This is a genomic window from Variovorax robiniae (assembly GCF_037889955.1).
Classification (GTDB): Bacteria; Pseudomonadota; Gammaproteobacteria; order Burkholderiales; family Burkholderiaceae_C; genus Variovorax; species Variovorax robiniae.
Map to the genome: position 1 here is coordinate 286,655 of NZ_JBBKZS010000001.1, position 56,473 is coordinate 343,127.

Annotated in this window: 53 protein-coding genes (1 of these 53 only partly in view); 35 read left to right on the forward strand and 18 right to left on the reverse strand. The window is 66.3% G+C overall.

Annotation, left to right across the window (positions count from 1 at the left end; genetic code table 11):
• The 3 genes from WKW79_RS01190 to WKW79_RS01200 form a co-directional block, all read left to right on the forward strand.
• Positions 1-156, forward strand: partial view of a PqiC family protein gene (locus tag WKW79_RS01190; RefSeq protein WP_340333269.1) — the end only. Its footprint begins 462 nt before the window's first position; 156 of the gene's 618 nt are visible here — the last part of the coding sequence; its start codon lies off the left edge, out of view; it ends in the stop codon at positions 154-156.
• A gap of 35 nt (positions 157-191) precedes the next feature.
• Positions 192-1,664 (forward strand): MFS transporter, encoded by a 1,473-nt coding sequence (locus WKW79_RS01195; RefSeq protein ID WP_340333270.1) that lies wholly within the window; start codon positions 192-194, stop codon positions 1,662-1,664.
• A gap of 164 nt (positions 1,665-1,828) precedes the next feature.
• Entirely contained in the window at positions 1,829-2,062 is a 234-nt protein-coding gene (locus WKW79_RS01200) for a hypothetical protein (protein ID WP_213955792.1), read from the forward strand.
• A 257-nt stretch (positions 2,063-2,319) separates the two neighbouring features.
• Here WKW79_RS01200 and WKW79_RS01205 read toward each other — a convergent pair whose 3' ends face one another.
• From WKW79_RS01205 to WKW79_RS01220, 4 genes are all read right to left on the reverse strand, one after another.
• Positions 2,320-3,579, reverse strand: a complete 1,260-nt coding sequence (locus WKW79_RS01205) for a glutamate carboxypeptidase (RefSeq protein WP_340333271.1) — start codon at positions 3,577-3,579, stop codon at positions 2,320-2,322.
• Between the two features lie 165 nt (positions 3,580-3,744).
• Positions 3,745-4,374 (reverse strand): hypothetical protein, encoded by a 630-nt coding sequence (locus WKW79_RS01210; protein ID WP_340333272.1) that lies wholly within the window; start codon positions 4,372-4,374, stop codon positions 3,745-3,747.
• Between the two features lie 52 nt (positions 4,375-4,426).
• Positions 4,427-5,164 (reverse strand): sulfite exporter TauE/SafE family protein, encoded by a 738-nt coding sequence (locus WKW79_RS01215; RefSeq protein WP_340333827.1) that lies wholly within the window; start codon positions 5,162-5,164, stop codon positions 4,427-4,429.
• 73 nt (positions 5,165-5,237) lie between these two features.
• Positions 5,238-6,806, reverse strand: coding sequence for a phospholipase D family protein (locus WKW79_RS01220; protein ID WP_340333273.1), 1,569 nt, complete (start codon positions 6,804-6,806; stop codon positions 5,238-5,240).
• A gap of 142 nt (positions 6,807-6,948) precedes the next feature.
• Here WKW79_RS01220 and WKW79_RS01225 point away from each other — a divergent pair, with 142 nt between their 5' ends.
• The 10 genes from WKW79_RS01225 (at position 6,949) to WKW79_RS01270 (ending at position 16,471) form a co-directional block, all read left to right on the forward strand.
• A complete protein-coding gene (locus WKW79_RS01225; RefSeq protein ID WP_340333274.1) occupies positions 6,949-8,577 on the forward strand; it encodes an FAD-dependent oxidoreductase in 1,629 nt (542 codons plus the stop codon).
• Positions 8,552-8,758, forward strand: a complete 207-nt coding sequence (locus WKW79_RS01230) for a DUF2783 domain-containing protein (protein ID WP_340333275.1) — start codon at positions 8,552-8,554, stop codon at positions 8,756-8,758. Before WKW79_RS01225 ends, WKW79_RS01230 begins: the two co-directional genes overlap by 26 nt.
• 300 nt (positions 8,759-9,058) lie before the next feature.
• Positions 9,059-10,090, forward strand: coding sequence for an ABC transporter substrate-binding protein (locus tag WKW79_RS01235; RefSeq protein WP_340333276.1), 1,032 nt, complete (start codon positions 9,059-9,061; stop codon positions 10,088-10,090).
• Positions 10,091-10,092: 2 nt separating this feature from the next.
• On the forward strand, positions 10,093-10,875 hold the full coding sequence (locus tag WKW79_RS01240) for an ABC transporter ATP-binding protein (RefSeq protein ID WP_340333277.1): 783 nt from the start codon (positions 10,093-10,095) through the stop codon (positions 10,873-10,875).
• Positions 10,876-10,885: 10 nt separating this feature from the next.
• Positions 10,886-11,737 carry an ABC transporter permease gene (locus WKW79_RS01245; RefSeq protein WP_340333278.1) on the forward strand — a complete coding sequence of 284 codons (852 nt, stop codon included), beginning with the start codon at positions 10,886-10,888 and terminating at the stop codon, positions 11,735-11,737.
• Positions 11,738-11,806: 69 nt separating this feature from the next.
• A complete protein-coding gene (locus tag WKW79_RS01250) occupies positions 11,807-13,186 on the forward strand; it encodes an FAD-dependent oxidoreductase (RefSeq protein WP_340333279.1) in 1,380 nt (459 codons plus the stop codon).
• Positions 13,183-14,346 carry a CaiB/BaiF CoA transferase family protein gene (locus WKW79_RS01255; RefSeq protein ID WP_340333280.1) on the forward strand — a complete coding sequence of 388 codons (1,164 nt, stop codon included), beginning with the start codon at positions 13,183-13,185 and terminating at the stop codon, positions 14,344-14,346. The genes WKW79_RS01250 and WKW79_RS01255 overlap by 4 nt, the downstream gene beginning before the upstream one ends.
• Positions 14,343-15,161, forward strand: a complete 819-nt coding sequence (locus WKW79_RS01260) for an enoyl-CoA hydratase-related protein (protein WP_340333281.1) — start codon at positions 14,343-14,345, stop codon at positions 15,159-15,161. The genes WKW79_RS01255 and WKW79_RS01260 overlap by 4 nt, the downstream gene beginning before the upstream one ends.
• 32 nt (positions 15,162-15,193) lie before the next feature.
• Entirely contained in the window at positions 15,194-15,529 is a 336-nt protein-coding gene (locus tag WKW79_RS01265) for a 4Fe-4S dicluster domain-containing protein (RefSeq protein WP_340333282.1), read from the forward strand.
• Positions 15,530-15,556: 27 nt separating this feature from the next.
• On the forward strand, positions 15,557-16,471 hold the full coding sequence (locus tag WKW79_RS01270) for a LysR family transcriptional regulator (protein ID WP_340333283.1): 915 nt from the start codon (positions 15,557-15,559) through the stop codon (positions 16,469-16,471).
• A 3-nt stretch (positions 16,472-16,474) separates the two neighbouring features.
• Here the strand turns inward: WKW79_RS01270 and WKW79_RS01275 are convergent, their stop codons facing one another.
• The 4 genes from WKW79_RS01275 to WKW79_RS01290 form a co-directional block, all read right to left on the reverse strand.
• Entirely contained in the window at positions 16,475-16,933 is a 459-nt protein-coding gene (locus WKW79_RS01275; protein WP_340333284.1) for a DUF4440 domain-containing protein, read from the reverse strand.
• 100 nt (positions 16,934-17,033) lie between these two features.
• Entirely contained in the window at positions 17,034-18,332 is a 1,299-nt protein-coding gene (locus WKW79_RS01280) for an MATE family efflux transporter (RefSeq protein ID WP_340333828.1), read from the reverse strand.
• Positions 18,333-18,535: 203 nt separating this feature from the next.
• Entirely contained in the window at positions 18,536-19,093 is a 558-nt protein-coding gene (locus WKW79_RS01285) for a DUF2239 family protein (protein ID WP_340333285.1), read from the reverse strand.
• A 154-nt stretch (positions 19,094-19,247) separates the two neighbouring features.
• Positions 19,248-19,763, reverse strand: coding sequence for a hypothetical protein (locus tag WKW79_RS01290; protein WP_340333286.1), 516 nt, complete (start codon positions 19,761-19,763; stop codon positions 19,248-19,250).
• Between the two features lie 122 nt (positions 19,764-19,885).
• Here WKW79_RS01290 and WKW79_RS01295 point away from each other — a divergent pair, with 122 nt between their 5' ends.
• Together WKW79_RS01295 and WKW79_RS01300 are read left to right on the forward strand one after the other, a co-directional pair.
• The gene (locus tag WKW79_RS01295; RefSeq protein ID WP_340333287.1) at positions 19,886-22,246 is read left to right on the forward strand and encodes a Tex family protein; all 2,361 of its coding nucleotides are present in this window, start codon (positions 19,886-19,888) and stop codon (positions 22,244-22,246) included.
• A gap of 88 nt (positions 22,247-22,334) precedes the next feature.
• The gene (locus tag WKW79_RS01300) at positions 22,335-23,405 is read left to right on the forward strand and encodes a phospholipase (RefSeq protein WP_340333288.1); all 1,071 of its coding nucleotides are present in this window, start codon (positions 22,335-22,337) and stop codon (positions 23,403-23,405) included.
• A 28-nt stretch (positions 23,406-23,433) separates the two neighbouring features.
• On the opposite strand, the gene WKW79_RS01305 is transcribed toward WKW79_RS01300, so the two are convergent.
• Entirely contained in the window at positions 23,434-24,726 is a 1,293-nt protein-coding gene (locus WKW79_RS01305; RefSeq protein ID WP_340333829.1) for an MFS transporter, read from the reverse strand.
• 198 nt (positions 24,727-24,924) lie between these two features.
• On the opposite strand from WKW79_RS01305, the gene cyoA reads away from it, so the two are divergent.
• The 7 genes from cyoA to WKW79_RS01340 all read left to right on the forward strand — a co-directional run bounded on the left by cyoA (position 24,925) and on the right by WKW79_RS01340 (position 31,667).
• Positions 24,925-25,980 carry a ubiquinol oxidase subunit II gene (gene cyoA / locus WKW79_RS01310; protein ID WP_340333289.1) on the forward strand — a complete coding sequence of 352 codons (1,056 nt, stop codon included), beginning with the start codon at positions 24,925-24,927 and terminating at the stop codon, positions 25,978-25,980.
• 19 nt (positions 25,981-25,999) lie between these two features.
• Positions 26,000-27,991, forward strand: a complete 1,992-nt coding sequence (cyoB, locus tag WKW79_RS01315) for a cytochrome o ubiquinol oxidase subunit I (RefSeq protein ID WP_340333290.1) — start codon at positions 26,000-26,002, stop codon at positions 27,989-27,991.
• Between the two features lie 19 nt (positions 27,992-28,010).
• Positions 28,011-28,625: a cytochrome o ubiquinol oxidase subunit III gene (gene cyoC / locus WKW79_RS01320; protein WP_340333830.1), complete on the forward strand. Its 615-nt coding sequence runs from the start codon at positions 28,011-28,013 to the stop codon at positions 28,623-28,625.
• A gap of 61 nt (positions 28,626-28,686) precedes the next feature.
• Entirely contained in the window at positions 28,687-29,082 is a 396-nt protein-coding gene (cyoD, locus tag WKW79_RS01325) for a cytochrome o ubiquinol oxidase subunit IV (protein WP_340333291.1), read from the forward strand.
• Positions 29,079-29,816 (forward strand): SURF1 family protein, encoded by a 738-nt coding sequence (locus WKW79_RS01330; RefSeq protein ID WP_340333292.1) that lies wholly within the window; start codon positions 29,079-29,081, stop codon positions 29,814-29,816. Before cyoD ends, WKW79_RS01330 begins: the two co-directional genes overlap by 4 nt.
• A gap of 4 nt (positions 29,817-29,820) precedes the next feature.
• A complete protein-coding gene (locus WKW79_RS01335) occupies positions 29,821-31,131 on the forward strand; it encodes an ATP-binding protein (protein ID WP_340333293.1) in 1,311 nt (436 codons plus the stop codon).
• On the forward strand, positions 31,128-31,667 hold the full coding sequence (locus WKW79_RS01340; RefSeq protein WP_340333294.1) for a response regulator transcription factor: 540 nt from the start codon (positions 31,128-31,130) through the stop codon (positions 31,665-31,667). The genes WKW79_RS01335 and WKW79_RS01340 overlap by 4 nt, the downstream gene beginning before the upstream one ends.
• On the opposite strand, the gene WKW79_RS01345 is transcribed toward WKW79_RS01340, so the two are convergent.
• From WKW79_RS01345 to WKW79_RS01360, 4 genes are read right to left on the reverse strand one after another with little or no spacing between them, the layout of a single operon-like run.
• Positions 31,660-32,115 (reverse strand): nitrile hydratase accessory protein, encoded by a 456-nt coding sequence (locus WKW79_RS01345; protein ID WP_422823781.1) that lies wholly within the window; start codon positions 32,113-32,115, stop codon positions 31,660-31,662. The genes WKW79_RS01340 and WKW79_RS01345 overlap by 8 nt on opposite strands.
• Positions 32,112-32,777, reverse strand: a complete 666-nt coding sequence (gene nthB / locus WKW79_RS01350) for a nitrile hydratase subunit beta (RefSeq protein WP_340333295.1) — start codon at positions 32,775-32,777, stop codon at positions 32,112-32,114. The genes WKW79_RS01345 and nthB overlap by 4 nt, the downstream gene beginning before the upstream one ends.
• Positions 32,774-33,412, reverse strand: a complete 639-nt coding sequence (gene nthA / locus WKW79_RS01355; RefSeq protein WP_340333296.1) for a nitrile hydratase subunit alpha — start codon at positions 33,410-33,412, stop codon at positions 32,774-32,776. The genes nthB and nthA overlap by 4 nt, the downstream gene beginning before the upstream one ends.
• 12 nt (positions 33,413-33,424) lie before the next feature.
• Positions 33,425-34,561, reverse strand: coding sequence for an iron-containing alcohol dehydrogenase (locus tag WKW79_RS01360; RefSeq protein WP_340333297.1), 1,137 nt, complete (start codon positions 34,559-34,561; stop codon positions 33,425-33,427).
• A 75-nt stretch (positions 34,562-34,636) separates the two neighbouring features.
• Here WKW79_RS01360 and WKW79_RS01365 point away from each other — a divergent pair, with 75 nt between their 5' ends.
• Both WKW79_RS01365 and WKW79_RS01370 read left to right on the forward strand, forming a co-directional pair.
• A complete protein-coding gene (locus tag WKW79_RS01365; RefSeq protein WP_422823782.1) occupies positions 34,637-35,521 on the forward strand; it encodes a 2-keto-4-pentenoate hydratase in 885 nt (294 codons plus the stop codon).
• The gene (locus WKW79_RS01370) at positions 35,521-36,468 is read left to right on the forward strand and encodes an alpha/beta hydrolase (protein WP_340333299.1); all 948 of its coding nucleotides are present in this window, start codon (positions 35,521-35,523) and stop codon (positions 36,466-36,468) included. The genes WKW79_RS01365 and WKW79_RS01370 overlap by 1 nt, the downstream gene beginning before the upstream one ends.
• On the opposite strand, the gene WKW79_RS01375 is transcribed toward WKW79_RS01370, so the two are convergent.
• On the reverse strand, positions 36,386-37,399 hold the full coding sequence (locus WKW79_RS01375; protein WP_340333300.1) for a LysR substrate-binding domain-containing protein: 1,014 nt from the start codon (positions 37,397-37,399) through the stop codon (positions 36,386-36,388). The genes WKW79_RS01370 and WKW79_RS01375 overlap by 83 nt on opposite strands.
• Before the next feature lie 108 nt (positions 37,400-37,507).
• On the opposite strand from WKW79_RS01375, the gene WKW79_RS01380 reads away from it, so the two are divergent.
• The 9 genes from WKW79_RS01380 to WKW79_RS01420 all read left to right on the forward strand — a co-directional run bounded on the left by WKW79_RS01380 (position 37,508) and on the right by WKW79_RS01420 (position 47,498).
• Positions 37,508-38,491, forward strand: coding sequence for a Bug family tripartite tricarboxylate transporter substrate binding protein (locus WKW79_RS01380; RefSeq protein WP_340333301.1), 984 nt, complete (start codon positions 37,508-37,510; stop codon positions 38,489-38,491).
• 10 nt (positions 38,492-38,501) lie between these two features.
• A complete protein-coding gene (locus WKW79_RS01385) occupies positions 38,502-39,479 on the forward strand; it encodes a hydroxyacid dehydrogenase (RefSeq protein ID WP_340333302.1) in 978 nt (325 codons plus the stop codon).
• 41 nt (positions 39,480-39,520) lie between these two features.
• Entirely contained in the window at positions 39,521-40,702 is a 1,182-nt protein-coding gene (locus WKW79_RS01390) for a sialidase family protein (protein WP_340333303.1), read from the forward strand.
• Between the two features lie 40 nt (positions 40,703-40,742).
• Entirely contained in the window at positions 40,743-41,705 is a 963-nt protein-coding gene (locus tag WKW79_RS01395) for a Bug family tripartite tricarboxylate transporter substrate binding protein (RefSeq protein ID WP_340333832.1), read from the forward strand.
• Positions 41,695-42,393 (forward strand): SDR family NAD(P)-dependent oxidoreductase, encoded by a 699-nt coding sequence (locus tag WKW79_RS01400; RefSeq protein WP_340333304.1) that lies wholly within the window; start codon positions 41,695-41,697, stop codon positions 42,391-42,393. The genes WKW79_RS01395 and WKW79_RS01400 overlap by 11 nt, the downstream gene beginning before the upstream one ends.
• 81 nt (positions 42,394-42,474) lie before the next feature.
• The gene (locus WKW79_RS01405; RefSeq protein WP_340333305.1) at positions 42,475-44,028 is read left to right on the forward strand and encodes a UxaA family hydrolase; all 1,554 of its coding nucleotides are present in this window, start codon (positions 42,475-42,477) and stop codon (positions 44,026-44,028) included.
• 80 nt (positions 44,029-44,108) lie between these two features.
• Entirely contained in the window at positions 44,109-45,578 is a 1,470-nt protein-coding gene (locus tag WKW79_RS01410) for an NAD-dependent succinate-semialdehyde dehydrogenase (RefSeq protein ID WP_340333306.1), read from the forward strand.
• 16 nt (positions 45,579-45,594) lie between these two features.
• Positions 45,595-46,395 carry a 4-hydroxy-2-oxoheptanedioate aldolase gene (gene hpaI / locus WKW79_RS01415; protein WP_340333307.1) on the forward strand — a complete coding sequence of 267 codons (801 nt, stop codon included), beginning with the start codon at positions 45,595-45,597 and terminating at the stop codon, positions 46,393-46,395.
• Between the two features lie 26 nt (positions 46,396-46,421).
• Complete coding sequence (locus WKW79_RS01420; protein WP_340333308.1) at positions 46,422-47,498, forward strand: tartrate dehydrogenase; 1,077 nt, start codon at positions 46,422-46,424, stop codon at positions 47,496-47,498.
• A 42-nt stretch (positions 47,499-47,540) separates the two neighbouring features.
• Here the strand turns inward: WKW79_RS01420 and WKW79_RS01425 are convergent, their stop codons facing one another.
• The 3 genes from WKW79_RS01425 to WKW79_RS01435 are packed head-to-tail and all read right to left on the reverse strand — an operon-like array spanning position 47,541 to position 53,819.
• On the reverse strand, positions 47,541-48,992 hold the full coding sequence (locus WKW79_RS01425) for an efflux transporter outer membrane subunit (protein ID WP_340333309.1): 1,452 nt from the start codon (positions 48,990-48,992) through the stop codon (positions 47,541-47,543).
• On the reverse strand, positions 48,979-52,155 hold the full coding sequence (locus WKW79_RS01430; protein ID WP_340333310.1) for an efflux RND transporter permease subunit: 3,177 nt from the start codon (positions 52,153-52,155) through the stop codon (positions 48,979-48,981). Before WKW79_RS01430 ends, WKW79_RS01425 begins: the two co-directional genes overlap by 14 nt.
• Positions 52,152-53,819 (reverse strand): efflux RND transporter periplasmic adaptor subunit, encoded by a 1,668-nt coding sequence (locus tag WKW79_RS01435; RefSeq protein WP_340333311.1) that lies wholly within the window; start codon positions 53,817-53,819, stop codon positions 52,152-52,154. Before WKW79_RS01435 ends, WKW79_RS01430 begins: the two co-directional genes overlap by 4 nt.
• Positions 53,820-54,012: 193 nt before the next feature.
• Between WKW79_RS01435 and WKW79_RS01440 the strand changes: the two genes are divergently transcribed.
• On the forward strand, positions 54,013-54,273 hold the full coding sequence (locus WKW79_RS01440) for a hypothetical protein (RefSeq protein WP_340333312.1): 261 nt from the start codon (positions 54,013-54,015) through the stop codon (positions 54,271-54,273).
• On the opposite strand, the gene WKW79_RS01445 is transcribed toward WKW79_RS01440, so the two are convergent.
• Positions 54,270-55,397: an SMP-30/gluconolactonase/LRE family protein gene (locus WKW79_RS01445; protein ID WP_340333313.1), complete on the reverse strand. Its 1,128-nt coding sequence runs from the start codon at positions 55,395-55,397 to the stop codon at positions 54,270-54,272. The genes WKW79_RS01440 and WKW79_RS01445 overlap by 4 nt on opposite strands.
• Positions 55,398-55,493: 96 nt before the next feature.
• Here WKW79_RS01445 and WKW79_RS01450 point away from each other — a divergent pair, with 96 nt between their 5' ends.
• Positions 55,494-56,354, forward strand: coding sequence for a YbgC/FadM family acyl-CoA thioesterase (locus WKW79_RS01450; protein ID WP_340333314.1), 861 nt, complete (start codon positions 55,494-55,496; stop codon positions 56,352-56,354).
• Positions 56,355-56,473 lie beyond the last annotated feature (119 nt).

A 56,473-nucleotide genomic window follows, 5' to 3' on the forward strand; every position in this document is an offset into this window, starting at 1 on the left:
CTGGTCTGCCAGACCGAACTGCGCGAGCCGGCCAGCGGCCCGGGCATCCAGGCAGTGGCGCAGAGCGCGCAACGGCTCACCGCCAACGCGTCTGCCGCCATCGCGCGTGGCGTGGCGGCGTTGCAATCGAATCCGGACGCGGTGTGTCCGGTTTGAGATACGCCTTGCGGCAGCGCTGGCGGTAGTCAGCCATGACCGGATTCGGCAAGGCGCCTTGCGATGACTCGCTGATCCGGGCCGCGCCACCTGCCGTTCCTTGCCCGGAAAGCGCCCGGAAATGGGTGCTGGTGGCGGCGATCATCGGTTCCAGCATGGCCTTCGTCGATGGCACCGTGGTCAACGTTGCGTTGCCTGCCATCCAGCGCGACCTCCGGGCCACGCCGTTCCAAGTGCAGTGGGTGGTCGAGGCCTATGCGCTGTTCCTGGCCGCGCTGCTGCTGGTCGGCGGCGCGCTGGGCGACCGCTTCGGGCGCCGCCGCATGTTTGCCTGTGGCGTCGCGGTGTTTGCCGCCGCATCTGCGACTTGTGCGCTGGGCACCGAAGTGCAGCACCTGATCGCCGCCCGGGCGGTGCAGGGTATCGGGGCCGCTTTGCTGGTACCGGGCAGCCTGGCCCTGATCAGCGCGGCCTTTCCCGAGAAGGAGCGTGGCAAGGCGATCGGCACCTGGTCGGGTTTCAGCGGCATCACGGCCGCCATCGGGCCGGTGCTGGGCGGCTGGCTGGTGGACAACTATTCCTGGGTCTGGGCCTTTCTCATCAACCTGCCGATGGCCGCGCTGGTGCTCCTGCTGGTGTGGTGGCAGGTGCCGGAAAGCCACGGGCCCGACACCACGAGCCCTGTCGATTGGCCCGGTGGCGTGCTGGCGACCGTGGCACTGGGCGGCATCGTCTACGCCTTCATCGAGGCGCCGACGCAAGGGTGGGGCGCTGCGCCGGTGTGCGTCGCGCTGGTGCTGGGAATTGGGGCAGGCGTGGCTTTCGTGAAGGTGGAGCAGCGGAGTGCCGCGCCGATGCTTCCCTTGGGGCTCTTTCGCATCGCCAATTTCAGCGCGGCCAACCTGCTGACGCTGTTTCTCTATGCCGCGCTGGGCGGCGGTCTTTATTTCATGCCGCTCAACCTGATCCAGGTCCAGGGCTATTCGGCCACGGTGGCGGGCGCGGCGCTGCTGCCGTTCATCCTGCTGATGTTCCTGCTGTCAGGCTGGGCCGGGCAACTGGTCGACCGTTTCGGGCCGCGCATGCCGCTGGTCATCGGGCCGGCCATCGCGGCATGCGGGTTCGGCTTGCTGGCGGCGCTGCCGGGCGTGGGGTCGAGCTACTGGGCGGCTTTTCTGCCCGGCGTGCTGGTGCTGGGTTTCGGGATGACGGTGACGGTGGCGCCGCTCACGACCACGGTCATGAACTCGGTCGGCGCGGAACTCGCCGGCACGGCTTCGGGCGTGAACAACGCCGTGTCCCGGACGGCTGCGGTGCTGGCGATCGCGGTGTTCGGCGTGGTCATGGCGCTGGCCTCCGGCGCCCACCCGGCGGATGGTTCGATGGCATTCAAGACGGGCTTTGCGGCCGGTTTTCGCTGGATCATGGGCATCGGTGCGGCCCTGGCGCTGCTCAGCGCATTCAGCGCCTGGCGCTGGATTCGTCCGCCCGAGGCGACCGGAAAATAGACGGCAAAGACCTTGTAGTCTCTCGGCAACGGCCCGGCCCTCCGGTCGGAAATTCGCGGGAAGGGTATCATCGGGGGTTCCCTGGTTGGGGCTCCCGCACTTGAAAACACCCCAATCCACGCCCTCGCGCCCTGACGCCTCCCCCTGAACCCTGGAAACCATAGATGGCAAAAGCTGACAGCAAAACAGCCGTGATCGAAGGCGGACTCCGCTACAAATCCAAGCCCTCGGGCTCGCCTTATGCCGAAGTGTCGTCGTTTGGCGGCAGCACGATGTCCTGCTACATGTGCGGCAAGCACCGCGCCCGCGCCTCGCTGCAGATGAAGCGGCTGCTCGGCAAGTCCCAAGCTGTTTGCGCGCCTTCCTGCAAGGCCCTCGACGAAGCCATCAAAGGCTGAGAAGGAGCGAATCTTTCTACTGCGGACGCCGATCTTGGGCCTGCGCTCCTCGCCGTACTGGAGTACGGCTGCGGTGCTCAACCCAACCTCGGCGCCCTCGCTACGAAATCTTCGCACCTTCTCCCGCGTTTCTCTTTGATCCGTTGAAAAGCCGCTTTCGGGCGGCTTTTTGCATTGGCGGGTCCGTTCGTTGATGCGTGGCCGCTCGGTGACGACCCGGCCTCCGCGCGCCTGCGGCGGCGCGCTCGGCTGCGGGACTACTTCGCCAATTCCTGCAGCATCCGAGTGGCCAGGTAGATGCGCGGGACGATCGAATCGACTTCGATGTATTCGTCGCGTGCGTGGTATCCGAAGCCCGCAAGGCCGAAGCTCTCTACTACCGCGGGCTTGCCTGAACGACCAGCGAAGCCTGCGTCGGTGGCGCCGCCGGTCATGGGTGCGAGCGCGAGTTCGCGGTCGAGTTCCTTGTAGATCTCCTGCCCCTTCTTCGCCATCGCCAGGCCCTTGTCGCCGGCCAGGAAGGCGGGGCGATTGGTCTCGATCTTCACGGTGGTCTCGGTGTCGGGGATCAGCTTGCCGCTGGCGATCTTGGCCTGGACGGCCGCGTCGAGTTTCTTCTCGGCACCGGGTTGCGTGATGCGGATGTCGCCGATCGCCTGGGCCTTCTCGGTGATCTGGTTGCTCGGGCCGGTGGCCTTGGCCACGGTCCAGTTGAGCGTCACGCCGGGAATGTCCTTGGCCAGGTCCTTGGTCTGCAGCAACTGGTAAGAAAGTTCGTACAGCGCGTTGCGTCCGAGCTCGGGCGCGGCACCGGCGTGTGCGGCCCGGCCCTTCACATCCATCGTGGCCGACGCGGTGCCGGCAGCGCCCAGCAGCAGCGCCTCGCCCTTGGCCACGGACTTGGCGGCGGTGGGCTCGAAGGACATCACGTAGTCCTGCTGTTCGCCCGTGGTGGCGATGAGTTCGCCCGATGCGCGCGAGCCGACTTCCTCGTCGGTGTTGAAGAGCACGGTGAGCGTGTCGAAGTCCTTCCAGCCCGCGTCCACGAGAATCTTCAAGGACGCCAGGATGACGGCGATGCCGCCCTTGTCGTCGGCGATGCCAGGGCCGTAGATGCGGTTGCCGTCGACCCTGTAGCCCTGGGTCTGCAGGATGCCGGCCGGGTACACCGTGTCCATGTGGGCCTGCAGCATGATCTTGCGCTTGCCGGTGCCCTTCATCGTGCCGAGGACGATCTCGGCCGGCGTGCCGATCGTGGTCTTGATGCGCTCCGTTTTGAAGCCCATCGCCTTGAGGCGGCCGTCGGTGATGTCGGCCATCTTCAGCAGGCCTTCGGCGTTGAGGCTGCCAGATTCGACGAGCACCATTTCCTTGAGGTTCTCGATGAGGGCGGGCTGCGCCTTCTCTGCGGCGGCGAGCAGCTTGGCGTCGGGTGCGGCTTGCGCGGCGGTGGTGCCAAGGGCCAACGTGCAGGCGAGGGCGATGGAAGAGACGGGGGCGGGGATTCGGAAGGTCATGCTGGCGGAGTACGGTTGAAAGGGTCTCGCGAGCTTAGCCGTCCGCCGCCGCACAGTCGGGCAATTCGGTGACAGCATGCGTCCTGCTGCGTTCGCTCCTGGCCCCGGGCTTGATCACTCCTGGCGTGCCCTCTCGTTGTCTCGCCGTGAGCTTGACATGCATGTTCACGCGGCCGGGCCGCAAAGCTTCGCCAGCTTCCTCTTTGCGCTTTGAATCAGGCCGGCCGGCTCGGCGGGCAACTTTGCCTTGGTCGCTCCAATCGTGATGATCTCGTGCGCCGAAGGCGCCGAAAGCTTCGCCGCGAGTGAGTCTTGCGGCTTCAAGTTCTTGAACCTGGCGTCCGACATGACGTGCACCTGCAGATGCCGGCCAAGGGTCTTCGAAAGCTTCTCGCAAGCGATCGTCATCGCTGTCTTGTCGGGCACCAGTTCGCCATGCACGATCAACAACTCGACGTTGGCGTCCTCGTCCTCTCCCAGCACGAAAGCGCGCAGGACCGACTCCTTGAACCTGGAGCGCAGCATGGCCCGAATGGGTTCTGCAGCGGCGAACGACTTCAGCGCGATGCTGCGCAACTCGTCGTGGAACACAAACGAACGATCGACCTCGACGGTCTCGGGCAAGCCCGACTTCGGCCTGTTCGTCCTCAGGATGCCACTCTTGACCAGGTGCTCCAGGGTACGCGATACGTCCGCTGTGTCGAGGCTGGAGCGCTGGGCAAGCTCGCTCGTCGAGAACGGCTGTCCGGGTGCCGAGTAGAGGACCCTCAAGAGCTTTTGCACCTCGGGCGCCAAAAGAAAATCTGCTGCACTCATTCTTGCGTGGCTGGTGACACCTGTGGAGTTTCTAGACCGGCTTGAGGAACAGCCCGATGGTGAGCGCGACGCCGATGCAAACGACAGCAACGCGCAGCGCCTTCTCGTTGACGCGATGAAGCGCCCAGGCGCCCAGCAAGCCGCCGATGATGGCGCCCGCACCCAAGGCGAAGGCTTGCGGCCAGCGGACCTCCGGCGACGTAACGAACAGCAGGACCGCCGAGGCATTCATCACGCCCGCCAACACATTCTTGGTGGCCGCCGCAGCGCGTGTCTGCAGTCCCGCCATCGTGAGCGCCGCCATCATCAGGAAGCCGATACCGCCGCCGAAGTAGCCCCCATAGATCGCGATCAGGAATTGCAGCACGCCAGCGGCGCCGGGCCCGATGTGCGCGCCGTCTTCCACCGGCTTGCGCAGAAAGCTGCCCCACGCGAAAACGATCGTGGCGAACAGCACCAACCATGGCACCAGGCGCGCAAAGATGCTGGACGGCGTGTTGAGCAACAGCAGGCCACCCACGGCGCCGCCCGCAACGCTGATGATGAACAGCGCCTTGAACGAAAGCTTTCCCGCCCCCGATACCAGGCGCCGTCCGGAAAACCCTGATGTCACCTGCCCCGGAAATAGTGCAACGGTGGAGGTGATGTTGGCGGCGAGCGGTGACATGCCCGAGAGGATGAGGGCGGGCAAGGTGATGAACGAACCGCCGCCTGCGAGCGCGTTCTGGAGGCCTGCCCAAAGTCCGGCGATCAGGAGAAGAGCAAACATCATGAGGATTGCAGTGTCGCTCAAACATCCGCGTTTGGACTCCAGGCTCCGCCGTTGTCCTGCCGATGGAAAGCTACAACAGGCTCTCGCTGACAAACGGGAACAGCAGCAGCAACTGCAGTCGCGTGCCCCAGTCCACGCCAGGCTCGCTGTCGTAGACCCTTTCGACGCCGTTCACCACGCCGATCCACTGCACCCGGTCGCCCGGTTGCTTCAACCGCAGCCGGTAGCTGCCCGTGTCGCGCACACGGTCCGCGAGGGTGAGGACCTGTTCGGCGAGTTCTGGCGAATGGACCAGCATGCCCAGCTCGGTGTTGATGCGCGAGGAGCGCAGGTCCAGGTTCATCGAGCCGACGAAGGTCGTCTCCCGGTCGAACACGATCAGCTTGGAATGCGAGCGGCCGATGCTGGCATGCAATGCCGCGCTGATGAGCGAGTCGTTCTTGAGCTGGCTGGAGTCGACCTCGAACAGGTCGACGCCCATCTTCAGCATGTCGACGCGGTAGCGCGCATAGGCGGCGCTGGTGAAGGGCTCGTCGTTGGAGGCCATCGAGTTGGTCATGACCTCGACGCGCACCTCGTGCTGCAGCGCTTCGCGCATCCCGTCCATGCCGAGCTTGCCGGGAATGAAGTAGGGCGAGCCCAGCACCACCTCGGCCTTGGCTTCGCTGAGGGTCCGGAGGACGCGGGACATGACCGTGGTGACGTCGTCGCCGCGGGCCGCGCGCCCGCTGACCTTTTCGGGGTCGTCGGCGAAAGCGTCGATGCGTCCGTAGAGCAGCTTGAGCGGTGGCCGCTCCAGGTCGGCGCCGAGCGGGTGGTAGCCGACCAGATCTTGCGCGTCGGGTGGCGGACTCGGGAACGCGGAGGCGGCGTCCGCCGTCAGTCGCTCGAAGTCGTCCCGCAGGGCCTGCGGGTCCTTGCGCCGCGGCTCCACGGAATGCAGCGGGAAGACGCGCGGGCTGTTCCAGTAGCTGTCGAAGATGGTGGCCAGGCGGGGCACGGCGTCGCCGGCGACCAGCAGGTCGAAATCGACGAAGTTGCCGCCCTTGCTGTTGAAGAAGTATTCGTCCGCGATGTTGCGCCCGCCCGCGATGGCAAAGGCGCCGTCGGCGATCAGCAGCTTGTTGTGCATGCGGTGGTTGAGGCGCGAGAAATCGCCAGCCGCCAGGATCCAGCGCGTCAATTGCCAGGGCCGCCCCGTCGGGAACGGATTGAACAGGCGCACCTCCACGTTCGGGTAGGCGGACAAGGCGGCCAGCAGGTGGTCGGTGTTGTCGGTGTAGAGATCGTCCACCAGCAGGCGCACCCGCACGCCGCGCAAGGCCGCATCGCGCACGGCCCGCACCAGCGCATGGCCGCTGAGGTCGTTCTGCAGCAGGTAGTACTGGATGTCGAGGCTGGTCCGCGCCTTGCGCACCAAAGCGAGGCGCGCGTCCATCGACCAGGCGCTCAGCGGCAGGGGCCTGAAGCCGGAGCCCTTGCCCGCGGGCACGCTTTGCGCCGCGATGCGGCCGAGGGTGTCCTGGCTGCTGGCCGGAATGGCGAGCACCGGCGTGCGGTCGACCACCGGCGGCAAGGAGGCACAACCCTGCAGCAAGGCCAGCAGGCCTGCCATTGCCGCGAGGAGGAGGGGCTTCATCGTCATTGGCGGAAATTGTTTCAGGTTTCCGAGGCTTCGGGCCGGCCGCCATCGATGCGGGATCGGAAGAGGGATGCCGCCGGAGGAAAGTCCTCGTTTGCATGGACAGACAAGGCCGTGCCGGCTCCATAGAGTGCCGCTGATGTACCAGTTGCCGCGCTACCCCTTCCGCCGTCCCGCAGAACTCGATGGCGCACCGTCGCCTCGACGTCCGGTCGTGGTGGTGGGCGGTGGGCTGACCGGGCTCACGCTGGCACTCGACCTGGTGCGGCGTGGCGTCCCGGTGGTGCTGCTGGACGACGACGACACCGTCGGCGTGCGCGGCCTGGCTTCGCGCGGCATCGTCTGGGCGCAACGCACGTTGGACATCTTCGAGCGCCTGGGTGTCGCGCCGCGCATCGTGGCCAAGGGCGTGCGCTGGAACGTGGGGCGCGTGCTGTGCGCGGACAAGCCGGTCACCTCCTTCACGCTGCAGGACCAGCCCGACCTGCGCCACAACGGGTTCGCCAACCTGCAGCAGTACTACGTCGAGCAATACCTCGTCCAAGCCCTGCAAGCCGAGTCGCTGGCCGACCTGCGCTGGCGCAATGAAGTCGTCGGCCTGCAAGTCCATGACACGCATGCCGAGTTGCAGGTGCGTACACCCGAGGGCGACTATGCGCTGCAAGCCGACTGGGTCATCGCGTGCGACGGCGGCGCCAGTCCATGCCGCAAGCTGCTTGGCCTGGCGCCCAAGGTGTACGACCGCACCGAGGACCACTGGATCATCATCGACGTGACGCTGCTGGGCGACTGCACCTGGCCCGAGGAGCGCTGGACCTGGCTCGATGCCAGCGCCAACAACGGCCGCGCCGTGTGGCGCCACAAGATGGCCGACGACACCTGGCGCCTCGACTTCCAGCTCACCGAAGGCGAGGACCCGCACGACGCCGCCACGCCCGCGGCGATGCGCCGAAGGGTGCGCGCACTGGTTGGCGACGAGATCGCCTTCGAGGTCGCATGGTCGGGGGCGTGGGCCTATCGGCACGAATGCCTCGAATCGATGCGCCACGGCCGCGTACTGTTCGCGGGCGACGCGGCGCATCTGGTCGCGCCCTTTGGCGCGCGTGGCGGCAATGGCGGCGTGCAGGATGCGGACAACCTTGGCTGGAAGCTGGCGATGGTGGTGGGGCAGGGCGTGGCCGCCGGCCTGCTCGACAGCTATTCGCAGGAGCGGCGCGCGGCGGCCCTGGAAAACATCCGGCAGGCGCGGCGGTCGTCGCGCTTCGTCTATCCGCGCGGACTCGAATCGATGCAGCTCTGGCGCGACGCGATCATGGCCCTGGCGCCGTCGCTGCCCTGGGCGGCACGCTTGATCAACACGGGGAGGCTGTCGGCGCCTGCGGTGTATGGGCGCGATTCGCCGCTGGTCCAGGACGAAGGCGGTGCTGCCTTGCCCGATGTGGTGCTGCACCAGAATGGCGCCAGCCTGCATCGCTTGCTGGGTCCGTGGTTCACGTTGCTCTGCTTTTCGGACAGCGCGATCTCTTGCGTTCATCCGATGGTCCATGTGGCCGCAGTGGGCCCGCATTGCGACGACGCCGGACGCGCCGCGCTGCAACGCCAGCTTGGCGTGTCGGCCGCCAGCGGCCAGGCATGGCTGATCCGGCCTGACCAGCACATCGCGACACGCCGCGCGCACGATGCGGCCTTCGATCTCGCCCAGGCACTTGCACCCTGTATGCCCTCCAGCACGGAACCCTCCCATGCCCAGCACCCAGCAACAGCTTGACGACCTGCTCGAATCGCTGATCGCGCTCACGCACGGCATGCCCGCGGAGCAGCAGGCCGCGGTGCTTGCACGCCTCGTCCTGGCGCTGGCTTCGAAGCTGGACGACACGTCCGTCGTCGAAGCGGCCATCGCGCAGGTCGCGCAACTGTCTGGCCAGCCGCTGGATCGCAGCTTGCCTTGAGCGCGCGACGGGTGTCGGCGCCCTAGGCGTTTACCCGCAAAGGCATGCGTTCAGCCGCTTTTTGGACGGTACCGTGCATATGACTTTTTTCACACGGCTTTCCAAGTGACAGCCTGCCGATTTGGCCGTCCGTCAGGCCTCAAGGCGATCCAATTTTTAGATCGCCCGTTGCGAAAAACGGTGCTTGGCAGCACCGCCACCACGTTCTTACATTCGCCTCACTGGTGCTCGAAGCCCCCGGCCAACGAGACACCGCAGTTGCCGCATTCACCCGCAAGCACTCATCGAAAGGTTCCCGCCATGGCCCACGTTTGCGACCTCCGTCGCCGCAGTCTCCTCAAGAGCTCCCTCGTTGCCGGAGGCCTGTCGGCCGGCGGTTTCCTGTCGATCGATGCCTTCGCGCAGGGCAAGGCGAAGATCAACATGCAGCTCGGCTGGATTCCCAGTGTGAACCAGGTCGGGGAGGTGGTCGCCAAGCGCCTGGGCTTCTACGAGCAGGAAGGCATCGACTTCGCCATCCAGCCCGGCGGCCCGAACATCGACGGCGTGGCCATCGTGGCCTCCGGCCGCTACGAGGTGGGGCAGGTATCGTCCAGCCCGTCCGTGATGCTGGCCGTGTCGCAGGGCCTGCCGATCAAGTGCTTCGCCGTCGGTGCCCAGAAGCACCCCTTCACCTTCTTCTCCCTGGCCAAGAACCCGGTGAAGAAGCCGCAGGACCTGGTCGGCAAGAAGGTCGGCATTCCGTCCACCGCGGCCATCCTGCTGCGCGCCCTGCTGGCCAAGAACAAGATCGCCGAGAAGGACGTGACCGTGGTCACCGTCGGCTCCGACATGGCGCCGCTGCTGACGGGCCAGGTCGATGTCGTTACCGGCTGGCTCACCAGCACCACCGCGTTGAAGGCGCTCGGCCCCGGCCGTGTCGACCTGACCCTGTGGGATGCCGGCGTGCAGCTCTATGCGCTGCCGTACTACGCGACCCACGCGACGCTTGAAAAGCAATCCAAGGTCGTCGAAGCCTTCCTGCGCGCCACCTCGCGCGGCTGGAACCATGTCAAGGCCAACCGCGACGAAGCCGCCGACTTGCTCATCAAGGAATATCCGAACCTCAAGCGCGAGGACGAGCGCGTCGCCATCGACGTGATGCTCGAGTACGCGCTGGGCGGCATGGCGCAGACCCAGGGCTGGGGCACGATGGACCCGGCCGTCTGGCAATCGCAGATCACGACGTATTCGGAGCTCGGCCAGTTCACCGCGAAGACGCCGAAGCTGGAAGAAGTGATCTCGCTGGATGCGCTGAAGGCAACCGCCGCTGCGCGGACGAAGGTGGCCTGAGCATGAGCGCAGTCATGAACGCCGCACCGGCGATCAGCTGCCGTGACATCGGCATGCGCTTCTTCACCGAGCGCCGCGATGTCACCGCCATCAAGAGCCTCGACCTCGACGTGGCGCAGGGCGAGTTCCTGACGCTGCTCGGGCCCTCGGGCTGCGGCAAGTCCACCTTCCTGCGCGTCGTCGCCGACCTGCTGGAACCGAGCCGCGGCAAGATCGAGGTGCTCTCGGGCACGCCGCAAGCCGCACGCGAAAAGCGCGACATCGGCTTCGTGTTCCAGGATGCCGCCTTGCTGCCCTGGCGCACTGCCTTGCAGAACGTCGAGCTGCCGCTGCAAGTGGGCAAGGGCGCCAGCCGCAAGGGCCGCCGTTCACCGCAGGAACTGCTTGAGCTGGTCGGCCTCAAGGACCGCGCCAATGCCTGGCCGCATGAGATGTCCGGTGGCCAGCGCCAACGCGTCTCCATCGCCCGCGCGCTGGCCAGCGACCCGAAGATCCTGCTGATGGACGAGCCCTTCGGCGCCCTCGACGAGATCACGCGCGACCGGCTCAACGAGGAAATCCGCAAGGTCTGGAAAGAGACCGGCGTGACCATCCTCTTCGTGACGCACAGCATCCACGAGGCCGCCTTCCTCGGCCAGCGCGTGCTGATGCTGGCCGCCAACCCGGGCCGTGTGCGCGAGATCGTGCCGGTCAACCTGCCCGAAGACCGCACGCTCGACATCCGCGAGACGCCGGAATTCGTGCAACTCACGGGGCACCTGCGCCGCGTGCTGGAAACCTGCTGAGGCCGCCACCATGACAACCAGTTCCCTCGATACGCCGGTGGCCGTGCTGAACCAGACGCCCGTCGACGCCGAATACATGAAGTGGGCCGCGGCCCGCCGCCGCCGCATGTGGCGCCGCCGCATCCTGCCTGCCCTCGGCATCGGTGGCCTGCTCGCCTTGTGGTGGGCGGTGATCGCGATCTTCGACGTCAAGCCCTTCATCGCGCCATCGCCCTGGGCGGTGGTCGAGACGCTCTACGCCAAGCGCGCGGTGCTGCTCGACAACCTGATCCCCACGGCGCTCGAAGCGGCCGGCGGCTTCCTGCTGGGCAACCTGGCAGCGATCACCATCGCGACGATCTTCGTGCACAACAAGACGCTGCAGGACATCTTCTTCCCCGTCGTGCTGATGTTCAACGCGATCCCGCTCGTGGCCAAGGCCCCGGTGCTGGTGCTGATCATGGGCAACGGCATGGAGCCGAAGATCACGATTGCCGCGCTGGTGTGCTTCTTCCCGACGCTGGTGAACATGGTGCGCGGGCTGGAATCGGTCAACCCGCAGGCGATGGAGTTGATGCGCGTGCTGTCGGCCAGCAAGACGGAGATCTTCTTCCGCCTGCGCTTGCTGAATGCGCTGCCGTACCTGTTCTCGGCGCTGCGCATCGCGGCCTCGATGTGCGTGATCGGCGCGGTGGTCGGTGAATGGGTGGGTGCCACGGTCGGCATCGGCGCCATGATCCTGCAGGCCACCTTCAACTTCGATTCGCCGCTGCTCTATGCCGCGATCGTGATGAGTGCGACCTTGTCAGGACTGTTCTTCCTTCTCGTCACCGTGGCCGAGCGACTGATCATCCGCTGGCATCCCGAAGACGCATCGCACTGAACGTGCACAACAGGGCGGCAGCTCAACCAACACGCGCCGCCCACCTCGACATATCAACTGGAGATTCCTATGAGCCGTATTGGTGACTGGATGCAAGAGCCTGCGCACGACATTCGTGTGGCAGCCGAATCGGACGTGGTCGTTGTCGGCGGTGGCCCCGCTGGCCAGGCCGCGGCACTGGCCGCAGCACGCAATGGCGCGAGCGTCACGCTGCTGGAACGCTACAACCACCTGGGTGGCCTCGCATCGGGCGGCATGGTGCTGGTGCTCGACGACATGTGGGACAACCACCAGCAGGAGATCTCGGTGCGCGGCATCTGCATGGAGATGATCGACCGCATGGCCGCCCGCGGCCTGGCCGAATACCCCAAGCAGCACGAGTGGGGCTCGCTGCCCGAATCCGTGCGCCGCTGGAAGCGCTGGGGCACCTTCGACTTCCACAGCAAGGAGAAGCCGCATCCCATCTGCTTCGCTGCCGCCTTCGACCCGGATGCGTTCAAGCGCGCTTCGCTGGAGATGGTCAACCAGGCCGGCATCAACCTGCGCCTGCATTCCTGGTTCTCGCGCACGCTGGTGGAAGACGGCAAGGTCAAGGGCGTGGTCTGCGAATCCAAGAGCGGCCGTGAAGCGATCCTCGGCAAGGTGGTGATCGATGCCACCGGCGACCTCGACGTGGCCGCATCGGCCGGCGCACCGCACATCAGCGGCGCCTACATCGTCACGACCGTGTTCCGCCTCGGTGGCGTCGACACCGACGAAGCCGAGCGCTTCGAGTACGAAGAGCCCGCCGCCTTCCAGGCCATCGACCGCGAGGTCAAGCACATCCTCGGCGGCGCCTGGGACAGCTGGTGGCTCAAGACGCCGCTGCCCGGCGTCGTGTGGTGCAACTGCCCGCACATGGCCGGCCTCGACGGCCTCAAGGTGGCTGACCTGACCCGCGCCGAAGTGCAAGGCCGCAACACCATTCACAAGGTGATCGAGTTCATCCGCGCCAAGCTGCCGGGCTTCAAGAACTGCTTCCTGGTCGACCTCGCACCGCAGACCGGCATCCGCCAGACGCGCCTGCTGGAAGGCGAGTACGTCATGTCGAAGGAAGACGTGGCGCAGCGCGTGCGCTTCGAGGACAGCGTGGCCCGTGGCCGCGACTACTACTACCCGTACCGCACGCTGGTGCCGCGCAGCGTGGACAACCTGCTGGTGGCGGGCCGCCACTACTCGTCGACCTCGGCAGCACAGAAGATCTCGCGTGAGATCCCGCCCTGCATGGCCATGGGCGAAGCCGCCGGCGTGGCCGCGGCGCAATCGCTGGATGCCGGCGTGCTGGTGCGCAACGTCGATGTTGCCAAGCTGCAGCGCACGCTGCGTGCCCAAGGCGCCGATCCCGGCGACCAAGTCGGCCCCAATGCCGACGTTCCTGAAATTGCCCGTTCCTTCGCGGAGGCTGCATGACTTCACAATCCCTGCCGCTCACGGGCGTCCGCGTCATCGACTTCACGCAGGTGATGATGGGCCCGGTCTGCACCCAGATGCTGGCCGACCACGGCGCCGACGTGATCAAGATCGAACGCAAGGGCGCGGGCGACCTGAGCCGCTCGACCTTTGCGCCGGTCGCCGGGCATGACAACCCGATCTTCTGCAGCCTGAACCGCAACAAGCGCAGCGTCGAGATCGACCTGCGCGACCCGGCACAAGTCGACCTGGTCAAGGCCCTGATCGCCGATGCCGACGTGGTCACCAACAACTTCCGCGCCGGCGTGATGGAGCGCCTGGGCCTGGGCTACGAGGACTGCAAGCGCCTCAACCCGCGCATCATCTACGCGGTCGGCACCGGCTTTGGCGAGACCGGTCCCTACGCCCACAAGGGCGGCCAGGACGTGCTGGCGCAGGCGCTGACCGGCGTGATGGCGCGCCGTGCCGATGATTCGATCCCCGTCTCGATCTACCCGACCGCGTTGGCCGACTACACCGCCGGCATGCACATGGTGCAGGGCATCCTGTTCGCGCTGCTGCAGCGCGAGCGCACCGGCGAAGGGCAGAAGATTTCTGTCTCGCTCTTCAACTCCATGCTGGCCATGCAGATGCAGGAGGCCGCGATGATCATGATGGAGGACTCCGAGGTCAACTGGGCCGCAATGCCGCTGTCGGGCACCTTCGAGACGAAGAATGGCCCGCTGGTGCTGGTCGGCGCCTTCAAGCAGCACCCGCTGCGCGACATCTGCACCGCATTGGAGATCGACGACCTGTCGCTGGATGCGCGCTTCGCCAACCTGCAGGCGCAGTTCCAGCACAAGGCCGAACTGCACGCGATTTTCCGCGAGCGCTTCGCCAGCAACACGCGTGAATACTGGCTCGCCCGCCTGGAAGAACAGGACCTGCTGTCCGCGCCGGTGCGCGACATGCGCGAGGCGCTGGTCGATCCGCAGACCTTGCACAACAAGATGATCATCGAAGACACCGAACTGTCGGACCGTCCGCTGAAGTTCATCGCGAGCCCGATCCAGATGTCGGGCGCGAGCACCGGCATCCGGCGCGAACCGCCGCGGCTGGGTCAGCACACGGAGGAAGTGCTGGCGGAAGCGCGTGCGCTGGTGGAAGGGGTGGCGCAATGAGCGCCGTCCATGCACTGCCGAGCGAGCGGCTTGCGTCGAGCAGCGTTCGCTACGAGGTCGCGAACAACGTCGCGACCGTCACCATCGACCGCCCCGATGTGCTCAACGCGATCGACCTGCCGACCGAGGCCGAGCTGATCCGCATCTGGGAAGACATCGAGAAGCGCAACGACATCCGCGTCGTGGTGCTCACCGGCACCGGCGAGCGCTCCTTCTGCGCCGGCGCCGACCTGAAGAACACCTCCAACCTCAAGGGCGTCGAGTACTGGGCCGCGTCGCGACCCGGTGGCTTCGGCGGCATCGCGTTGCGCGAGACGCTCAACGTGCCGGTGATCGCCAAGGTCAACGGCTTCGCGCTGGGTGGCGGCTTCGAGATGGTGCTGGGTTGCGACCTGGTCGTGGCCTGCGAGGAAGCGAGCTTCGGCCTGCCCGAGCCGCTGGTCGGACGCCTGCCATTGGACGGCGGCATGCTGCTGCTGCAGCGCCAGATTCCCTATCGCCAGGCGATGGGCATGATGCTGACCGGCCAGCGCATCAAGGCCGCGCGTGCCCTGGACATGGGGCTGATCAACGAGGTGGTGCCGCGCGCAGAACTCGACGCGGCAGTCGACCGCTGGGTGCAACAGTTGCTCGCCTGCGCGCCGCTGTCGCTCAAGGCCATCAAGCAGGTGGTGCGCCAGACCGCCCAGCTCTCGCCCACGCAGGCCCACGGCATGCGCCTGCCCGCACTGGTCGATGCCTTGCAGTCCGAGGATTCGAACGAAGGCGTGCTGGCATTCCAGCAGAAGCGCAAGCCGGTCTGGAAGGGCCGCTGAGTCGCGCGCCTGATCATTTGAAGGTCCACGCCATGGCACACGTCATCACCACGGCCTGCATCGACTGCAAGGACGGCGCCTGCGTGCCAGTCTGCCCGGTCGATTGCATCTACGAAGGCGCGCGCACTCTGTACATTCACCCGGATGAATGCATTGACTGCGGTATCTGCGTATCGGCCTGCCCGGTGCAGGCCATCTATGAGGAATACAGGCTTCCGCCCGAGCTGGCCCATTTCACGGCGATCAACCGCGAGTTCTTCGACAAGGACGTCAGCGGCCTGGGCTCGCCCGGTGGTGCCGAGGGCCGCCGCGTCCCCTGCGACCACGCCGCCATCGCGCGCGAAATTCCCATTGCCAGGGCCGCCTGACAGCGCGCGGTCGGGGAGGGCGGCCTGATGCACGCCAGCGTCCTCAAGTACTTCATTGAAGTCGCGAGCTGCGGCTCGGTGCGCAAGGCGTCCGAGCGGCTTTTTGTCGCGGCCAGCGCCGTCAACCGGCAGATCCACAAGCTGGAAGACGAGCTGGGCGTCGAACTGTTCGACCGCCTGCCGACCGGCCTGCGCCTCAACCCCGCCGGCGAGCGGCTGCTCAAGCATGCGCAGGAAACGCTGCACCAGTTCCAGGTCATGCGCACCGAGCTCGATGCGCTCAAGGGCGAGCGTACCGGGCACGTCAAGGTCGCGGCGATGGACTCCTTCTTCGAGGAACTGCTGCCTTCGGCGGTCGAGGAGTTCCTGCAAATCTTCCCCGCGGTGACATACACCATCACCTCGATCCAGCCGATGGAGGTCGCGCAACTGGTGATGACGGGCCAGGCCGACGTGGGCTTGGCCTTCGTGGGCCGGGTGCCTGGTGGCGTCAAGGTGATGAGCAGGGCGAAATTGCCGATTGGCATCGTGCTGCCGCCGGGCCATCCACTGGCCAACCGTGCCAGCCTGAGCCTCAAGGACTGCGCCCCCTATCCCTTCCTGCGCTCCAGCTCACACCCCGTGATCAGCGCCGCGTTGTCGCCAGACTTCGCGGCCTTCTGGGACGACATGGAGCCGGCCGCCACCTGCAACTCCACGCCGTTGCTCAAGCGCCTGATCATGGGCGGCAAGGGCATTTCCTGCTTCTCGAAGATCGCCTTCATCGAGGAGCTCAAGCGCGGCGAACTGCTCTGGCGGCCCTTCGAACTACCCGCGCTCAACGAGTTGCAGGTCGGCATCCTGGTGCCGACGCAACGCGTGTTGCCGCACGTCACACAGAACTTCGTCGGACGCATGGCGCGGCGGCTGATGCAGCTCGAGGCCACCGCCGCCGCACTGTGAGCTTCAGGTTTTCTCGGGCATCGCGGAAGAGTGGTGGCTCGTGATCAACCACTGCTTGCCGGTCCACTTGTAGGTGAAGGTGTAGCGCGCCTTGACCATCGAGCCGTCGCCCAACTTGAAGGTGTAGAGGCCGGCATCGATGGCGGTGTTGCAGTCGATCTCGATGCTGCGGCTGTCAATGGTGCCGAAAGGCTTGAGCTGGAGGAATTTCTCGAAGTAGTCCAGCTTCTCCGCCGGGGTCAGCCGCGGCGTGTTGGAGACCGTGGGCAGCAGGATCGACCGCGTGGCGTAGTTCGCCACGACCTTCTTGGGGTCGCCGGTCTGCAAGGATGCATTCCAGCGGTCGAAGAGTGCGGCTATCTGCTTGTCGGAGGTCGCGTGGCAAACCTCGGATTTCGCATGGGCCAGGGAAGCGGCCGCCAACGAAAGGGCGGCAACGGACGCAAAGCGCAGAATTCGCATGACGTCTCCTCCTCGGAGTGTGGGGCCGGGATGCTAGGCGTCTTCGGCAACTTTGTCCAAGAAATGTTTCCCACGACGAAGCCTGCACCACGAACGGCGCTCACACCATCCGCTTGAACGTCTTCTTCCGCCATACCAGCCGGTAGTACGCCGTCTGCAGCACCAGCATCGCCACGAAGGCCGCCGGGTACGACACCCAGATCCCGTTGAGACCGATGCGGTGGCTCATGAACACCGCCACCGGCACCTCGACCAGCGCGATGCAGAAGATGGCGATGCCGGTCGGCACCAGCACCGATCCGCTGGCCCGCATGATCCCTGACAGCACCGAGGCCATGCCGAAGATGATGCTGCCCCACAGCATGATGTGCAGCAGCGTCTGGGCCACTTCGATCACCGGCTCGCTCGTGATGAACAAGGCCATCAGGTGGCGCGAGAACAGGTAGCCGATGACCACCAGCGCGCCGGTCAGCACCAGGTTCATCAGCAGGCCGGTGCGGGCGATGGCCCCGAGCTTGTCGGAGCGGCCGGCGCCGATCGCCTGCGCGCCCAGGATCGACGAGGTGATCGCGATCGAGATGGCGGGGAACTGCACGTAAGCCACGATCTGGTTCACCGCGCCATACGCGGCCGTCGCGTTGGAGCCATAGGCGTTCACCAGCGACAGCAGCGCGACTTCCGCCAGCGAGATCACGATCATCTGCACGCCGGTCGGCACGCCCACCTTCAGCACCGTCTTGAGGATCTTCGGATTGATGCGCATGTGCCGCGCAAACTCGGCATCGGGCGCGAGCGGACTCTTCTTCGAGCGCAGTCGGAACGCCAGCCAGACCGTTGATGCCACGAAGGACACCACCGTCGCCGCCGCGCCGCTGGCCACGCCGAGCTTCGGCAGCCCGCCCCAGCCGAGGATCAGCGCCGGCGTCAGCACCAGGCCGATGCCGGTCGACACCAGCAGCGTGAACAGCGGCGTCACCGTGTCGCCGACGCCGCGCAGCATCGCTGTCGACAGCAGGAAGACGAACAAGCCTGGCATCGCGATCAACATGATGCGGGCATATCGCGTGGCCTCCGGCAGGATGTCCGCGGGCGTGCCGAGCGCCTCCAGCAGATGCGTCGTGAACGCGCCGCCGAACACCGCGATAAGCAGCCCGAAGGCAATGCCCACCGACAAGGTGGTGCCGGCCACGGTCTTGACCTTGTCGACGTCGCGCGCGCCCCAGGCTTGGCCGATCAGCACCGACGCACCCGCGCCAAGCCCAATGGTGAACGCGATGAAGAAGAACATCACCGGGAAGAAGCTCGACACCGCCGCCATCGCGCCGACGCCGATCAACTGGCCCACGTAGATGTTGTTGAGCGTGCCCGACAGCGACTGGAGGATGTTGCTGAGCAGCATCGGCGCGAGGAAGGCCGCGAAGATCTTCCAGAGCGGCTTGCCTTCGACATAGCCGCGTCCCCGGGGTGGCGCCGCAGGCGTCGAGGCAGGCGGCGACACGGGCGCCGGCACGGGATCGGCCACGGCAGCGGGCGGCGCAACGACTTCACCGGCGATGCGCACGTCTTCCGGCTCGAGTTCATCGCGCTGGTTCATGCGGCGACTCAGGCGTTTGCGGAGAGTCGCGCAAGGTGGGTCTTGACGTCTTGCGGCCAGGCCGCGACGAGCGCCTCGAAGCGCGCCTGCTCGCCGGCGAACAGGGCTCGACTGGCTTCCTCGAAATCGGGCAGGTGCCCGGCGATGGCGCTCATGAAGCGGTAGGTGGCTTCGCGCGAGGCGCGCACGGTGTCGCGCTCGGCGTTGACCTTGCGCGCGTCCTCCACCAGCTTGCGCAGCGCGACCGAGGCGCCACCTGGCTGGCGGTTGAGCCAGTCCCAGTGGCGGGGCAGCAGCGTGACTTCGCGGGCCACGACGCCGAGCTTCGGGCGGCCAACGGTGCGCGGTGCGGGCTCCGGCAGGGCGTTGACTTGGGAGGCGGTTTCGGGCCGGAGATCGAGATCGATCGGCTCGCCGGTGGTGTCGTCGAAGACAAACACGGGCTGGGTGTCGTCGCGGCCTCGCAATTGGGCGATGACTTCGGCGCGCGGGCCTGCGGCGATGCGCTGGAACCCGGCGAAGGCCGTCAGGGAGTCCGGCGCGGCGCCAGAGTCTACAAATGTCATTTTCTTTTTCTATCCGGGTGAAAGTCGATGATTGTATATTACCCGGATAAAACATAGAAAGGTTCCGCTTGCCGGGGAAATCGCTTCCTGCGGCTTGCAGCGGCCAAGTGGCCGGCACGAGCGGCGCACCAGCGCGGGCCGGAGGCCGGCGGCCTCAGTCGGCCCCGCCTCGCACCGATCGCCACCAACGCCGCATGTCCAGCCTGAACGCCCGCACGGCGCGCCACGCGGCGCTTCCCCGGACCTGCTCTAGGACGCGGTCCTTCCAGTCCTTCCAGCGCGGATACCACTTGGCGAACTGCGGCAGTTGCATGAGCGCCGGCAGCGTGAGTTGGAACAGCCGCGCGACGATGGCCGTGCCGGCAATCTTGGCGCCGATCAGCAGGAGGAAGCCGCTCTTGAAGTGCCCCAGCCCGAAGAAATACAGCGCCATCAGCTTGACCGGAAACAGCACGGCCATTGGCACGACCAGCACCACCAGGGCCGCCCACGGCGACAGTGCACTGACCTTGCGTTCGAGCCAGGCCCAGAGTGGCAGCCGGCCCAACTGGGCGGCCAGCGCGGCCAGCGGCGCCCAGCCCCATTCCTCGAACAGCAGCACCGGCACCAGCAGCGCCGTGACGACCGCGCGCAAGACGCTTCGCAGCCGAGGGCGGGGAGGGGCGTTCATCGAACGCAGCATAGCCCTGTCGCGAGAAGAATTAGCCGGAAATGAGCGCCGGGCTGGTGTGGCAAACTCGCCCGCTTTATTCGCGCCGCCTCCTTGGGCGCGCTTCGGGACACGGTTCAGACATGCAGAAAATCATTCGCCAGCTTGCAGCAGAGATCAAAGTCGGCGAGCACCAGGTCAAGGCCGCCATCGACCTGCTGGACGGCGGCGCCACGGTTCCCTTCATCGCCCGCTACCGCAAGGAAGCCACCGACGGCCTCGACGACGTCCAGTTGCGTGAACTCGAAGCGCGTCTCGCCTACCTGCGCGAACTGGAAGACCGCCGCGCCGCGGTGCTCAAGAGCATCGAGGAACAGGGCAAGCTCACGCCGGAACTGCGCGCCGCGATCGAATTCGCACCGACCAAGCAGGAACTGGAAGACCTCTACCTGCCCTACAAGCCCAAGCGCCGCACCAAGGGCCAGATGGCGCGCGAGGCCGGCATCGAACCGCTGGCCGACAAGCTCTTCGCCAATCCCACGCTCAACCCGCAGGAAGAAGCCGCGGCCTTCGTCAAGCCGGCCGCCGACGGACTCGATTTCTCGACGGTGCAACTGGTGCTGGACGGCGTGCGGGACATCCTCTCGGAGCGCTGGGCCGAGGACGCGGTGCTGGTGCAGTCGCTGCGCCAATGGCTGTGGAACGAAGGTCTCTTCAAGTCGTCGCTGATGGCCGGCAAGGACGAGAACAACGTCGACGTGTCCAAGTTCCGCGACTACTTCGACTATGACGAGCCCATCGGCCGCGTGCCTTCGCACCGTGCACTGGCCGTGTTCCGTGGCCGCACGCTGGAGATCCTCGATGCCAAGCTGGTGCTGCCGGTCGAGCCCGAGCCGGGCAAGCCGTCGATTGCCGAAGGCAAGATCGCGTTGCACCTCGGTTGGAGCCATGCAGGCCGCGCGTCCGATGACCTGATCCGCAAGGCCGTCGCCTGGACCTGGCGCGTGAAGCTGTCGCTGTCGACCGAACGCGACCTGTTCACCCGCCTGCGCGAAGAAGCCGAGAAGGTCGCAATCAAGGTCTTCGCCGACAACCTGCGCGACTTGCTGCTGGCCGCACCGGCCGGCCCGCGCGTCGTGCTGGGCCTGGACCCCGGCATCCGAACGGGCGTGAAAGTCGCGGTGGTCGATGCCACCGGCAAGCTGGTCGAGACGGCCACCGTGTTTCCGCACGAGCCGCGCAAGGACTGGGAAGGCTCGCTGCACACGCTCGGCAAGCTCTGCGCCAAGCACGGCGTGAACCTCATCGCTATCGGCAACGGCACCGCCAGCCGCGAGACCGACAAGTTGGCTGCCGACCTCATCAAGCTGCTCGGCAAGATGGCCGCGCAAGCCGGCGCCCCTGCGATGACCATCGACAAGGTGGTGGTCAGTGAAGCCGGCGCCTCGGTCTACTCGGCGAGTGAATTCGCGTCGCAGGAAATGCCCGATGTCGATGTGAGCCTGCGCGGCGCCGCCAGCATCGCGCGCCGCCTGCAGGACCCCTTGGCCGAACTTGTGAAGATCGACCCCAAGAGCATCGGCGTTGGTCAGTACCAGCACGACGTGAACCAGAGCGAGCTCACGCGCACGCTGCATGCGGTCGTGGAAGACTGCGTGAACTCCGTCGGCGTGGACCTCAACACGGCCAGCGTGCCGCTCCTGAGCCGCGTGTCGGGCCTGTCGGCCAGCGTGGCCAAGGCGGTGGTGCGCTGGCGCGAAGCCAACGGCGCCTTTGCCACGCGCAAGCAGTTGCTCGAAGTCACCGGCTTCGGCCCCAAGGCCTTCGAGCAGAGCGCCGGCTTCCTGCGCGTGCGCGGCGGCAGCAATCCGCTCGACATCACCGGCGTGCATCCCGAGACCTACCCGCTGGTCGAGCAGATCATGGTCAAGACCGGCAAGCCGATCACCGAGCTGATGGGCCGCGCCGAAATGCTCAAGACGCTGAAACCCGAACTCTTCGCCAACGAGAAGTTCGGCGTCATCACGGTGAAGGACATCCTCGGCGAGTTGGAGAAGCCCGGCCGCGACCCGCGCCCCGACTTCAAGGTTGCCCGTTTCAACGATGGCGTCGAAGACATCAAGGACCTGGTCGAAGGCATGGTGCTCGAGGGCACAGTGAGCAACGTCGCGCAGTTCGGCGCCTTCATCGACCTGGGCGTACACCAGGACGGGCTGGTGCACGTGAGCCAGCTCTCGCACAAGTTCGTCAACGATGCGCGCGAGGTCGTGAAGACCGGCGACATCGTCAAGGTCAAGGTGATGGAAGTCGACGTGGCGCGCAAGCGCATCGGCCTGTCGATGAAGCTCGACGCCGCGCCGCCGCGCCGCGACGGTCCGCGTGACAACCGCTTCGAAGGCGCCAGCCGCCGCCAGCAGCAGCAGGGCTCACGTCGCGACACCACGCCGCAGCCCGCAAACCAGATGGCCAATGCTTTCGCCAAGCTGCAGGGGCTGCGCAAGTAGGCGGCCACGTGAGTTTGTTGATACGCGTGTCATTGGCACGCACTCGTGCGTGCCCTGCCGGCGCATGGATATTGCTTGATCGCGCGGCATGAAAGCGCTGCGTATCCATGCCGGCCCCCTCGCACGTGAACACATCGCCCGGCACGGCTTGCTGCCGCAGCATGTGCGCACGATCCCCGGCGCGGCGGGCGGCCCGAAGGGCCTGATCCTCGGGCCGCTCGACCGCTTCACCTTCGGCGAATGGCTGCCCCGGTCGACGCAGCCGGTCGACCTGGTGGGCGCGTCCATCGGCGCCTGGCGCCTGGCGAATGCGTGCCTGGACGACGTGACCACCGCCCTCGAGCAATTCGAGCACGGCTACATCCACCAGCACTTCGATGTGCCGGAGGGCCAGAAGCGCGCGAGCGCGGAGCAGGTGAGCCGGCAGTTCGGGAATGACTTGCGCGGATTCTTTGCGGGCCGCGTGGGTGAGGTCACGCACCATCCGCGCTTCAGACTGCATGTGATCACCTCGCGCGGTCGCCATATCCTCGGCCGCGAAGGTCCGGCGCGAACGCCGGTGGGGTACCTCGGTGCCTTCGTCACCAACAGCGTGCATCGCCGCAGCCTCGGCGCGTGGCTGGAACGCGTGGTGTTCTCGAGCCCCGGTGCGGCATTGCCCTTTGCCACGCGCGATTTCCGTACGCGGCAGGTGGCGCTGGACGAAGCCAACTTCGCGCCGGCACTGCAGGCTTCGTGCTCCATTCCATTCATGCTCGAAGCCGTGCACGACATCCCCGGCGCGCCGCCCGGCGCCTACTGGGATGGCGGCATCACCGACTACCACCTGCACCTGAACTACAGCAACGACGACGGCATCGTGCTGTACCCGCACTTCCAGAAGGCGGTGGTGCCCGGCTGGCTCGACAAGGGCCTGAAGTGGCGCCACAAGTCGACACACTTTCTGGACCGCATGGTGTTGCTTGCTCCCGACACCGACTGGGTCAAGACGCTGCCGAACGGCAAGTTGCCCGACCGCAATGACTTCCTGCGCTACGGCAACGACGTGCAGGGCAGGGTGGCGGCCTGGCGCAAGGCGGCGGCCGAGGCGCACCGGCTCGCGGATGAGTGGCAGGAATGGTTGGCGCGGCCCGACCTGGCCCAGGTCGGCGCGCTGTAGCGTGTGAAGCGACCGAGGTCGCTCTCGATCAGTCCTTGTTCAGGGAGCGGTTGATGCGCAGCGCCAGCAGGGTACAGATCACGCCAGACAGCAGATAGCCGCTCAGTGCCACCAGGCCGAAGCGGGATGACAGGCCGATGGCCACCAGCGGCGCGAATGCCGCGCCGATCAGCCACGCCAGATCGGAGGTCAGCGCAGCGCCCGTGTAGCGGTATTTGGGCTCCAGGTTGCCAGTCGCGGCGCCCGCGGACTGCCCATACGACAAGCCCAGCAGCACGAAACCGACCAGGATGAAGATGTTCTGGTGAACGACCTGCCCGCCCAGCATCAAGGGCGACAGCGCCGCGAAGACGCCGATCAGCACCGCCATCGTGCCCAGCGTGCTCCGGCGGCCGATGCGGTCGGCGATCCAGCCCGAAGCCATCACGCCGAACAGGGCCAGCACGCCACCGATGATCTGCACGATCAGGATGTCATCGATCGCCTGGGAGGAATTCACGATGAGCCAGGACAGCGGAAACACCGTCACGAGATGGAACAGCGCATAGCTGGCGAGCGCGGCGAACGCACCGATCACGACGCTGCCGCCGCTGGTGTCGAGCAGTTCGCTGACCTTCTCGACCGGGTGCAGCTGGTACTTGTCGAGCAACTCTTCATAGTCGTCGGTCACGACGATCCGCAGGCGTGCGAACAGCGCCACCACGTTGATCGTGAAGGCCACGTAGAACGGATAGCGCCAGCCCCAATCCATGAAGTCGGCGGGCGTCAGTTCGGAATAGAGGTACAGGAACAGGCCGGCCGCGATGACGAAGCCGATCGGCGCGCCGAGTTGCGGGATCATGGCGTACCAGCCATGCCGCTTGGGCGGTGCATTGAGGGCCAGCAGCGACGGCAGGCCGTCCCACGAGCCGCCCAGGCCGATGCCCTGGAAGCAACGCAGGATCGACAACAGCACGATCGCCCAGGGCCCGACGCTTTCGTAGCCCGGCAGGAAGGCGATACCCGCCGTCGCAAAGCCGAGCATGAACAGCGCCGCCGTCAATTTGACTCCGCGACCCCAGCGTCGCTGGATGTTGAAGAAGAGGATCGTGCCGAACGGCCGCGCAATGAATGCGAGGGCGAATACGACGAAGGAATACAGCGTGCCTTCCAGCGGTTCCTCGAAGGGAAAGAACACGCCCGGGAACACCAGGACGGAGGCGATGCCGTAGACGAAATAGTCAAAATACTCGGAGGCCCGGCCGACAATCACGCCGACGGCGATCTCGCTGGGGGCCACGCCGGTATGCCCGGAATTGAGCTTGCTGACGTCGTGCTCCATGCCGCGTGGCGACAGGTCATTTTGTTGTTGGCTGATGCTGGACATCGTGCTCGCTTGTGATTAGGGTGTGGTCACACAAAACACGGAGGGTCGCATTGCTTGATAAATCTTGCCATAGGACAAAACGTCCAATGCCCTTCGCGCGCCATTGGACGTAGATTCTGCGCGTTCTCGATCACGCTTACTACCCCGCACGGCATGTCTTCACTCAAGTACCTTCGTGGTCTCACTCTGCTGCCCGCAGCCGCCTTGCTGGCGGGCTGCGACTGGGTGACGATGAGCCCGTCGGGCGACATCGCACTCCAGCAGCGGGATCTCATCATCGTCTCGACCGTGTTGATGCTCCTCATCATCGTCCCGGTCATCATCCTCACGCTGGTCTTCGCATGGCGCTATCGCGCCTCGAACAAGGAGGCAGAGTACCAGCCGGACTGGGACCATTCCTCGCAGCTCGAACTGCTGATCTGGGCGGCTCCGCTGCTGATCATCATCGCGCTCGGCGCCATCACCTGGATCAGCACGCACACGCTCGACCCGTACCGTGAACTCAAGCGCCTCGACAAGAAGCGCGGCATCGCGCCCAGCGTGCAGCCACTTGTCGTGGAAGTGGTCTCGCTCGACTGGAAGTGGCTGTTCATCTATCCGGAGCAGGGCATTGCATTGGTGAACGAAGTGGCGGCGCCGGTCGACCGGCCCATCCAGTTCAAGATCACGTCTTCCACGGTCATGAATTCGTTCTTCATTCCCGCGCTGGCCGGCCAGATCTACGCCATGCCCGGCATGGAAACCAAGCTGCATGCCGTCATCAACAAGCCGGGAGAGTTCGAAGGCTTCTCCGCCAACTTCAGCGGTGCCGGTTTCTCTCACATGAAGTTCAAGTTCCACGGCCTGGCTGCGGACAACTTCGAAGCCTGGGTGAAGAAGGTGAAGGACGGCGGCGGCTCGCTCGACAGGGCCGGCTACCTCCAGCTCGAAAAGCCCAGCGAGGCCGTGCCGATCCAGCGTTATGCGAACGTGGCGCCGGACCTCTATGGCGCCATCCTCAACCGCTGCGTCGAAGCCGGCAAGATGTGCATCCGGGACATGATGGCCATCGACCAAGGCGGAGGACTCGGCAAGCCGAGCGCCTTCAACCTGACCTTGGAACCCGCAGTGGCCGGCGGCAAGCCGGCTCGCACCTACGTCGCCGCCATGTGCAGCATCAACGATCCGACAGATCCCATCGTGTCGAACGCATCTCCTCGCACCAACTGATCAGGCGTCCGCAATCCCTATGGATCTCACCAAGCTCATCTTCGGCCGCCTGACGTGGGAGGCCATCCCGTTCCACGAACCCATCCTGATCGCGACCTTTGCCGCCGTCGTGCTCGGCGGCATCGTCGTGTTGGGTGCACTGACCTATTTCAAGCTCTGGGGCTACCTGTGGCGCGAATGGTTCACCAGCATCGATCACAAGAAGATCGGGATCATGTACATCATCCTGGGCATCGTGATGCTGCTGCGCGGCTTTGCCGACGCCATCATGATGCGCCTGCAACAGGCCATCGCCTTCAATGGCAATGAAGGCTACCTGCCGCCGCACCACTACGACCAGATCTTCACCGCCCACGGCGTGATCATGATCTTCTTCGTGGCCATGCCGCTGGTCACGGGCCTCATGAACTTCGTCGTGCCGCTGCAGATCGGCGCGCGCGACGTGGCCTTTCCGTTCCTCAACAACTTCAGCTTCTGGATGACTGTCACGGGCGCCGTGCTGGTGATGGCATCGCTGTTCGTCGGCGAGTTCGCGCGCACTGGCTGGCTGGCCTATCCGCCGCTGTCGGGCCTGGCGTACAGCCCTGATGTGGGGGTCGACTACTACATATGGTCATTGCAGCTGGCGGGCATAGGAACATTGCTATCGGGCGTCAACCTGGTCGTGACCATCCTGAAGATGCGCGCCCCGGGCATGGGCCTCATGAAGATGCCCGTCTTCACCTGGACCGCGCTGTGCACCAACGTGCTGATCGTCGCCGCCTTCCCGGTTCTCACCGCCGTGCTCGCGCTGCTGTCGCTGGACCGCTACCTGGGCTTCAACTTCTTCACGAACGACCTGGGCGGCAACGCCATGATGTACGTGAACCTGATCTGGATCTGGGGTCACCCGGAGGTGTACATCCTGGTGCTCCCGGTGTTCGGCGTGTTCTCCGAAGTCGTGTCGACCTTCTCGGGCAAGCGGCTGTTCGGCTACTCGTCGATGGTCTATGCCACGGTCGTGATCACGATCCTGTCGTACCTCGTGTGGCTGCACCACTTCTTCACGATGGGATCGGGCGCCAGCGTGAACTCCTTCTTCGGCATCACGACCATGATCATCTCCATCCCGACCGGGGCGAAGATCTTCAACTGGTTGTTCACCATGTACCGCGGCCGCATCCGCTATGAAGTGCCGATGCTGTGGACCATCGGCTTCATGGTCACCTTCGTGATCGGCGGCATGACGGGCGTGCTGCTGGCAGTGCCGCCGGCCGACTTCGTGCTGCACAACAGCCTGTTCCTGATCGCCCACTTCCACAACGTGATCATCGGCGGCGTGCTGTTCGGCCTGATGGCGGGCATCACCTTCTGGTTCCCGAAGGCCTTCGGCTTCAAGCTCGATCCGTTCTGGGGCAAGTGCTCGTTCTGGTTCTGGCTGATCGGCTTCTACTTCGCGTTCATGCCGCTCTATGCGCTGGGCCTGATGGGCGTGACGCGGCGCCTGAGCAAGTTCGACGATCCGTCCCTGCAGATCTGGTTCCAGGTCGCGGCCTTCGGCGCCTTCCTGATCGCCATCGGCATCGCCTGCTTCCTGATCCAGCTCGTCGTGAGCTTCATGCGCCGCGAACAGCTGCGTGACAACACGGGCGACCCGTGGGATGGCCGCACGCTCGAATGGTCGACCTCGTCGCCGCCGCCTGCCTACAACTTCGCCTTCACGCCGGTGATCCATGACAACGACGCGTGGTACGACATGAAGAAGCGCGGCTACGTGCGGCCTCAGGACGGCTTCATTCCGATCCACATGCCGAAGAACACCGGCGCCGGTGTCATCCTGGCCGGCCTCAGCGTCGTGTTCGGCTTTGCCATGATCTGGCACATGTGGCTGCTCGCGGGCGTGTCCTTCTTCGCACTGTTCGTCGCCGTCATCGTGCATACCTTCAACTACAAGCGTGACTACCACGTCGGCGTCGAAGAGGTCATCCGGACCGAAGCCGCCCGTACTCGCTTGCTCGCCAGCAACACCTGACATGAGCGCATCTTCTTCCATGGTCAACGCACGGGCGTCCGGGCCCGTGAGCTTCTACCTCAAGGAGGAGCATCACGTCGAGAACGGCACGATGCTGGGGTTCTGGATCTACCTGATGAGCGACTGCCTCATCTTCGCGGTCCTGTTTGCGTGCTACGGGGTGCTTGGCCGCAGCTATGCGGCGGGCCCGACGGGCGCCGACCTGTTCGAGTTGCCGCTGATTGCGCTCAACACCTCGATGCTGCTGTTCTCCTCGATCACCTACGGCTTCGCCATCCTCGAGATGCAGAAGGGCAAGGTGGCTTCGATGCAGCGGTGGCTGTTCGTCACCGGACTCTTCGGTGCGGCCTTCCTGGGCATCGAAATGTACGAGTTCGCGCACCTGATCCACGAAGGTGCCGGTCCGCAACGCAGTGCCTTCCTGTCGTCCTTCTTCACGCTGGTGGGCACGCACGGCCTGCACGTCACCTGCGGCATCATCTGGCTCGTGACGCTGATGGTGCAGGTCGGCAAGCACGGGCTCATCGAAGCGAACAAGCGCCGCCTGCTGTGCCTGTCGATGTTCTGGCACTTTCTGGACGTGGTCTGGATCGGTGTCTTCACTTTTGTCTATCTGATGGGGTCACTGCCATGAGCGCCGCGCCGGGCCGCCCCAAGCAAGCTCGCACCGCAGTGCGCAGCACGGAGGTTTCACGATGAGCGACCATAACCACGCCCACGACGGCCACGGCCACGACGATCACGGTCACCATGGAGAGGTGCCGCACAGCACGCTGAGCGGCTATCTCAAGGGATTCTTCCTGTCGGTGATCCTGACCGCGATTCCGTTCTGGCTCGTCATGGGCAAGGTCTTCGACAAGCAGAGCACGACGATCCTGATCATCCTGGCGCTCGGGATCGTGCAGATCTTCGTGCACATGATCTATTTCCTGCACATGAACACGAAGGTCGAGGGCGGCTGGTCGATGACAGCGCTGGCCTTCACCTTGATCCTCGTTGTCATCACGTTGACCGGTTCGATCTGGGTGATGTTCCACCTGAACCACAACATGATGCCGATGTCCCCCCATGAAATGAAGAACATGCCTTGAGGGGTGGCGCGCGGGCGGCCACGGCCGCCGTTGCAGTTCTCCTCTTCGCGGGATTCATCGCGCTCGGTACATGGCAAGTCGAGCGCAGGGCATGGAAGCTCGATCTCATTGAACGGGTCGAGCAGCGGGTGCATGCACCCGCGGTCGCAGCGCCTGGGCCGGCGAGCTGGCCGACTGTCAGCGCGGCGCGCGACGAGTACCGGCATGTGCGCGTGAGCGGCACCTTCCTCCATGATCGGGAGACGCTGGTCCAGGCCGTGACAACCCTGGGCGCCGGCTTCTGGGTACTGACGCCGCTGCGCCAATCGCACGATGGGCATGTGGTGCTCGTCAACCGCGGATTCGTGCCGCCCGAGGCGCGGGAACGCGCCGCGCGAAGTGCAATGGAGCCCGCAGGCGAGACAAGCGTCACCGGCTTGCTCCGCATGACGGAGCCCAAGGGCGGGTTCCTGCGCAGCAATGATGCGGCGGGTGGTCGTTGGTATTCGCGCGACGTGCAAGCCATCGCGGCCGCGAGGGGGTTGGCGGACGTTGCGCCGTACTTCATCGATGCGGATGGGACGCCGGCCGCTGGCGAGCGCGACTGGCCTGTGGGCGGGCTCACGGTCATCCGTTTCCAGAACAACCATCTGGTCTATGCGCTGACCTGGTACGCGCTGGCGCTCATGGTTGCCGCCGCGGCGTGGCGTGTGTGGCGCGAGCAAAAGCGGCGAGGCAAAGCGGCGGCAAGATAGGGGCATGGGAATCCAGTCCATCACCATCGATGCCGCGGGCGTCGACAACGTCACCGGCCACAAGAACATGCTGCAGCTGATCCAGCTTCGCTGGATCGCCGTGGTCGGGCAGTTCTTCACCATCGGGGTGGTTCACTACGGGTTCGACATCCCGCTGCCCATCGAGACGATGCTGGCGGTGCTGGCTGCGCTGGCGGTGTTCAACATCGCGAGCATGGTGCGGTGGCGCAGCCCGAAGGAGGTGACGAACCGTCGACTGTTCGTGGCCTTGCTGGTCGACGTGGCCACGCTCACGGCGCAGCTCTACCTGAGTGGCGGCGCTTCCAACCCTTTCATCTTCCTGTACCTGCTGCAGGTCAACCTGGGGGCGGTGCTGTTGAGTCCCCGCGCCACGTGGACCCTGGTCGGAATCACCATCGGCTGTTTTGGCGGACTGGCGCTTTACGGCCAGCCGCTGGCGCTGCCGCTCGACCAGGCGGGCGGCCTCTCGAGCCCCTATGTGCAGGGCATGCTGATTTGCTTTGCCCTCGATGGGGCGTTGCTGGTGATCTTCATCAGTCGCATTGGCGGCAACCTGCGCGAACGCGACGCCCGCCTGGCCAGTTTGCGACAACGCGCGGCCGAAGAGGAACACGTGGTGCGCATGGGGCTGCTGGCCTCCGGCGCGGCGCATGAATTGGGAACGCCGCTGGCCACGCTGGCGGTCATCCTGGGCGACTGGCGCCGCATGAGCCCTTTCGTCGCCGATCGCGAGTTGCTCCAGGAACTGGGCGAGATGCAGGCACAAGTGCAGCGCTGCAAGACCATCGTGAGCGGAATCCTGCTGTCCGCGGGCGAGGCACGCGGCGAGTCGTCGGTGAAGACCACGGTGTGCACCTTCCTCGACGAGTTGGTCGCTGAATGGCGCGACACGCGTTCTGTGCAATGGTTCACCTATGACAACCGGTTCACCGAAGACTTGCCGATGGTGTCGGACTCGACAGTGAAACAGATGATTTGCAATGTGTTGGACAATGCGCTGGAGGCGTCGCCACATTGGTGTTGCCTCGAAGCCACACGGTCGGGCGGTTCGCTGCTCATCATGATCACCGACTCCGGTCCTGGATTCGCCCCGGAAATGCTGGCGCAGTTCGGCAAGCCCTATCAATCCAGCAAGGGTCGGCCCGGCGGTGGTCTTGGCTTGTTTCTGTCATTGAACGTGGCGCGCACGCTCGGCGGCAGCGTCCATGCACACAATCGGACGGTTGGCGGGGCGGTTGTCACCATCTCCCTGCCACTGGCCGCCATTACGCTTGAGGAAAACGAAGAACAATGAAGGCCGATGAACGCCTTTTGCTGATCGTCGAGGACGACGCGGCTTTCGCACGGACGCTCGGCCGCTCGTTCGAGCGCCGCGGCTACCTGGTGGTGCTTGCGTCGAGTCTGGAAGAGGTCAACCTGCTGTTGCGGACCTGTTCGCCGGGGTTCGCCGTGGTCGACCTCAAACTGAACGGCCAGGCCTCGGGGCTGGCCTGCGTGCAGGCCTTGCATGCCCGCAACCCGGAGACGCTGATCGTGGTGCTGACCGGTTTTGCGAGCATCGCCACTGCCGTCGAGGCGATCAAGCTCGGCGCCTGCCACTACCTGGCCAAGCCGTCGAACACGGACGACATCGAGGCTGCATTCGGCCGTTCCTCGGGCAACGTGGAAGTGGCGCTGACCAATCGCTCGTCGTCGATCAAGACGCTCGAATGGGAGCGTATTCACGAGACGCTGGCGGACACCGGCTTCAACATCTCGGAAACCGCGCGCCGGCTGGGCATGCACCGCCGGACCCTGGCGCGCAAGCTGGGCAAGCAGCAGGTCAAGTAGACCTGAAATCCTCGTCGCGCAACTCGATGGGCTGGCCGTGCGGGGTGCGGTCCGCCGCGTGGTCCCAGGCGAGCCGATAGCGCTCCAGTTCCTCGGCCGAGCCGGCCCCCTTGCTGGCGACCAGCGCTTCCAGCGTGGCGAGCCAATGACGGTAGTAGGTGTCGCCGAGATCGGCGTCGCCGGCCGCTTGCGCCGAGCTGATTTGAGCAGCGAGCGCCGCGGCCCATTCCGGCCAGGTGAACAGTTGCTGCGCGTGCAGGGACACGGCCATGGCGAAGGCCTGTGCTTCCCAGGGTTCGCGAAACACCGGTTCGCCATCCTGCAAGGGCATGCCGTCGAAGGAGAGCGGCGGGAAGGCCGACATGGAATCCTCAGGCTCGGCGATGGCGTGTCCTTGCGGGCCCAGGGGCGCCGGATCTTGCGTGGGACGGTCGGTCGCGACGCTCACGACGCAGCCCGCTCCAGGTAGCTTTCCCACGCATCGACCGAGACGCGAAGGCCGGACGCGGAATCCGCGCCCCACAATTCGCGCCCGTCGAAGACCACCGTGTAGAGCCATTGCGGTTGCTCGCCGAATCCTTGTGCGTTGGCGTCTGCGAAGACATGGGCGCCGTGCAGGTGCTCGATGGTGCCGACCTTCCCGCTGGCGTAGGCGGGCAGGCGGGTGTGGTGCTCGACGTGACCGGCTCGCGTGCGGACACGGTCGCCGGCCTGGAAGCGTGGCTGCGCGGCGACCTCGCGCACGGTCGGCGACCCTCGGGCCAGTGCCGCTGCAACCTCCGTCGCGTGCAGCACGCGCTTGGTCTCGCGCGGTGGATAGAGCATGCGGCCGGCCTCGATTTCGTCCGGCAGAACCTGCTGGCGGTCCACCATCAGCCGTTCCAGCGCGGCCAGCCAGATCTCGTAGTAGGACATGCGGGCATAGGCCGGTAGCGTCTCGCGGATGCTGCGGCTCTGGTCGATGTTCCATGAGCCCGTGCCGCCCATCGCCAGCGTCAGCGCGAGCACGCGCGGTTCCCAGGCGTTGTGGAAGCGTTCGCCTTCGGGCTCGGGCACGATGCGGCCCGGCATGTCCCGGCCGCCGAGGTCTGCGTGGCTGGTGTAGTTCATTCGCCGGCTCCCGGAGCGCGTGCGAGCCCGGTGCCGATCATCGAATCGCGCGTGACCAGTTCCGCCAGCCTTTCTTCGCTCCAGTCTTCGGTGCCGGCCGGGCGCTGCGGGATCACGAGGTAGCGCACCTCGGCGGTCGAATCCCAGACGCGGATGGCCGTGTCGTCGGGCAGCGAGACACCAAACTCGGCGAGCACGCCGCGCGGGTCCTTCACGGCGCGGGAACGGTAGGGCGCGCTCTTGTACCAGGTGGGCGGCAGGCCGAGCACCGGCCACGGATAGCAGCTGCACAGCGTGCAGACGACCATGTGGTGCTGGTCATCGGTGTTCTCGACGGCGACCATGTGTTCGCCTTGCCGGCCAGTGAAACTGAGCGATGCGATGGCGGCGGTGGCATCACGCATCAGCCAGTCGCGGAACTTCGGATCGACCCATGCCTTGGCTACCACGCGCGCGCCGTTGCGCGGACCGATCTTCGTCTGGTAGGTGTCGATGAGGACATCGAGCGCGGCGGGGTCGATGTAGCCCTTCTGCGTGAGCACGCTCTGCAACGCGCGAACACGAAGGTCCATGGCGCCGAGTTCGCTGTGATCATCGTCGTGGTGATGATCGTGATCGTGCGGATCGTGGGCCATGGCTTGTGCTCCCTACATCGACGCTTCCAGCATCGCCCGATAGTCGTCCCGCGTCGCCAGGCGCGGGTTGGTCTTGTGGCAGTGGTCGGCCATGGCGCCGTCCATGATCTTCTCGAAGAGGTCGCTCGTCACGCCGGCTTCCGCCAGGCCGGCAGGCAGGGCGAGGCGCGCGTTCATGTCGCGGATCGCATCGCCGAGGTCGCCGGCCGAATCGAGGTGCATCGCTTGCGCCATGCGTTGCAGGCGGTGCTCCTTCTGCACGGATTCGGCGCCGGCGTTGAAGTGGATCACCGCGGGCAGGAAGAGGGCGTTCAGCGTGCCGTGGTGCAGGCGCGGGTCGACGCCGCCCAGGCTGTGGCTCAGGCTGTGCACACAGCCCAGGCCCTTCTGGAAGGCCATCGCGCCCTGCATCGAGGCGCTCATGAGGTTGAGGCGCGCCTCGCGGTCGCTGCCGTCCTTGGTGGCGCGTTCGATGTGGCCCCAGGCGCGCGCCAGGCCGTCGAGCGCGATGCCGTCGGCCGGCGGATTGAAGGCGGCCGACATGAAGGTTTCCATGCAATGCGCGATGGCGTCCATGCCGGTGGCGGCCGTCAGGCGCGGCGGCAGGCCGAGCGTGAGTTCCGGGTCGCAGATGGCGGCCTTGGGCATCAGGAACCAGCTGTGGAAGCCGAGCTTGCGGTGGTCGTCCACGATGATGATGGCGCCGCGCGCCACCTCGCTGCCGGTGCCGCTGGTGGTGGGCACGGCGATCAGCGGGGCCACGCGGTCGGTGATCTTGGGCGAGCCGCCTTCGATGGTCGCGTAGGTGGTGAGCGGGCCGTCGTGCGTGGCGGCGATGGCCACGCCCTTGGCGCAATCGATGGCCGAGCCGCCGCCGACGGCGATGAGGCCGTCGCAACGGTGGTTGCGGTAGACCTCGACGGCGGCGCGCACCGCGGCTTCGGTCGGGTTGGAGGGCGTCTGGTCGAACACGGCCACTTCCAGGTCGCCCAGTGCGTCGAGCGCCTTCTGAAGGACGCCCGCGGCGCGCACGCCCGCATCAGTCACGATCATGGGCCGGTTGATTCCGATGCGCGCGCATTCCGCCGACAGCAACTGGATCGCGCCGAACTCGAACTGGACTTGGGTGAGGTACTGGATGAGGGCCATGCTTGGGTGGAGGGGTGGAGGTCAGTGGCGCAACGGTAGGATGCGAACCGCCAATCTAACAAAGCGCAGACCTTCGTGAACATGAAACATACCCTTGCCGCCGCCGTGGCTGTCGCGCTCGGCACAGTCCTGGCGTCGGGCGCGCAGGCCGAATGCATGAGCGATGCCGACGTGGCCGCAATGGCCGCCGCCATGGCCGCAAGGACGCCGGCCGCGAATCCGCCGCAGGACTTCAGCGAGGCCGATGCCAGTTGCACGCGTGCCAAGCTGAACAAGTTGCTTCTGGCCAGGTACGGTACGCCGATCGGGTTCAAGGCGGGGCTGACCAATGCGAACATCCAGAAGCGCTTCGGCTACGACAAACCGGTGTGGGGCGTGCTCTACCAGGGCATGGTCCTGGACAACGGCGCGACGGTGGACGCGGCCTTCGGCGCGCGCCCGCTCTACGAAGCCGACCTGCTGGTGCGCGTGCGCAGCGAGGCCATCAACCGTGCAAAGACATCGGCCGATGTGATGGCGGCCATCGACCAGATCGTGCCCTTCATCGAGCTTGCCGACCTCACCGTGCAGTCGACCACCGCCCTGAATGGCCCTGGCGTGACGGCCATCAACGCGGGCGCGCGGCTCGGCGTGAAGGGGCTCGCGGTGCTCGTGCCGCAAGCCGACTTTGCGCAAGCCTATCTGCTGGAATCGCTGCGCGACATGACGGTGCGCATCACCGACAGCGGCACCGGCGCGGAACTGGCGCGCGGCAAGGGCAGCGACATCCTGGGTCAGCCGCTGGACGCCGTAGTCTGGCTCGCCGACGCCTTGGCGAAGGAAGGCCTCTCGATGCGACCCGGGGACCTGATCAGCCTGGGCTCCTTCTCGCCTTTGCTGACGCCGAAGGCGGGACAGTCGGTGCAGGTGAGCTATGACGGACTGCCCGGCGCTCAGTCGGTGTCGGTGAGCTTCCGGTGATGATGGCGCGCAAGGCAGCGCTGACGCCGAAGATGGCAGGTGTGGTCGAGCGCATGGCGCGCGCCGGGCATCCGCCGCTGAATGCGATGACGCCCGACGAGGCCAAGGATGCCTATGAGAAGGGCGCCGGCGTACTCGAGGTGCCGAAGCCGCCGTTGGCGAGGATCGAAGATTTCACGGTGCCGGCACGCGATGGCCATGCGATCCCGGTGCGGCTTTACGCGCCTTCCGCGGATGTGTTGCCGGTGCTCGTGTACTTCCACGGCGGTGGCTTCACCGTCGGCAACATCCGCACGCATGACACGCTGTGCCGTGTGCTGAGCCGCGACGCCGGCTGCGCCGTGATTTCAGTCGACTATCGGCTCGCGCCCGAGCACAAGTTTCCGACCGCATCCGACGATGCATGGGACGCCGTCCAGCACATCGCGCAGGAGGGCAGGGCGCGCGGCCTCGATGCCAGCCGGCTCGCACTTGCGGGCGACAGTGCCGGCGGCGCGCTCACGGCGGGTTGCGCCATCATGGCGCGCGACATCGGGCTGCCCATCGCCTTGCAACTGATGTTCTACCCGGGCGTCGCAGCGCACCAGGACACCGATTCGCACCGCCTGTACGCGGACGGGCCCTTGCTGACCAAGGCGCTGATCGACTACTTCTTTGATGGCTATGTGCGCAGCCCGGCCGACCGCGATGACTGGCGCTTTGCACCGCTGCTGGCCGATGACCTCGAAGGCGTCGCGCCGGCCTGGATCGGCCTGGCCGAATGCGATCCGGTGGTGGACGAGGGCATCGCCTATGCCGACAAGCTGCGCGCCGCCGGCGTGCCGGTGGACCTGGAGATCTACCGCGGCGTGATCCACGAATTCGTCAAGATGGGTCGCGCGATTCCGGAAGCGCTGGTCGCGCAGGCCGATGCCGCGCGGGCTTTGCGCGAGGCGCTGAATCCGTAGGAATTTCTGCTGCGGTCGCGCGCAGGCAGGCCATCAATTGCTCCGTCGCGGGTGTTCGGCTTCTTCCACGCAAGGTGATCATGCCGACCGGCGGCAGTTCGATCGGCACCTCCAGATTCAAGATCTTCAGGAGGCCCTCGCTTTCGAAATGGCGCGCCACGCCGCGCGCCAGGAAGCCCACCGCGGGACGCTCGCGCACGAAGGTCAGCGTGACCATGAAGGACGCGGTCTCCACGATGTCGACCGGCGGCGCGAGCCCGTGCTTGTAGAACATCTGCTCCAGCTTGATCCGTGACGAGGCCCAGGGCGGCGGTACGACCCAGGGCAGCGCGGCGAGCTTGGCCCAGTCCAGCTTCGTGTCGCGCACGAGCGCGTGGTCGGGGCGCATGACGATGCACATCGGTTCGACGTAGAGCGCCTCGGTGTCCAGGTCGGGTGACGCATAGCCGGGCTCCAGGCGGCCCACGAACAGATCCAACTCCCCGACGCGCAGGCGCGGCAGCAGCCGCGTGAGGTCGCCTTCCTCCACCATCACCGTGGTCTGGCTGGAGCGCTGCTTCAGCATCGCGACGGCGCGCACCAGCAAGCCGGGCGTGGCCACCACCATCGCCCCCACGCTGACGCGCCCGGAGGCGCCGCCCGCTACGGCATCGATTTCGTCGCGCGTGCGGCCGTAGTCGGCCAGTACCGAGCGGGCAAAGCGCACGACGGCCACGCCGTAGGCCGTGGGTTCCGTGCCGCGCGTGGACCGCACGAACAGGCTGAGATCGAACATGCGCTCGATCTCGGCCAGCGTCTTCGAGACCGCCGGCTGGCTGACGGAAAGGAATTCGGCGGCGCGGCCCAGGTGCCGGAATTCATCCAGCGCCACCAGCAATTGCAGGTGCCGCAGCTTGAGGTTGGACCGCAGCACGCGGTCGATATCGGCCATTGAAGCTCCATAACCTGAACGGAATGAAGAGAGTCGGATATTTGATTGGATTGTAATGAAGAGACAGCCAACAATCGGCCCTCCACGAACCGAACAACGAGAGACAAGATGCGAAACACTCGCCGCCAGTTCATGCTGCACAGCCTCGCTGCCGCAACCCTTCCCCTGGCCTCGACCCGTGCGTTTGCCGCGGGCTACCCGGATCGCCCGGTCACCTTCATCTGCCCCTGGCCCGCGGGCGGAACCGCCGATGTGACGATGCGCGCACTTTGCGCTGCCGCGGCGAAGGAACTCGGGCAGTCGGTGGTGGTGGACAACAAGGCAGGCGCCTCCGGGATGATCGGCCTGAAGGCGCTCGCGCTGGCGAGGCCCGACGGCTACACCATCGGCCAGATCCCGATCTCGGTGACGCGCTTCTCGCAGTTGGGCACGGTGCAGCTCGACCCGATCAAGGACCTGAGCTATATCGCTCGCGTCTCCGGCCAGACCTTCGGCATCGCCGTGCGCGCCGACGCGCCCTGGAAGACGCTCAAGGACCTGGTCGCCGATGCCAAGGCGAATCCCGACAAGATCACCTACGGCACCGCGGGCCTCGGCGGCGCCACGCACGTGGGCATGGAAGAGTTCGCAATGGCCGCGGGTGTCAAGTTCAACGCCATTCCGTACAAGGGCGGCTCGGAGGCGTTGCAGGGCCTGATGGGCAGCCAGGTCGATCTGCTGGCGGATTCGAGTTCCTGGGCGCCGCAGGTGAAGGCCGGCAAGTTGCGCCTGCTGGCGACCTGGGGCGAGCAGCGCACCACCGAGTTCAAGGACGTGCCGACGCTCAAGGAGTCCGGCTACAACGTGGTGGTCGATGCGCCCAACGGCATCGGCGCGCCCAAGGGTGTCCCGGCCGATGTGATGGCCCGGTTGCGCGCGGCGTTCAAGGTCGCGGCGGCGAGTCCGGAGTTCTCCGCGGCCTGCGCGAGGATCGACGCGCCACTGATGTACCTGGATGCGCCGGAGTACGAAAAGTACGTGACAGCCTCCGTCGCCAAGGACAAGGTGCTGATCGAACGGCTCAAGCTCAAGGAACTGTTGAGCAAGAACTGAACGGACTGCCATGCCCAAGCACACTGTCCTCGTGACCGCCCAGCACCTCATGCAGGAGGCGCAGCAGATCTTGCGCGATGCCGGCGCCGGCATTGAGTTCATGGCCGAGCCCATCGACGAAGCCAGCCTGTCGAGCCGGCTCGCACAGGGCGATGTGGACGCGGTCATCCTGCGCGGGTCCAAGCCTTTCACGGCCGACGTTCTCGCAGCGGCGAAGGGCTTGAAAGTCATCGCGAAGAACGGCGCCGGTGTCGACAGTGTCGACCTGGGCGAGGCGGCGCGTCGCGGCATCACCGTCGCCGTGGCGCCGGGCGGCAATGCCGATGCGGTCGCCGAGCATGCGGTCGCGCTCATGCTGGCCCTCGTGCGGGACTTGCATCGGCTGGATCGCAAGCTGAAGGGCGGTGGCTGGGAAGGCACGTCGTGGCTCGGGCGGGACTTTCGGGGCTCGGTGGTCGGCATCGTCGGCTACGGCAGCATCGGGCGCAGCACGGCGCGCCTTGCATCGGCCCTCGGCGCGCACGTGGTGGTGATGAGCGGCACGCGACGCGAGGCCGACGGCTTCGAGATCGAGGCCGACCTGGACAAGCTGCTGCCGCGCGTCGACATCCTCAGCCTGCACTGCCCGTTGACGGCGCAGACGCGCGGACTCATCGGGGCACGCGAACTGGCGCTCATGAAGCCTGGCGCGCTCGTCGTGAACACGGCGCGCGGGCCGATCGTCGACGAGGCCGCGCTGGTCGCCGCACTGCGCAGCGGGTACCTGGGCGGCGCGGGCCTCGACACCTTCGAGGTGGAGCCACTCGGCGCGGATAACCCGCTGCTCGGACTCGACAACGTCATCCTCACCCCGCACGTCGCGGGCGTCACACGCCAAGCCGCGTTGCGGGTGGCGACCATGACTGCGCGCAACGTCGTGAATGCGCTCGCCGGGGAAGCACTGCCTTCTGCACACGTGGTGGCCGGGCCGACAAAGCGCGCGGCCTGATCGCCTCGCCGAAACCTTTCAACAGAACACGGAGACAACGAATGTCCAATGCTGCGCTGCGCGCCCATCCCGAAGATCCCGGTCGTGAAGTCGCGGACCTCCCGTCCGCCTGCGTGCAGGCCCATGCCGCGAACCTGATGGTGCTGCACGATGGAACGCTGGCCTGCGTGTGGTTTGGCGGCTCGATGGAAGGGCGCTCCGATATCTCCGTCTACATGGCTCGCCTGGATGCCGAAGCAGGCCAATGGTCGCAGCCCGTGCAACTCTCGAACGACGCCGAGCGCTCGGAGCAGAACCCGATCCTGTTCCCCGTGCCGGGCGGTCCCTTATGGCTCTTGCACACGGCACAGCTATCCGGCAACCAGGACACGGCCATCGTGCGCCGCCGCGTGTCGCACGACAACGGGCGGACCTGGGGCCCGGCCGAGACGGTTGCGGATGCACCCGCCGGCACCTTCGTGCGCCAGCCCATCCATGTGCACACCGATGGCACTTGGCTGCTGCCGATCTTCGACTGCCGTGTCGTCCCCGGCCAGAAATGGGACGGCAGCCTTGACGAAAGCGCCGTCTTGCGCTCGACCGACCACGGCGCAACGTGGCAGCGCATCCCGGTGCCGGACAGCGTGGGCTGCGTGCACATGAGCATCGTTCCCGCCGCCGCTGGTAATGGCCTCCTCGGCTTCTTCCGCAGCCGCTGGGCCGACAACATCTACATGACGCGCAGCAACGACGGCGGCCTCTCCTGGCGCAAGCCCGTGCCGACCACGCTGCCCAACAACAATTCGTCGATCCAGGCGCTGCGCCTGGCCGACGGCCGGCTGGCCATGATCCTCAACGCCAGCAGCGCAGCCGATGCCACCGAGCGTCGCGATTCGCTGTACGACGAGCTCGAAGACCAGGCGACTTCGGCCGACGGAGCCGCCGTGGTGGAAGCGCCGCCGAAGACGATGCGCCGCGCCTTCTGGGGCGCGCCGCGCGCACCGATGACGTTCGCGCTGTCGGATGACGACGGCCAGACCTGGCCTTGGCAACGCAACCTCGAAACCGGCGACGGCTGGTGCATGAGCAACGACTCCGCCCGCGGCCTCAATCGCGAGTACTCCTACCCGTCGCTGCGGCAGACCGCCGACGGCGCCCTGCACGTGGCCTACACCGTGTTCCGCAAGCACATCCGGCATGCGCGGGTGATGCCGGACTGGATCACGCAGGCCTCCGGACAGTGACATCGACCCCCATCAAACCCATAAAGAGAGACACACCATGATCAAGCGAGCGAACTTCCTGCGTGCGGCCGTCGCCGTAACCCTGGCCGCCACCGTTGGCGGGGCCTGGGCCGATGCCTATCCGTCCCGCACGGTGACCATCATCATCCCGTTCCCGCCGGGCGGAACGCTCGACGTGGTGGGCCGCCAACTGGCGCAGAAGCTCAGCGAGCAGACGGGCCAGACCTTCATCGTCGACAACAAGCCGGGCGGCGTCGGCACCATCGGCGCGATTGCGGTGAAGCAGTCCCAGCCCGACGGCTACACGCTGCTCTTCGCGCCCTCGACCCATGCGACGACCCCGATGACCATGAAGGCGCCGTATGACGTGATCAAGGACTTCGCGCCGATCGCACTGGTGGCCAAGGCGCCGCTGGGTGTCGCGGTGAACAACGACGTACCGGCGAAGGACATCAAGGGCCTGATCACGTATGCCAAGGCCAACCCCGGCAAGCTGAGTTTTGCCATCGGCTCGACCGGTTCCGCCGGCCACCTGTCGACGGAACTGCTGAAGCGGTCGGGCAACGCTGACCTGATGATCGTTCCGTACAAGGGCTCGGCACCTGCCTACCAGGACCTGATTGGCGGACAGATCAATGGCTTCATCGATCCGATCCTGGGCTCGGCGCCTTACACAAAATCGGGTCGCCTGCGCCTGCTGGCCGTCACGTCGAAGTCGCGCCTGCCGAGCATGCCGGACGTGCCGACGGTGGCCGAGACGATTCCCGGCTACGAGTTCTACAGCTGGTACGGCCTGTGGGGCCCGGCCAAGCTGCCGGCGGAAGTGGTGGCCAAGCTCAATGCCGAAGTGAACAAGGCACTCTCGACCGACATGCGCGAGAAGCTGGTCAGCCAGGGGCTGGAAGTCAATGGCGGCTCCGTCGCGGACTTCGTCAAGTTCGAGCAGGAAGACATGGCGAAGGCGCAGAAGATCATCAGCGAAGGGAAGATCCGTGTCGACTGAGGTGCCGGTTGCTGTCGTCACGGGTAGCAGTTCCGGCATTGGCCGGGCGGTGGCCCAACGCTTGCTGGCCGATGGCTGGCAGGTGGTCGGCGTGCAGCGCGGCTCGGCCGATATCGACCATCCGGCATTCAGCGCACTGCCTTGCGACCTGAGCGTGGGAATCGAAGTCGATGACCTGGTCGGCAAGCTCGGAACCCCGCAGGCCGTGGTGCATGCGTCGGGCGTCTTGCGTCCCGCGGCGCTGGGCGCCATGGACGCCGACGATGGCGCGCTGATGTGGCGCCTGCATGTGGATGCGACGACGCGGCTCGCCAACGCCTTGCTGCCTCGAATGGCTTCTGCCGGCGAGGGGCGGATGGTGCTGATTGGCAGCCGCGTCTCCGGCGGCATGCCGGGGCGCAGCCAATACGCGGCCAGCAAGGCAGCACTGATCGCGCTGGCTCGCAGCTGGGGCGCGGAGGTTGCGGCCCGGGGCGTGACGGTCAACGTGGTGTCGCCCGCAGCCACCGACACGGCGATGCTTGCGGACCCGGCCCGTGCATCGACCCAACCAAAGCTGCCTCCGATGGGCCGCCTGATCCGGCCCGAGGAGGTTGCGGCGCTGGTCGCATTCCTGGTCTCCGATGCGGCAGCGCCGATCACGGGGCAGGACATCCAGGTCTGCGGCGGCTCGTCGCTGCCGAAATGACATCGCCTGTTTCCATGTCGAACCCGTCTTTCACCCCTGCGCCCGGCGATTCGACCGCGGCGCCATTTCAAGGAACCGAACATGACCGCCGTCCTTCCTGATGCTCCGCAGCGAACGGTCTCGCCGCTGATCCAGCTGCACGCCAACGACAACGTGCTGGTCGCCCGTGCGCCGATCGCGCTCGGCCAGGAACTGCCCGAGTTCGGCTTGCGCATGCGCGCCCAGGTTCCGGCGGGCCACAAGATCGCGGCGCGGCGCATTGCCGCCGGCGAGCCCGTGCGCAAGTACGACACGGTGATTGGCGCGGCGATGCGCGACATCGAGGGGGGCGAGCACGTCCACACGCACAACCTGGAACTGATCGACTTCGACCGCGACCCCGGCTTCTGCGAGGACGTGCGGCCTGTCGACTATGTGCCGGAGGCCGAGCGCGCCACCTTCATGGGCATCGTGCGCCCGGATGGCCGCGTGGCCACGCGCAACTTCATCGGCCTCATCTCCTCGGTGAACTGCTCGGCCACGGCCATCCATCACATCGCCGCGCACTTCACGCCGGAGCGCCTCGCACCGTATCCGAACATCGACGGCGTGGTCGCCTTCGCGCAGACCAGCGGCTGCGGCATGTCCTCGCCCAGCGAGCATTTCGACGTGCTGCGCCGGACCATCGCCGGCTATGCGCGCCATCCCAACCTCGGCGGCGTGCTGATCGTCGGGCTGGGCTGCGAGCGCAACCAAGTGGCGGACCTCGTCGCCTCGCAAGGGCTGACCCTGGGCAGCCACGTCAAGACCTTTGTGATGCAGGACACCGGCGGCACGCGTGCCACGATCGCCGCGGGCATCGCCGCCATCGAGGCCATGCTGCCCGCGGCCAACGACGTCAAGCGCCAGCCCGTCAGTGCGGCGCACCTGAAGATCGGCCTGGAATGCGGTGGCTCGGATGGCTTCTCGGGGATCACCGCGAACCCCGCGCTGGGCGCGGCGATGGACATCCTCGTGCGGCATGGCGGCACGGCGATCCTGTCGGAGACGCCGGAAATCCATGGTGTCGAATACATGCTGACGCGGCGCGCCATCAGTGCCGAAGTCGGCCAGAAGCTGCTGGATCGCCTGGCCTGGTGGGAGGAGTACACGCGCGGCCACAACGGGCAGTTCAACGGCGTGGTCGGCCCGGGCAACCAGGCCGGTGGACTGGCCAACATCTTCGAGAAGTCGCTGGGCTCGGCCATGAAGGGCGGCACCACGCCCTTGCAGGCGGTCTACGAATACGCGGAGCCGATCGACAAGGCCGGCTTCGTGTTCATGGACTCGCCGGGCTACGACCCGGTGGCCGCCACCGGCCAGATCGCCAGCGGCGCCAACCTGATCTGCTTCACGACCGGCCGCGGCTCGATGTTCGGCAGCAAGCCCGCACCGACGATCAAGCTGGCCAGCAACACGCCGATGTTCACGCGCCTGGTGGAGGACATGGACATCAACTGCGGCGCAGTGCTCGACGGCGAAGTGGATGTGCAGCAGATGGGGCAGCGCATCTTCGAACACATCCTCGATGCGGCGTCGGGGAAGAAGACGAAGAGCGAAGAACTGGGGCTGGGCAACCACGAGTTCGTGCCGTGGCACATGGGGATCGTGAGCTGATGTTGCTGTCTACCGCCCCGGATGCGTCGGAGGACGCACGCCATCACGAGCCCATCACCCATTCCACAAGAAGAAATTTCATGCCTCTGACCCTTCAACGAGCCGAGCTGCTGCGCAGCCAGAACTACATCGCGGGCGCGTGGCGCGAAGCCAGCGGCAGCACCTTCGAGGTCACTGATCCGGCCACCGGCGCGCTGATCACTCGCGTGCCCGACTCCGGCGCCGCGGAGGCTCATGAAGCGGCCGATGCCGCGCACGCGGCCTTCGCCACTTGGCGCAAGGTCCCGGCCAAGCAGCGCGCCCAGATCATCAAGCGCTGGAACGATCTCGTGATGGCGCACCAGGACGACCTGGGTACTCTCGTGTCGATGGAGCAGGGCAAGCCGCTGGCCGAAGGAAAGGGCGAGATCGCCTACGCGGCCAGCTACATCGAATGGTTCGCGGAGGAAGCGACCCGCATGAACGGCGAGATCATCCCGGCTCCCGTCGCGGGCCGGCGCATGTTTGCCGTCAAGGAACCGGTCGGCGTCATCGCGGCCATCACGCCCTGGAACTTCCCGGCCGCGATGATCGCCCGCAAGATCGCGCCTGCCCTGGCCGCCGGCTGCACCGTGGTCTGCAAGCCGGCCGAGGACACGCCGCTGACCTCGCTGGCGCTCGTGCGCCTGGCCGAGGAGGCCGGCGTGCCGCCGGGCGTGCTCAACATCGTCACGGCCTCGCGCGACAAGACGCCCGAGGTGGTCCATGCCTGGCTCGACGACTCGCGCGTGCGCAAGATCACCTTCACCGGCTCGACGCCGGTGGGCAAGCACCTGGCGCGGCGCTCGGCCGACACGCTCAAGAAGCTGTCGCTGGAGCTTGGCGGCAACGCGCCTTTCATCGTCTTCGAGGATGCGGACCTGGATGCGGCCGTCGATGGCCTGATGGCGGCCAAGTTCCGCAATGGCGGCCAGACCTGCGTCTGTCCCAATCGTGTGTTCGTGCAGGCCAAGGTGCATGACGTGTTCGCCGAGAAACTGGCCGCACGCGTCAAGGCGCTCAAGGTCGGACCGGCCACCGAGGCGTCGTCGCAGATCGGGCCGATGATCAATGCGCGTGCTGTCGACAAGATCGAGCGCCACGTAGAGGACGCCGTCGCACGCGGCGCCAAGGTGCTGGCCGGAGGAGGGCGCTTGCCGGAACTCGGCCCGCAGTACTTCGCGCCCACGGTGCTCGTCGGTGCTGACAGCACCATGGCCTGCGCCAGCGAGGAAACCTTCGGCCCCGTGGCGCCGCTCACGCGCTTCGACACCGAGGACGAAGTCATCGCAGCGGCCAACGACACGCCTTTCGGCCTGGCCGCCTACTTCTATTCCAACGACATTCGTCGCGTCTGGCGCGTGGCCGACGCGCTGGAGTCCGGCATCGTCGGCATCAACGAAGGCGCGCTGGCGGCCGAGGCTGCACCCTTTGGCGGTGTGAAGGAGTCCGGCTATGGCCGCGAGGGCTCGACGCATGGCCTCGACGACTACCTGCACACGAAGTACGTGTGCCAGGGCCAACTCGATTGACGTGGACGCGCACACCATGAACAACCCCTTCAAGCACGCGCTCGCCGACAAGCAGGCGCTGGTCGGCCTCTGGCTCTCGCTGGCCGATCCCTATGCGGCGGAGGCCTGTGCCACGGCCGGATTCCAGTGGCTGCTGATCGACGGCGAGCATGCGCCCAATGACGTGCGCAGCACGCTGGCCCAATTGCAAGCCGTGGCCGCCTATCCGGCACAACCGGTGGTCCGCGCGGTCACGGGCGACACCGCGCTGGTCAAGCAGTTGCTCGACATCGGCGTGCAGAACCTGCTCGTCCCGATGGTCGACACGGCCGAACAGGCGCGTGCCCTCGTAGCCGCGACGCGCTATCCGCCCGAAGGCATTCGCGGTGTCGGTGCCGCGGTGGCACGTGCGTCTCGTTGGGGCGCGCGGCGCGACTACCTCGGCGCCGCGAATGACGAGATCTGCCTGCTGGTGCAGGCGGAGACGCGCACCGCGATGGCCAACCTGGAAGCGATCTGCGCGGTCGATGGCGTGGATGGGGTGTTCATCGGACCGGCTGACCTGGCCGCTTCAATGGGGCACCGCGGCGCGCCCGGCCATCCGGAGGTGCAGGCCGCCATCGATAACGCCATCCGCACCATCGTCGCCAGCGGAAAGGCTGCCGGCACGCTCACCGCCGACGCCAAGCTGGCACGCCACTATCTGGACTTGGGCGCCACCTTCGTCGCGGTGGGCATCGACATCACCTTGATGGTCCAGGGCGCACGCCGCCTCGCGAATGACTTCGGCCTGGGCACCGAAAGCGCCATGAGCGCGGCCGGCGCCGCAGCCTACTGAACACTTTCAAAACGGAACAAACCACCATGGCCACCACGAACAAGAAGACATTGAAGATCGCCAGCATCCCCGGCGATGGCATCGGCAAGGAAGTGATGCCCGAGGGCCACCGCGTGCTCGAGAAGGCCGCAAGCCGCTTCGGCTTCGACCTGCGATTCACCGACATCGAATGGGCCAGCTGCGACTACTACCAGAAGCACGGCGACATGATGCCGGCCGACTGGAAGGCGCAGCTTCAAACCCAGGACGCGATCTACTTCGGCGCCGTCGGCTGGCCGGACACGGTGCCCGACCACGTGTCGCTGTGGGGCTCGCTGCTCAAGTTCCGCCGCGAGTTCGACCAGTACATCAACCTGCGCCCCGCGCGCCTGTTCGAAGGCGTGCCCTGTCCACTGGCCGGGCGCAAGGCAGGCGACATTGACTTCTACATCGTGCGCGAGAACACCGAAGGCGAGTACACGAATCTCGGCGGCATCATGTACCCGGGGACCGAGCGCGAGATCGTGATCCAGGAATCCGTGTTCAGCCGCTTCGGCGCGGACCGTGTGCTCAAGTACGCCTTCGACCTGGCGCAGTCGCGCGAACGCAAGCACCTGACCGTGGCCACCAAGAGCAACGGCATCGCCATCAGCATGCCGTGGTGGGACAGCCGCGCGGATGCGGTCGGCCAGGACTATCCGCAGGTCAAGATCGACAAGCAGCACATCGACATCCTGACCGCGCGCTTCGTGCTGCAACCGCAGCGCTTCGACGTGGTGGTGGCGAGCAACCTGTTCGGCGACATCCTGTCGGACCTGGGGCCGGCCTGCACCGGCACGATTGGCCTGGCGCCCTCGGCCAACCTGAACCCGGAGCGCAAGTTCCCGTCACTCTTCGAGCCGGTGCACGGCTCGGCGCCGGACATCTACGGCAAGGGCATCGCCAACCCGATCGCGATGATCTGGTCGGGCGCGTTGATGCTCGACTTCCTAGGCCAGAAGGAAGCACATGACGCGATCCTCAAGGCGATTGAGCAGGTGCTCAAGGATGGGCCGCGCACCGGCGACCTGGGCGGCAAGGCGACGACGGTGGAGATGGGGAAGGCGATTGCCGAGTTGATCTGATCAAAGTCATCGGCGTCCCCGCTCTGCGGCTGCCGGTGCGCCTCACTTCTCCGTCGCCGACTGCGACAGAACCCGCCCATCCGGCTGCGGTGCGCCTTGGTCGGCCAACCCCACCCAGCCGCCGCCGAGAGACTTGTAGAGCGCCACGTTCTGCAACAGCACATCCGCTTCCGATTGCGCGAGTTGCAGGCGTGCGGTGAAGAGATTGCGCTCGGCGTCCGTCACTTCCAGGTAGCTGGTGTAGCCGCCCTCATAGCGCCGCCATGCGAGGCGCAGGTAGCGATCGAGCGAACTCACGACCTGCTTCTGTGCATCGAGTGCCTGCCGGCTGGTGCTGATGCCGGAGAGCGCGTTCTCGGTCTCGCCGAAGGCGGATTGCACGGCCTTGCGGTACTGCGCCAGCGACTCGCGCTGGGCCGCCTCGGCGCTGCGCACCTGGCCCGCGATGGCGCCGGCGGTGAAGATCGGCACGCTCAGGTCCGCGCCGTAGTTCCAGATGCGCGCGGGGCCGCCCCACAGGTCCGACAGCGTTCGGCTCGACTGCCCGAATGCGCCGGTGAGGGAGATGGTCGGGAAGTACGCGGCCTTCGCGGCGCCGATGCGCGCATTGGCCGCGACCATGGCTTGCTCGGCCTGCAGGATGTCGGGGCGGCGGTCGAGCAGGTCGGAAGGCAGGCCGGCCGGCACGGGCGGGGCGGTCAACGCGTTGATGGTGCCGCGCGCAATGGGCCCGGGGTTGCGCCCGACCAGCACCGAAAGTGCGTTCTCCTGGATCGCGATGTTCTGCTCCAGCACCGGGATGTTGCGCAAGGCCGTCGCGTACTCGGAGCGCGCCTGGCTCACTTCGACCTCGGACACGACGCCGCCCTTGAAGCGCTTTTCGAACAGGGTCAGCGCGTCCTGCCGAATGCGCAGTGTCTCGCGCGTGATCTCCAGTTCGCGGTCGAGGTCGAGCAGGTGCACGTAGCCGCTGACCACTGCCGCCACGAAGGACAGCACGGCCCCGCGACGGAAGGCCTCGCTGGCCTGCAGGTCCGCGGTGGCGGCCTCGGTGAGCCGGCGGGTACGGCCGAACAGGTCGATCTCCCAACTGGCCAGCAAAGTCGCCTGCAGGCTGTTGTAGGGATTGATCGTTGGCGCCCCCGTGATCGTGCGTTCGCTCGCGCGGCTGCGGCTGCCCGCCGCGTCCGCGGCCAACTGCGGAAAGAGTGCGGCGCGTGTCGTGCCGAGTGCGCCGTAGAACTGGTCGACGCGCGCAGCCGCCGCGACCAAGTCGTCGTTGTTGCGCAGGCCCTCTGTCACCAACGCATCGAGCTGCGTGTCACCGAACTGCTGCCACCAGGCCGTGTCGGCGGCGGTCGGGCTGCTGGCCTGCAACGCTGTGCCGCGGAACTGCGTGGGCACATCGAGGGCAGGGCGCTTGTAGTCCGGCCCGAGCATGCAGCCCGCGAGCAGGATCGCCAGCAGCGGCGCAGCGCGTTCAATGCGGCGCATCGGACACGTCCTTGTCATCGGCCCCAGCGGCCGGATGCTTCTTCTTGCCGAAGCGCGCGCTCATCGTCTCGAAGGCCCAGAAGAACATCGGGATGAAGAAGATGGCGATCACCGTCGCGCCCAGCATGCCGCCGATGACGCCGGTGCCCAGCGACTGCCGGCTCGCGGCCGAGGCGCCGCTCGCGATCGCCAGTGGAATGCAGCCGAGGATGAAAGCCAGCGAGGTCATGACGATCGGCCGCAGGCGCAGCCGTGCGGCGCTCACCGCAGCGTCATAGGGCGACATGCCCTTGTGACGCTGCTCGATCGCGAACTCGAAAATCAGGATCGCGTTCTTCGCGGCCAGCGCGATCAGCACCGTCAGCCCGATCTGGAAGTACACGTCGTTCTGGATGCCCCGCATCCAGATCGCCGAGATGGCGCCGAACAGCGCGAAGGGCACCGCGAGCAGCACGCCGATCGGCAGCGTCCATTTCTCGTACTGCGCCGCCAGGATCAGGAACACCATCACCAGCGCAAAGCCAAACACCAGCCCTGCGGTCGAGCCCGCCTTGCGCTCTTCATACGACTGCCCCGACCATGCGTAGGTAAAGCCGGCCGGCAACACTTCCCGCGCCAGAGCCTCCATCGCATCGAGCGCCTGCCCCGAGCTGTAGCCCACGGCCGCGTCGCCCGTGATCTTGGCGGCCGTGAAGTTGTTGAAGCGCGTGACGATGTCCGCGCCCGCCACGTAGCGCGTCTTCGCCAGCGCAATCAGCGGCACCATCTGCCCGCTGCGGTTGCGCACGTACATGTTCTGCAGGTCGTCGGGCGTGACACGGTAGGTGGGCTCGGCCTGCAGGATCACCTGGAACAGGCGGCTGTTCTTCGGGAACTGGCTCACATAGAGCGAGCCGAACAACGTCTGCAGCGTCTGGTACACGGCCTCGACCGGCACGCCCAGGCTCTCGGCCTTGTCGCGGTCCACGTCGACCATGAGTTGGCGCGAGCGCGTGTTGATGGTCGAGTTCACGCCGCGCAGTTCGGGCCGGGTGCGCGACTTGGCGATGAAGTCGCGCGTCACCTCTTCCACGCGTTGCAACGAGGCATCGCCCTCGCTCTGTATCCAGAATTCGAAGCCGCCGGTGGTGCCGAGCCCCGGGATCGACGGCGGATTCACCGGCACCAGGATCGCGTCCTGGTAGCCCGCGAACTCCCGGCCTGCGTCGTGGATCAGCGCATCGGCCTTGTCGCTTGGCGCCTGCCGTTCCGCGAAGCCCTTGAGCGACACGAAGAGCACGCCCGCATTCGACTTGAGCTGCGAGTCGATCAGGCTGAAGCCCGGCACGCTGGCCACTGACTTCACGCCGGGTTGCTTGCTGAACCAGGCCTGCGCGCGATTCGCCACGGCCTCGGTGCGGTCGAGGCTCGCCGCATCCGGCATGATCACCGCCGCGAAGATGTAGCCCTGGTCCTCCACCGGAAGGAAGGACGAGGGCACGCGCTTGAACAGGCCCAGCATGATCGCGATGATCCCGACGATCAGGATCACCGCGATGGCGAAGCGCTTGATGGCCAGCTGGACGGAACGCTCGTAACCGCCGGTCAGGCGCTCGAACTGCCGGTTGAACCAGCCGAAGAAGCCCTTCTTTTCATGCGCCCCTTCCTTGTGCGGCTTCAGCAGGATGGCCGCCAGCGCCGGCGAGAGCGTCAGCGCCACCAGGCCCGACAGCACCACCGACACCGCGATCGTGATCGCGAACTGCTTGTAGAGCTGCCCCGTGATGCCCGAGAGAAATGCCACCGGGATGAACACCGCGCACAGCACCAGCACGATGGCCACCACCGGTCCGCTCACCTCGTCCATCGCCTGCTTGGCCGCGTCGGACGGCGACAGGTGGAACTCGGCCATGTTGCGCTCGACGTTCTCCACCACCACGATCGCATCGTCCACCACGATGCCGATGGCCAGCACCATGCCGAACAAGGTGAGCATGTTGATCGAGAAGCCCATCGCCGTCATGCCGATGAAGGCACCCAGGATAGACACCGGCACGGCCAGGATCGGCACCAGCGTCGCGCGGAAGCTCTGCAGGAAGATGAACACCACGATCACCACCAGCACCACGGCCTCGACGAAGGTGTGGACCACTTCCTTGATCGACTCCTGCACGAACTCCGTCGTGTCCAGCGCAACGTCGTAGTCAAGGCCCTGCGGGAAGGTCTTCTTCATCTCCGCGAGCAGCTTGCGCACGTCTTTCGCCACCTGCAGCGCATTGGCGCCGGGCTGCTGGTAGATGGCGATCAGCGTCGCGGTCTTGCCGTTGTACTTGGAGCGGATCGAATAATCCTTGGCGCCCAGCTCTGCGCGGCCGATGTCCTTCACCCGCACGATTGCACCCGTGCCCTGGTTCGATGCGCGCAGGATGATGTTCTCGAATTCCTCGGGCTCGGTCATGCGCCCGGAGGTGGCGACCGGAAAGGTCTGCTGCACCGGCGATGCGGTCGGCGATGCGCCGAGCCGGCCGGCGGCGTACTGCTGGTTCTGCGCGGCCACGGCCTGCTGCACGTCGGTGGCCGTGAGGCCCAGCGAGGCCATGCGGTCGGGCTTGAGCCACAGGCGCATCGCGTAGTCGGGCGAGCCGAAGATCGAGCTCTGGTTGGCGCCCGGCACGCGCTTGATCGCGTCCAGCACGTTGATGTTCGCGTAGTTGGCGATGTAGGTCGGATCGTTGCTGTTGTCCGGCGAATAGATCGCCACGATCATCATGAAGGCCTGCGACTTCTTCGCCACCGACACGCCCTGGCTGCTCACCGCGGAAGGCAGCGTCGGCAGCGCGAGGTTCACGCGGTTCTGCACGTCCACCTGCGCCAGCGACGGGTCCGTGCCGATCTCGAAGTACACCGACAGCGTCATGTTCCCCGTCGAGCTCGACGTGGAGTTCATGTACATCATGCGATCGGCGCCGTTGACCTGCTGCTCGATCGGCGCGGCGATGTTCTGCGACACCACCTCCGAACTGGCGCCGGGGTAGGTGGCCGAAACTGAGATCTGCGGCGGCGTGATGTCCGGGAACTGCGCGATCGGCAGGTTCACCATCGCCACCGCCCCGGCCAGCACCAGGACGATCGAGATGACGGACGCGAAGATGGGGCGGTCGATGAAGAAGTGGGAAAACTTCATCGTGCCCCCGCCACCACCACGTCGACGCGACGCGCGTGTGCGGGCGACTTGCCACCCACGATGTCTGTCGGCTTCTCCATCGCGATGCGCTCGCGGGGCACGCCGGCGGCGATGAGCGCGTCGCGCACGGCCTGGGCGCGCTCCTTGGCCAGCCTGGCGTTCGCCTTGGCATTGCCGCTCGCATCGACGAAGCCGTGCACCGCAACGCGTGCCCCGGGCTGCGACTTCAGCGTGGCGGCGACAGCTTGCAGGCGGGCGCGTCCCGTGGCGTCGATGGCGCTTCGGCCCTGATCGAAGAAGACAGCATCGGCGTCCGATGCAGCGGACTGCGACGCGGTGCCCGGCGATGCCGCAGGGGAGGGCGGACTCGCGGATGCACCCGAGGCCGCACTCGCACTCGCGCTCGTGCCTGCGCCCGCAGGCCCGCTTCCGATAGCGCCTGCGCCGGAACTCCCAGCCCCGCTCCCACCCTTTGCCGTCGGCGTCGGCACCGATGGCGTCGGCACTTGCACGGCAGCGACAGGCAACGGCGGCGCCGCCACCTCCTTCGTCTTCACCGGCGCACCGGGCGCGAGGCGCATGAATCCATCGACCACCACATGCGCCCCGTCCTTCAACCCGCTGCTCACCAGCCATTGGTCACCGAGCCAGTCGCCGGCATCGACCGGCTGCGGCACCGCCTTGCCCTCGTTCACCACCCAGACGAACGGGCCACGCGGCCCCTGCTGCACGGCGCGCTGCGGCACGATGATCGCGTCGGGCCGCTTGAAGCCGTACACCCTGACGCGCACGAACTGCCCCGGGCGCAGTTCGCCATCGGGATTGGGAATCTCGGCCCGCAGCAGGAAGGTGCCCGTCTCCTGGCTGAAGGCCGCATCCGCGAAGGTGATGCGCCCGCGTCCGGGAAAGGTCGTGCCGTCGGCCAGCAGCAGCTCGACCGTGTAGTCATCGTTCGGCGCCCGCGTCAGCAGGCCCTTGGCAATCTCGTCCTTCTTGCGCAGCGACTCGTTCTCCGACAGGCTGAAGTTGACGCGCATCGGGTCCAGCTTCGCGACATAGGTCAGCACGCTGTTCTGCCCGTTGACGTAGGCGCCGTTCTGCACCTTGGCAAAGGACGACAGCCCGGCGACCGGGGAGGAGATCGTCGCGTAGCTGAGATTGAGTTGTGCGTTGGTGACGTTCGCGCCGGCCGCCTCCACCGCGGCGGTGGCGGCCTGCTCGCTGCCGGTTGCATCGTCCAGGTCCTTCGCGGCCAGGGCGTTGTCGGCCACCAGCGGCTTCACGCGCTTGAGGTTGGCGCGCGCCGTATTGAGCCGGGCCTGCTGCTGCGCGAGCGCGGCGCGGGCGGCCTGGAGATCGGCTTCGAAAGGCTTTGGGTCGATCAGGAACATCACCTGACCGGGCTTGACGAAGGCGCCTTCGTTGTAGAGGCGCTTTTCCAGGAAGCCATTGACTCGCGCGCGGATCTCCACCTGCTGCGAACTCTCGGTCTGGCCGACGAAGTCGAAGGTCACGGGCACCACCTGCGCCTTGACCACCTGCACCGAGACCTCGGCGACCGGCGCCGGGGGCTTCTCCGGCTCCTTGCCGGAACAAGCCGCCAACAAGGCGATCGCGAGCAGCGCCGGGAAGGCGCCTGGAAGTGTCTTGACGTGCAGATCCATCCGCTCCTCCTGCACGGGAAGCTCCGGTGCCGCCTGCTGACTCCGGGAAGCCCGTGTGGTTTTTTGCTTGGACTGCCATGGTCGCGAGTGGGTGAGCGATTGACAACTGACCTTTGGGGCAACGCTCGCGGCAGCGATGTGGATCGCGTCGGCGCACCGACTTCGGCGTACATCAAACAAGGATGCGCTGGCCATGGACACGATGACTGTATGCGCATACAGTATCGACATGGATTCACTGCCCGCCACCGTCTGGATCGCGGCGTGCGCCCACCGCCTGCAACGTCACTGGCGCACGGTAGATCCTGATGTGCTCGAGGAGACCGCTGCCGAGTTGTGGCGCGACGAGCGACTGCGGTCGATGGGGCCGACCGAGGCTGCGTCGGACTGGCTGAAGCCGCTGGAAGGCACGGCCGGCGGTCAGCGCGCCGCCGGCCGTGGGGATGGTGGTTAGGGCGCCGGCACCCGCTTCAACCAACCCAGTCCCTTCGCATGCAGGCTCTGCACATAGAGCCGGTCCGGCGTCTCGGTCACGCTCGTCGCCTCGGGGTAGGCGCCCGTCGGGTCCTGCATGTTCACCACCACCTTGCCGTCTTCCGTGAACGCCATGACGTGTCCGTACGCCTTGGGCACCGGCCAGGTCGAGCGCGGCAGCCGCATCGACACGGCGCGCAGGAAGGGCTTGTCGGCCATGTTGTCGACGGTCGGGTTGCGCGGCTTGACCAGGCCCGCCCAGATCTTGCCGTCCAGCCCGCGCATGAGGTTGTCGGGATAGCCGGGCAGGTTGTCGAACAGCACGCTGGCCTGCGCGACCGCGCCGGCGCGCAGGTCCAGGTCGCGCGCCTGCACGTCGATCTTCCAGATGCGGTACTTGCCGGTCTCGGCCACGAACAGGCTCTTCTCGTCGGCGCTCAACGCCACCCCGTTGGCAAAGGACAGGCCGCGCACGACGATGCGTGTGGCCTTCGTGGCCGGGTCGTATTCGAGGATGCGGCCAGTCGACGACTGCTCGATGATGTCCAGCACGCTGGCCTCGAAGGTGCCGCCCCAGTCCGCCGGCGCAAAGCGCGTCGAGGCATCGCTGAAGTAAATCCGGCCGCCGGAGCCTGCGCCGCGCGCCACCACGACCGCATCGGCATAGCGGATCGGATCGCCGCCGACCTTGTCGGTCAGGACGCTGACTTTCTTCGCCGGGCTCACCGAAAGCAGCCCCTTGACCGCGTCGGCCGCGACCAGGTTGCCCGCCGCGTCGAAATCGAAGCCCAGCACCCGGCCGCCGGTGTTGACGAACACCTCCTGCGCCTTGCCGTCCGGCCGCATGCGCAGGATGTTGCCACTGGCCACGGTGGTGTAGAGCAGGCCGTCCGGGCCGATGGCAACATGCTCCGGGCCTTCCTCGGCGCCAAGGTCGATCATGTTGAGGCTGGCCAGCCGGTCGTTCGCCGCAAAGGGGCCGACATAGCCGGGACCGGCGGGCGCCACCCAGGCCACGGGCGCGACAGGCACCGGCCACAAGGCCAGGTAGGCGGCAAGCACCGCCAGCAACAGCGCGAGCGCGACGAACAGTTTCTTCAGCATTTGAAGGGTGTCTCCGATGTGGTGCGGCCGATTGTGGCGACGATGGAGAATCGCCCGCCTCAGGCAAATACCAACACACATCCCAGGAGACCCTTGATGCCCCGCCGTAGCGATTTCCGTTTTTTCCACCGCCTGCGCGTGCGCTGGGCCGAAGTCGACATGCAGAAGATCGTGTTCAACGCGCACTACCTGATGTACTTCGACACCGCGATCGCCGACTACTGGCGCGCGCTGGCGCTGCCCTACGAGGAGTCGATGGTCGCGATGGGTGGCGACCTCTACGTGCGCAAGGCGACGGTCGAGTTCAATGCCTCGGCGCGGGCCGATGACATGGTTGACGTGGCCATGCGTTGCGCGCGCATCGGCACATCGTCGCTGCTGTTCGAAGGCGCGCTGTTCCGTGGCGACGAGTTGCTGGTGACGTGCGAACTGGTCTATGTCTTCGCCGATCCGGCCACGCAGACTTCCAAGCCCGTGCCTGACGTGTTGCGCACCTTGCTCACGGATTACGAAGCCCGCAAGCCGGTGTTCGACGTCGTGGCCGGCACATGGGCGGAACTGGGGGAGGGCGCCGGTGAATTGCGACGCGAAGTGTTCGTCGAGGAACAACGCGTCCCCCTTGACATGGAACTGGACGCGCAGGACCCCGTCGCCGTGCATGGCGTGGCGCGCAACCGGCTGGGCCGTGTCATTGCCACCGGGCGGCTCGTGGTCGAAGCGCCGGGCGTTGGACGCATCGGTCGGATGGCCGTGCATCGCGCCATGCGCGGCGGTGGCCACGGCGCGGCCGTGCTGAGACTGCTGGAAGACGCGGCCCGGGCGCGTGGCGACCGCGAAATCACGCTGTCCGCGCAGCGCAGCGCCGAGGCCTTCTACCTCCGCCGCGGGTATGTGCCGGCCGGCGAGCCCTTCGAGGAAGCCGGCATCGCGCACATCGAGATGCGGCGCACGCTCTGAGAGCCCGAATTGTCTGTGCCATCGCCAGGAAGTTTCCGGGTGATGGAAGGGACGCGGCCTGCATCGCCGAACGAGGCCGAATGCTCCAATACATCCATCTGCTGTCACGGATCAAAAAA

Coding starts and splice junctions, on each gene's coding strand:
- WKW79_RS01195 (WP_340333270.1), top strand. CDS start 192: ATGACCGGATTCGGCAAGGCGCCTTGCGATGACTCGCTGATCCGGGCC.
- WKW79_RS01200 (WP_213955792.1), top strand. CDS start 1,829: ATGGCAAAAGCTGACAGCAAAACAGCCGTGATCGAAGGCGGACTCCGC.
- WKW79_RS01205 (WP_340333271.1), bottom strand. CDS start 3,579: ATGACCTTCCGAATCCCCGCCCCCGTCTCTTCCATCGCCCTCGCCTGC.
- WKW79_RS01215 (WP_340333827.1), bottom strand. CDS start 5,164: ATGTTTGCTCTTCTCCTGATCGCCGGACTTTGGGCAGGCCTCCAGAAC.
- WKW79_RS01220 (WP_340333273.1), bottom strand. CDS start 6,806: ATGAAGCCCCTCCTCCTCGCGGCAATGGCAGGCCTGCTGGCCTTGCTG.
- WKW79_RS01225 (WP_340333274.1), top strand. CDS start 6,949: ATGTACCAGTTGCCGCGCTACCCCTTCCGCCGTCCCGCAGAACTCGAT.
- WKW79_RS01230 (WP_340333275.1), top strand. CDS start 8,552: ATGCCCAGCACCCAGCAACAGCTTGACGACCTGCTCGAATCGCTGATC.
- WKW79_RS01235 (WP_340333276.1), top strand. CDS start 9,059: ATGGCCCACGTTTGCGACCTCCGTCGCCGCAGTCTCCTCAAGAGCTCC.
- WKW79_RS01240 (WP_340333277.1), top strand. CDS start 10,093: ATGAGCGCAGTCATGAACGCCGCACCGGCGATCAGCTGCCGTGACATC.
- WKW79_RS01245 (WP_340333278.1), top strand. CDS start 10,886: ATGACAACCAGTTCCCTCGATACGCCGGTGGCCGTGCTGAACCAGACG.
- WKW79_RS01250 (WP_340333279.1), top strand. CDS start 11,807: ATGAGCCGTATTGGTGACTGGATGCAAGAGCCTGCGCACGACATTCGT.
- WKW79_RS01255 (WP_340333280.1), top strand. CDS start 13,183: ATGACTTCACAATCCCTGCCGCTCACGGGCGTCCGCGTCATCGACTTC.
- WKW79_RS01260 (WP_340333281.1), top strand. CDS start 14,343: ATGAGCGCCGTCCATGCACTGCCGAGCGAGCGGCTTGCGTCGAGCAGC.
- WKW79_RS01265 (WP_340333282.1), top strand. CDS start 15,194: ATGGCACACGTCATCACCACGGCCTGCATCGACTGCAAGGACGGCGCC.
- WKW79_RS01270 (WP_340333283.1), top strand. CDS start 15,557: ATGCACGCCAGCGTCCTCAAGTACTTCATTGAAGTCGCGAGCTGCGGC.
- WKW79_RS01275 (WP_340333284.1), bottom strand. CDS start 16,933: ATGCGAATTCTGCGCTTTGCGTCCGTTGCCGCCCTTTCGTTGGCGGCC.
- WKW79_RS01280 (WP_340333828.1), bottom strand. CDS start 18,332: ATGCTGCTCAGCAACATCCTCCAGTCGCTGTCGGGCACGCTCAACAAC.
- WKW79_RS01285 (WP_340333285.1), bottom strand. CDS start 19,093: ATGACATTTGTAGACTCTGGCGCCGCGCCGGACTCCCTGACGGCCTTC.
- WKW79_RS01290 (WP_340333286.1), bottom strand. CDS start 19,763: ATGAACGCCCCTCCCCGCCCTCGGCTGCGAAGCGTCTTGCGCGCGGTC.
- WKW79_RS01295 (WP_340333287.1), top strand. CDS start 19,886: ATGCAGAAAATCATTCGCCAGCTTGCAGCAGAGATCAAAGTCGGCGAG.
- WKW79_RS01300 (WP_340333288.1), top strand. CDS start 22,335: ATGAAAGCGCTGCGTATCCATGCCGGCCCCCTCGCACGTGAACACATC.
- WKW79_RS01305 (WP_340333829.1), bottom strand. CDS start 24,726: ATGGAGCACGACGTCAGCAAGCTCAATTCCGGGCATACCGGCGTGGCC.
- cyoA (WP_340333289.1), top strand. CDS start 24,925: ATGTCTTCACTCAAGTACCTTCGTGGTCTCACTCTGCTGCCCGCAGCC.
- cyoB (WP_340333290.1), top strand. CDS start 26,000: ATGGATCTCACCAAGCTCATCTTCGGCCGCCTGACGTGGGAGGCCATC.
- cyoC (WP_340333830.1), top strand. CDS start 28,011: ATGGTCAACGCACGGGCGTCCGGGCCCGTGAGCTTCTACCTCAAGGAG.
- cyoD (WP_340333291.1), top strand. CDS start 28,687: ATGAGCGACCATAACCACGCCCACGACGGCCACGGCCACGACGATCAC.
- WKW79_RS01335 (WP_340333293.1), top strand. CDS start 29,821: ATGGGAATCCAGTCCATCACCATCGATGCCGCGGGCGTCGACAACGTC.
- WKW79_RS01340 (WP_340333294.1), top strand. CDS start 31,128: ATGAAGGCCGATGAACGCCTTTTGCTGATCGTCGAGGACGACGCGGCT.
- nthB (WP_340333295.1), bottom strand. CDS start 32,777: ATGAACTACACCAGCCACGCAGACCTCGGCGGCCGGGACATGCCGGGC.
- nthA (WP_340333296.1), bottom strand. CDS start 33,412: ATGGCCCACGATCCGCACGATCACGATCATCACCACGACGATGATCAC.
- WKW79_RS01360 (WP_340333297.1), bottom strand. CDS start 34,561: ATGGCCCTCATCCAGTACCTCACCCAAGTCCAGTTCGAGTTCGGCGCG.
- WKW79_RS01370 (WP_340333299.1), top strand. CDS start 35,521: ATGATGGCGCGCAAGGCAGCGCTGACGCCGAAGATGGCAGGTGTGGTC.
- WKW79_RS01375 (WP_340333300.1), bottom strand. CDS start 37,399: ATGGCCGATATCGACCGCGTGCTGCGGTCCAACCTCAAGCTGCGGCAC.
- WKW79_RS01380 (WP_340333301.1), top strand. CDS start 37,508: ATGCGAAACACTCGCCGCCAGTTCATGCTGCACAGCCTCGCTGCCGCA.
- WKW79_RS01385 (WP_340333302.1), top strand. CDS start 38,502: ATGCCCAAGCACACTGTCCTCGTGACCGCCCAGCACCTCATGCAGGAG.
- WKW79_RS01390 (WP_340333303.1), top strand. CDS start 39,521: ATGTCCAATGCTGCGCTGCGCGCCCATCCCGAAGATCCCGGTCGTGAA.
- WKW79_RS01405 (WP_340333305.1), top strand. CDS start 42,475: ATGACCGCCGTCCTTCCTGATGCTCCGCAGCGAACGGTCTCGCCGCTG.
- WKW79_RS01410 (WP_340333306.1), top strand. CDS start 44,109: ATGCCTCTGACCCTTCAACGAGCCGAGCTGCTGCGCAGCCAGAACTAC.
- hpaI (WP_340333307.1), top strand. CDS start 45,595: ATGAACAACCCCTTCAAGCACGCGCTCGCCGACAAGCAGGCGCTGGTC.
- WKW79_RS01420 (WP_340333308.1), top strand. CDS start 46,422: ATGGCCACCACGAACAAGAAGACATTGAAGATCGCCAGCATCCCCGGC.
- WKW79_RS01425 (WP_340333309.1), bottom strand. CDS start 48,992: ATGCGCCGCATTGAACGCGCTGCGCCGCTGCTGGCGATCCTGCTCGCG.
- WKW79_RS01430 (WP_340333310.1), bottom strand. CDS start 52,155: ATGAAGTTTTCCCACTTCTTCATCGACCGCCCCATCTTCGCGTCCGTC.
- WKW79_RS01435 (WP_340333311.1), bottom strand. CDS start 53,819: ATGGATCTGCACGTCAAGACACTTCCAGGCGCCTTCCCGGCGCTGCTC.
- WKW79_RS01440 (WP_340333312.1), top strand. CDS start 54,013: ATGGACACGATGACTGTATGCGCATACAGTATCGACATGGATTCACTG.
- WKW79_RS01445 (WP_340333313.1), bottom strand. CDS start 55,397: ATGCTGAAGAAACTGTTCGTCGCGCTCGCGCTGTTGCTGGCGGTGCTT.
- WKW79_RS01450 (WP_340333314.1), top strand. CDS start 55,494: ATGCCCCGCCGTAGCGATTTCCGTTTTTTCCACCGCCTGCGCGTGCGC.